We start from the raw sequence: 57,671 nt of genomic DNA on the forward strand, positions 1-57,671 counted from the left end.
GCGGATAACCATGTTGGAGATCCCGCCGATAGGTATATTGCCGAGGGAAATGAATGTCCCTAACCCCTTTCTCTCTCAGGATTTCTATTATCGCCTGATCTTCATCAAAAGCGGCGGGAGGATGGCGATAGGCTAAACGCATGTCGAGATAATCTAATTGCCGCTCTATTTTTTGTTGCTCAGTTTTATAGAATCCGCGCAATGCCAGAGCGTATAGCGGTGGGTTTAGCGCAAAAAAGGGCGCAAGACTTTTGAGGTCCGACACAAATCTTTCTTGTTCCAAATCAATCGCTGCACCATCAATAATGTTGTCACCCAATAGTTGGAGTCGAATAAATGTACTCTGCGCCAAATCGGGCAAATCAGCCGCGTCAATTTCTCCGGCAATATGTTTGAATGCGCGGGCTATTTGTTCGACCGTTAGGGGTTCGACTTCATTCGACTGGCTGAAATGAGAGAGGAAGATAACTGTCGGGCTGTAGCGTACCCCGCCAGCTTGGTGTAAATGTATTTCTTCTTCGACCAATAAACCATACAACTGCTCAGTATCCTTTCCATCCAGTTCATCAAGGTTTTTACCTTGTAATTGATAATGTAAATTGAGTGTGGTTTTTAGCGAAAATGCCAGACTGCCGACGGGATGTTGGAGAGCAAGAAATTGAGTAAAATCCTGCTGGCTGCACGTATCAAAACCAACCAAGTTGCATCCTTGCAAAATCATCTCTGGCAGTTGGTCTGTTAGGTAACTGCCTTGGGCATTCTTCGGTGCAAATCCATTGGCAAGATAAGCCGCCGGCGATTGCACTATCGCAGGAGGGGCACTCATCCCTTCATAAATGACTCTTAACGCCTTACTGGCGCTAAAAACCGGCTGCGCCGGTTCATCCAGTTGGCCCATGCCCCAATTGTCCAAATCCGTAGCCGGAATACCCGCGATATCACCATAGCGATGACCATAATGGGAATGGTTATAAAGTATTGTCGCCTGCATACGGATTTCTTTATATTCAGCCCGATAAATTGCAGCAGATAATTCAGCCAGAGTGGGCTGACTCTCTTGATGCAGCCACCAGACAAGGCTCAGGGCGGCGAGCGGAGTGAGTTCTTCTTCCGTAGATAGAGTCAGGCCTTTTTGGAATAACTTAAAAAGAACTTCCCGCTCTAAACTGATAACGCGCGCTTTTTCATAGCCTTGGGCTGCAGTCAATCCCGGTCTTAAATTCAGTAAACCAGCCAAACTATCCGCATGTTCAACATCTTCTGCATCATAGAGTTGCAAGTAAAGATCAACAATTCTGCCCACACGAGCATCGCTGATTTGAGGGAATTGCTGAACCCACATTTTCTGATCCATTTTTCGAGAATTATCAATTAATTGCATTGCCTGCCGAAATACCGGCTCCGCAGTAGAATTTACGTTGGGCAGGTTTTTTGCCATTTGTTCCAATACCAGATGATCTCTGGCCGTTACTTTGACGGGGAGTCCAATAAAATCAGCATGTTGGTTGATAGTCGTGTGTGGGGCGAGGGAATGGTTTTCCTCTGCAAACGGGGCTGAACAAGGCAGTACCGCAATCCATAGGCAAAATTGAGTTTTCTTGAACATCAATTAACTCCTTTAATTGAATACTTGAACAAGAAGAGTCGTTAACTATGACTCTCCGGTAGCTAATCCAAGATACTGCTACCGGCTCAATGACAGGACTTGTAGATTATTATTTATCTTTTGTCTCTCTAGCGAGCCGACAGACTAAGGCAACTGATTATTCGTCGCGAGGAAGATTAAGTATTTAGTGAAGAAATGAATGAGTTTGATGTTTAAAACAGAATTAACCAAAACGAGGCATCGCGAGCGGCAGTAGCCGTATATAAGACCCAACGAAAAAAGGTGTGCCAAGGCACACCAATCATCCAGCCATATTCGGCAGTGCCGGGATTTACCCCTTGCCTTTTACACTACCAATAAAGGTTTTTCGGGCTGAAGTTGAGCCCAAATGTTCCGCTTCGTTCAACAATTTCAGCGCCTTATCGACATCGCCGGCTTTCACCGCGTCTTTAATCGCTTGGTTGAAGTAGTTTTCAGTCTCGCTCAGCATTGGCTCTGCTGGTTTTGTCGGTGTAGGCGCTGCGGCTGCCATAGGTTGCACAGCACTGCCCACCACGACAGGAGCCGAAGCTGGCGCTGATTGAATCAAGCCAATCATCACGTTGCCCAAACCTTGCTCAGCGGTCGCTTTAATTCTCAAATTACCGGTCGGAGTATGTTTAGCAATCGGGTCTGGAATATCCGGCACCGCATTACCCACGCCCATCGCATAAGCTTTGGCCGGGTCCAGCAGCGTGGTAGTTTTGGCCAAGTCATCACGGGTGGTGTAAACCAGTAGATAGATTTGTTTTTGACCCAATGCTGGGGTCAGTTTCATCACACCTTGCAGCCGGTCGCTGGTCATGATGCCCGCTTTTTCATAAGTGAAATAGCTGGACGGGTAATAAGCCGCTGGGCGCATTTGTTCGTCTAACACCAATACGCTAGGGGAAAATAGTTGGTTATCAGTGACTAAGCTGCTGAGCGTGATCTCCATCGATCCACGATCCGCAGGTAAAGCAAAAGCGGCCACCGCCCCTTCCACATTCCCCTGAGAGATTTGCGGGCTGGCAGTAGTCAGTTTGATATCTTGCGTCGCCGGTGGCACTAAAGGCTGCCAAGGCAACTGTTGTAAAGTAGCAGTACTGATAGTTGGCGCGATAGAGACATTCGCCGGAGAAATAGTTTGCTCCGCATGCACCGCCAGAGGCGCGGTGACCCCTAGAGCCAATGCCAGACAGAGTGTCAGCAGATTCTTTTTCATTATTGTACCCTCATACATTGAGCGTCGGTGCTAACTGGGCCAGGCAAGGTCGGTAAAGTTAGCGAATTATTTAGGGTATATCGCTTTATCTGGTTAGAGGTGGGCCGCAGCCCGCCTCATCGAAACAGAACAGCCGCCCTAAAGGACGGCTGTATCACTGCTGTTACCACCAAGCTTCGAATTGCGCACCGAAGGTGACTTCGTTGTTTTTGCTGCGGCTGTTGGTACCAATAGTGCCGTCTTGTGCTACGCCGGTTGTATTGCTATAGCCCCACTTCTCATCCCAGTTGGCATAAGTTGCGAAGACACGAATTGCCGGACGTGACCAAATGCTATCACCTGCCTGCCATTGTTGGGCCAGAGTCAGTTTGTATTGACCGTTACGTTCACCGGTATGTTGTGATTTAACGTTGTCGTAGCCTGCTTCCAGCAACGTACTCATGATAGGTGTCCATTTGTACATCGGACGTACACCTACGCTGTACCATGTGTTGCCGTTATTGTTATCCAAGTCAATGTCTTGGTATAACGCGACATACATCATGTCCCACTTCTCAGCCAGATTGATGGCACCGTGGTCAATAACACGCAATAAGTGGCCATTATTATTTACTGACGTACCTTGCGAGTGACCGGTGTTATAGGACGTCATCGAGTCGGTAGCATATTGCAACACGAACTTGTTGAAGCCACCCATCATGCTTTGGGTATGCTCAGCGGTCAGCATCACACCATCTTTAGAAGCATTTGGTGCTAACGAGTAACCTTCTTGAGTATCCGCGCGACCATAATCAAAACCTAACTCCAATGAACCACCGGGGTTAGTTTCTAAACCGGCCAGACGCACGTCGTATACGTTGTTAACCGTATACTCTGCATCTTTACGTGAGTTATTGATCCAAGCACTTGAGCCGCCCGATTCTGAGTTACGAGTCGCAGCGACAGATAACTTACCAAAGCCCAGGTCAATAGTTTCAAGACCAGCACCTGGGCCTGAAATATCCCAGTAATAGAAGTCAATCATATGAACATCATGACGTTGATAGAAGCGCTTACCAGCCCACATGGTGGAGCCTGGCAACGCTTCAATCAGATTCTTACCCTGCACGTTGGCTTCACGGAAAGCCGGGTCAGTGGACTCCCAGTCATCACGTTGCGAAACGGAATACGCAACGTTAGTATCTAAGTAGAAGCTCTTATCACCTTCTTTCCACAATTCTTGGCCTAACTTAATTTCCGCATAAGTTTCACATTCGTTACCCAGACGGTATTTACTTTGAGCACCGGTTGTTTTGAAACATTGTTGTTCACCGCCACTTCCCGTCCAGCCGATACCGGAACGCGCATACCCGTGGAAATCAACAGCCATAGCTTGAGTGGAAAGGACACCAGCGGCAACAGCCAGTGCTATCGGTAACTTGCGCAGAGTAATCATCAGTAATCTCCTGTTATATTTGCCTGTCGGCATGCGTGCTTAACATTTGCCGTCACTTGACGTCGTGGAAACTAGACGCCCAGTTCTTGGTACAGCCGCTTGCACGCAGATCCATCTTCACGGAACAGATGACAGCGATAGGGCGGTAGACCGATGGAGAATGTTGCACCTTCTTCTACCAGCACCACGTCGTTCTGGCGGTAGACCAGGTTTTGACGTATTGCAGGGATTTGGATGTGAATTTGAGTCTCATTACCCAGTTGCTCTACCACCTGAATCTCGCCTTCCAGCGTGACTTCAGAGGCACTGCTTGGCAGCAGATGTTCCGGGCGAATACCCAAAGACATATTTGCGCCGACCTGAACCTGGTCACCTTCGACCGGCAGCCACACTAACTGACCATTTGGATTTGGCAGTTCAATCTGTACCTGACGAGGTTCAACGGCAGTCACTTTCACCGGTAAAAAATTCATTTTTGGCGAGCCGATAAAGCCCGCAACAAAGCGGTTAGCTGGGTAGTGGTACAGCTCAAGTGGCTTACCGACTTGCGCCACATTGCCCGCATCCAACACCACAATTTTGTCGGCCAAGGTCATGGCTTCGACCTGATCGTGGGTGACATAAATCATGGTGCGTTGCAGGCGTTTATGCAGGCGCGATATCTCGATGCGCATCTGTACCCGCAGCGCCGCATCCAGGTTGGAAAGTGGTTCGTCGAGCAGAAAAACGTCCGGCTCTGCAACCAAAGTCCGGCCAATCGCTACACGCTGACGCTGACCACCTGATAAAGCCTTAGGTCGGCGGTCCAACAGGTGAGCCAGTTGCAGCACTTCAGCTACCTGATTCACTCGCTGGTTAATTTCCGCTTTCTTCGCACCGGCCAATTTCAAGCCAAAAGACATGTTCTCTGCCACAGACAAATGGGGATAAAGCGCATATGACTGGAACACCATGCCGATACCGCGCTCAGACGGCGGCACTTCATTCATCCGCTTACCACCAATCAACAACTCACCCGAGGTAATGTCCTCAAGCCCGGCAATCATCCGCAACAGTGTCGATTTCCCACATCCGGATGGCCCAACAAATACAACAAACTCACCGTCATCGATTTCCAAATTGATGTCTCTGGAAATCACAGCCTCACCAAAGGCTTTATAAACGCCGCTCAGCGTTACATTAGCCATCTGTTACTCCTTTGCTTACGCAAACAACTTTTCATATGAACCTGACTGAAGAAAAATGGCGGAAGCAAATTCCGGCATGACCCGTCGATGACTCCCAGCCCCTGATGATTCTCTTGCAGCGCGCCGTACCGCCATGCTTGCACAAGGTTGCCCCGGACGACGTCGCGGCCTGAGTATAGGGCCGCACGTTGTTTAACGCTGCAACGTCCTGATCTGGCTGAGTAATAATTAACCGAACAACCACGTTTTGTTGGTGAACGCATAGCAAAGATGCTGAGTTTCAAGGGTACCGATGCTGTTTCAATGACGGTGCCGCTTTTCAATGTTGCCGATAATGCGGGAGTGTCACTATTTGGTAATCATCCGTAACGAGGTTTTTCATGGGGGAGGAGATGGGAGGATGAAAGAACGACCCTAGGGAGCAGAAGTTCCATCACAAATACAAATACGTGATCAGCCACGCAAATTTCGACCTACATTATTGTGTCTGGCACCACAGAATAGGCAGCAGTGTTAAGTGGGTCACAATAACTCGTCGGGGGGCGTAGAGAGGGGGAGGATGATGGTGCATCCAGTTGTGACTCAATATGGCAGCGTAATGTATTAGTACATGTAATAAATGTATGAATGACTCACAAGAAAGTCGGTACCCACAAAATTGGATAAAAGGATTGGATTATGACTCGCAGCTTCACAAAATCCGGCATTGGTAAGACCGCACGTGTTTTGGCCCTTTCAGCGCTAACCACGCTGGTGCTCTCTTCCTCTGCTTTTGCCAAAATTGAAGAAGGTAAGCTGGTTATCTGGATCAATGGCGATAAAGGCTATAACGGGCTGGCAGAAGTCGGTAAGAAATTTGAGAAAGATACCGGCATCAAAGTCACTATCGAGCACCCAGATAAACTAGAAGAAAAATTCCCACAAGTAGCTGCCACTGGCGATGGCCCGGATATTATCTTCTGGGCACATGACCGCTTTGGTGGCTACGCGCAATCGGGCTTATTGGCCGAACTGCACCCGTCTAAAGCTTTCCAGGACAAACTGTTCCCGTTCACATGGGATGCCGTTCGCTTTAATGGCAAACTGATTGGTTACCCAATTGCAGTCGAAGCACTGTCACTGATTTACAACAAAGATCTGGTTAAAGAAGCACCGAAGACTTGGGAAGAAATTCCAGCATTGGATACCGCACTGCGCGCTAATGGCAAGAGCGCCATCATGTGGAACCTACAAGAACCCTACTTCACTTGGCCACTTATCGCCGCTGACGGCGGTTATGCTTTCAAATCTGAAAACGGTGTCTATGATGTCAAAAACGTCGGTGTGAATAATGCCGGTGCGAAAGCCGGTCTGCAATTTATTGTCGATTTAGTGAAGAATAAGCACATCAATGCCGATACTGATTATTCCATCGCAGAAGCGGCCTTTAATAAAGGCGAAACCGCGATGACCATCAATGGCCCGTGGGCATGGTCCAACATTGATAAGAGTAAAATCAACTACGGTGTGACCTTGCTGCCAACTTTCCACGGCCAGGCTTCCAAGCCGTTCGTGGGTGTTCTGACTGCCGGTATTAACGCCGCCAGCCCGAATAAAGAACTGGCAACTGAATTCCTGGAAAACTATCTGATAACTGACCAAGGCCTGGCTGAAGTCAATAAAGACAAACCTCTGGGCGCTGTTGCATTGATTTCATACCAAGAGCAACTGGCAAAAGATCCGCGGATTGCAGCCACCATGGATAACGCCACTAAAGGCGAAATCATGCCTAATATTCCGCAAATGGCGGCCTTCTGGTATGCAACCCGCAGCGCGGTGTTGAACGCCATTAGTGGGCGTCAAACTGTAGAAGCTGCGCTGAACGATGCAGCGGCACGTATCGTCAAATAATAGTTTCACCTGCAAAAGGGGCGCGGTTCGCCGCGCCCTGATAACACTTGCTGTAACACTATAACCATACTCAAAGTAATTGATGTTACAGCAAGGCAGCCAATGAACGAATCCCGATGAACTTACACAAGTAAGTGATTCGGGTGACAAATCTGCAGGGAGCAGATTTGAACGCTGCTTGCAGCGGCCTCAAAGAGGCGAGGGCCATGGATGGGCCGAGTAACGAGAGCAGCTAACACCGCTGTAACGTCAAGTACGAAGAGTATGAAAGGGAACATTATGCAGTTATCCCACACCGAGTTTGAAAGCCGTAAAAAGAAAACCGCCTGGTGGCAAAGTGATGTGCTTAAGTGGCTGATTATTGGCACTTTAAGCTTGTTCACCTGCTATTTAATTGTGTTGATGTATGCTCAAGGTGAATATCTTTTTGCCATTGTGACACTGATTCTGGTGAGTCTGGGGCTGTATGTTTTCGCCAATCGCCGTGCTTATGCCTGGCGCTATGTTTACCCCGGCGTGGCAGGTATGGGGCTGTTTGTCCTGTTCCCATTGATTTGCACTATCGCCATCGCTTTTACTAACTACAGCAGTACCAACCAGTTAACCTTTGAACGCGCCCAATCCGTGTTGATGGACCGGCAGTTCCAGACTGGCAAAACTTATACTTTTGGTCTTTATCCCAGTCATGACCAATGGCGGTTACAGCTCACTAATCCGGATGATAATACCCTCCTGGTTTCTGAACCTTTCAACCTGAGTACCACCGGCGAGCAAAAAATAAATGTTGTGCCAACCAGCACAGAGCAAACCGCTGAACAAGCTTCCTTGCGAATTATTACCCAAAATCGCCAGGCGCTTAGTGAATTGGTGGCAATCTTGCCTGGTGGCGGTGAACTGCGCATGAGCTCACTGCGCCAATTCGCCGGTACCAGCCCGCTCTATAAGCTCGGTGCTGACGGTAAGGAATTGATTAATCAGCAGACTGGCGTGATCTACCGGCCAAATATTGATGTCGGTTTCTATCAGGCTATCAATGCTAACGGGCAGTGGGAGAATGAAAAACTCAGCCCCGGTTTTACCGTCACTATTGGCTGGAAAAACTTCCTACGAGTGCTGCATGACGAAGGCATTCAGAAGCCTTTCATCTCAATATTTATCTGGACCATTATTTTCTCATTGCTGACGGTCGTGCTGACAGTGGCGGTGGGTATGGTGCTGGCCTGTGTAGTGCAATGGGATTCCCTGAAAGGCAAAGCCGTTTATCGGGTATTGCTGATCCTGCCCTATGCGGTGCCCGCGTTTATTTCAATATTGATTTTCAAGGGGTTATTTAACCAAAGTTTCGGTGAAATTAACCTGATGCTAAACCATTTATTTGGCATCAAACCGGCCTGGTTTAGTGACCCTATCACCGCCAAGAGCATGATACTGATCGTCAACACCTGGCTCGGTTACCCTTACATGATGATTCTGTGCATGGGGTTGTTGAAAGCGATTCCTGATGATTTGTATGAAGCATCGGCAATGGATGGCGCAGGCCCATTCCAGAACTTCTTCCGCATCACTTTACCTTTGCTGATTAAGCCATTGACGCCGTTGATGATTGCCAGTTTTGCCTTTAACTTTAACAACTTCGTGTTGATTCAGTTATTGACCAACGGCGGCCCAGACATGATTGGCACCACTACCCCTGCGGGGTATACCGACTTACTGGTCAGCTACACCTACCGTATCGCCTTTGAAGGCGGCGGCGGGCAAGACTTTGGTCTGGCGGCGGCAATTGCAACACTGATTTTCATCCTGGTAGGCGCACTTGCGATACTGAATTTGAAAGCCAGCAAAATGAATTTTGATTAAGGAGGAGATGCAGATGGCTATGGTTCAACCTAAATCCCAGCGTTTGCGTCTATGGGGCACCCATTTTCTGATGCTGTGCTTTATCGCGCTGATTATGTTCCCGCTACTGATGGTGATTACCATCTCGCTGCGGCCCGGCAACTTCGCCACCGGCAGCTTGATTCCCGATCAGATTTCTTGGGAACACTGGAAGCTGGCGCTGGGTATGAGTGTGACACACGCCGATGGCAGTGTGACACCGCCGCCGTTCCCTGTGATGCTGTGGCTATGGAATTCCATCAAGATTGCGGTTATCACCGCAATTGGGATTGTTACCCTCTCTACCACCTGTGCTTATGCCTTTGCCCGCATGCGTTTTCGCGGCAAAAGCAGCCTGTTGAAAGGGATGTTAATCTTCCAAATGTTCCCCGCGGTACTGTCTTTGGTCGCGCTATATGCTTTATTTGACCGCTTGGGACAATATCTGCCATTTATCGGGTTAAATACTCATGGCGGGGTGATTTTTGCTTATATGGGCGGGATCGCCCTGCACGTCTGGACCATCAAAGGTTATTTCGAAACCATTGATAACTCACTGGAAGAAGCCGCAGCTTTGGACGGCGCGACACCATGGCAAGCTTTCAGACTGGTGCTATTGCCGCTGTCTGTGCCGATTTTAGCCGTGGTCTTTATCCTGTCATTTATTGCCGCCATTACTGAAGTTCCGGTCGCTTCATTATTGTTGCGGGACGTGAACAGTTACACCCTGGCGGTGGGTATGCAGCAGTATTTGAATCCGCAAAACTATCTATGGGGTGATTTTGCCGCTGCCGCCGTGCTATCGGCCATTCCGATCACCGCTGTCTTCTTGCTAGCACAGCGCTGGCTGGTCGGGGGTCTCACGGCCGGTGGCGTGAAAGGTTAACGTTTTCGTACGTTTATGCCGCTGCTTGACTTGCTGTACTTTAATTCTCTGGTTCTGTGTCTTTAGGGCGGCCATCATGGCCGCCATTTTTATTCGCGTTTTAGCCGATCGGTATTGGCTAAATACAAAGTCACCACCAGCAGCAATATCGCACCGGAATAAATCAGCGTATCAATCGGATTTTCATGATCGACAATGATCAGCCGGATAATCGCAGTGATCCCGATATAAATAAAATAGCGCAATGGAAAGTGATAACCGGACTCAAAGTACTTAACAATCAACGCAATAAATTCGAAGTACAGGAAGTAAATCACAATCCCTTCAATCAGCATGTAAGAAGACGCATCCTGATTATTGACGAAGAGTACCTTTCCAAGATGAAAGGTTTCCTTTATCAGAAAGACCACCAAAATAGCGGCCAATGCAATCAACCCCACATTCAGTAAACGCTGTAGATTCTTGGCTATCCACTGTGAGCGCGAATTTTTGGCCATAAATAATCCTATTGAAAGTAGGTGAAATAATCCGGGCCGAAAAAAAGCCCCTTACATCAGTAAGGGGCTAATAAGCGCGGATCAAGGAGCTTAGCCCGTTAGCTTAACGCCAGTTCTTGAAACGGTTAATCAACGCATTGGTAGAACTGTCGTGGCTGGTCACTTCTTGGTCATCTGCCAGTTCTGGCAAAATGCGGTTCGCCAGTTGTTTACCCAGCTCTACACCCCATTGGTCAAAGGTGTAAATATTCAGGATAATCCCTTGTGTGAAGATTTTGTGCTCATACAGCGCAATCAAGGCCCCTAAGCTAAACGGCGTGATTTCGCGTAGCAAAATGGAGTTGGTTGGGCGGTTACCTTCGAACACTTTGAATGGCGCAACATGAGCCACTTGCTCCGGCGTTTTGCCCGCAGCGGCAAATTCAGCTTCAACTTCATCCAATGTTTTGCCAAAAGCCAGCGCTTCAGTTTGTGCGAAGAAGTTAGACAGCAGCTTCGCGTGGTGATCGCTCAGTGGGTTATGACTGATAGCCGGGGCGATAAAGTCACAAGGAACCAATTTAGTGCCTTGATGAATCAACTGGTAAAACGCATGTTGGCCATTGGTACCGGGTTCACCCCAGATAATCGGGCCAGTCTGGTAATCAACCGGGTTGCCATTACGGTCAACATATTTACCGTTGGATTCCATATTGCCCTGCTGGAAGTAAGCCGGGAAACGGTGCATATATTGGTCATAAGGCAGGATAGCTTCGGTTTCTGCACCAAAGAAATTGTTATACCAGATGCCAATCAATGCCAACAGAATCGGCAGGTTTTTCTCTGCTGGCGTTTCTGCAAAATGTTTATCCATGGCGTGTGCGCCACTGAGCAGTTCTTCAAAATGCTCAAAACCCACGGACAGCGCGATAGACAAGCCGATAGCCGACCACAGGGAATAACGGCCACCGACCCAATCCCAGAATTCAAACATATTGTCAGTATCAATACCAAACTCGCCGACTGCTTTGGCGTTGGTCGATAATGCTGCAAAGTGCTTGGCAACATGCTTCTCATCACTGGCGGTAGACAAGAACCAGTCACGGGCGCTATGCGCGTTGGTCATGGTTTCTTGGGTAGTGAAAGTTTTTGACGCCACCAGGAACAGCGTGGTTTCTGGGTTCAGCGGTTTCAACGTTTCAGCAATATGAGTGCCATCGACGTTAGAAACAAAATGCATATTCAGGTGATTTTTGTATGGACGCAGCGCTTCGGTCACCATGTAAGGGCCGAGGTCAGAACCACCGATACCGATATTCACTACATCGGTAATCGCTTTACCGGTATAGCCTTTCCAGTCACCACCAATCACGCGGTCACAGAACTGTTTCATTTTTGCCAGTACCGCATTCACTTCTGGCATCACATCTTTGCCATCGACCACAATTGGCGTATTGCTGCGGTTACGCAAAGCAACATGCAGTACCGCGCGATCTTCCGTGCGGTTAATTTTCTCACCAGCAAACATAGACTTAATTGCGCCCGCCAGATCAGTTTCTTTGGCTAGAGCTTGCAGTTTTTCCATGGTTTCACTGGTAATGCGGTTTTTGGAGAAATCCACCAGCATTTGATCGTCAAAAGTCGCTGAAAACTTGTTAAAACGCTGGTCGTCCTTGGCAAACAGACTGCTGATGGTGACGTCTTTCATCTGTTCAAAGTGTTGCTGTAACGCTTTCCAGGCAGCGGTTTGACTAGGATTAATATTTTTCATAGCGGCGCTCTTCTAGGCTTAAGGATTAATGAAACGAATACCCTGATTGTATCCTGTTACCCTGTGATTGAGATCTCTTTTCTTGCGATAGGTAATATCTCTCGAAACAACTTTTGATCTGCTCCCTGTTTTCTCAAAATGGCAGCCCATCTTCAGACTTTTAATCATAATCTTAAGACTTTCAATCATAGCAGCCGCTCACATTCGGGCCAGTATCCAATCAATTTAGTGATATGAGGGAACGTATTATTAAATATGAAAATACCTCATAGCCATTTCATTGACAGAAAGTGGATAACCCGTTATTTCCTTGTACAGAGAAAAATACAGCCGACTACCCGAGATGGCATCTGACACGAGGTTTTTTAGATGATTTCCGCTTCACAACGACAGGCTTCACAACAGCAGACTGATCCCCAACAGACTCGCAGCACAGCGTCCTCAACTGTCGTCGCCAAATTTGGTGGGACTAGCGTGGCTGATTTTGATGCCATGAGCCGCAGTGCTGATGTAGTTTTATCGAACCCGGATGTTCGTTTGGTGATTTTGTCGGCTTCAGCCGGGATTACCAATTTGTTGGTCGCATTGGCCGATGGTTGCGAACAGGAAACACGTGCCCTTCATTTAGATGAAATCCGCCGTATTCAATACAGTATTCTCACTAAACTTTCTGACCCCGCCGTTATCCGTGAAGAAATTGACCGCATGTTGGAGAACATTGCCATGCTGTCAGAAGCGGCTAGCCTGGCAACTTCGGCGGCACTGACGGATGAACTGGTCAGCCACGGCGAATTGATGTCGACCCTGCTATTTGTCGAACTATTACGCCAACGTCAGGTCGAGGTGGAATGGTTTGATGTGCGCAAAATCATGCGCACCAATGACCGTTTTGGCCGAGCCGAGCCGGACACCCAAGCATTGTCTGAACTGGCTCAGACCCAGTTAGCACCGCGTATTGAGCAAGCCATTATCGTCACGCAAGGTTTTATCGGCAGTGAAAGTAAAGGCCGCACCACGACTCTTGGCCGGGGTGGCAGTGATTACACCGCCGCACTGCTGGGTGAAGCGCTGAATGTTAGTCGGATTGATATCTGGACAGATGTTCCGGGGATTTACACCACCGACCCACGGGTGGTTCCGGGCGCAAAACGCATTGATAAAATCGCCTTTGAAGAAGCGGCTGAAATGGCAACTTTCGGCGCCAAAGTGTTGCATCCAGCCACCTTATTACCGGCAGTGCGCAGTGATATTCCGGTGTTTGTCGGGTCAAGCAAAGATCCTGAAGCTGGCGGCACGCTGGTGTGCAATGAAACTTATAATCCGCCATTATTCAGGGCGTTGGCACTACGCCGCAAACAAACTCTGCTGACCCTGCATAGCCTGAATATGCTGCACGCACGCGGTTTTCTGGCGGAAGTGTTTAACATTTTGGCGCGTCACAATATCTCAGTTGATTTGATAACCACCTCTGAAGTCAGTGTGGCACTAACACTGGATACGACCGGTTCGACATCAACCGGTGACAGCTTGCTGACCAGCTCGCTACTGACCGAACTCTCTTCTTTGTGCCGGGTTGAAGTGGAAGAAAACCTGGCATTGGTGGCAATTATTGGTAATAACTTGTCGCAAGCTTGCGGTGTGGGCAAAGAAGTGTTCGGCGTGCTAGACCCATTCAATATCCGCATGATTTGCTACGGAGCTAGCAGCCACAATCTGTGCTTCTTGGTACCGGGTAATGATGCAGAGAAAGTGGTACAAACGCTGCATCATAATCTCTTTGAATAATAAACTATTTCAATAACAAACAAACCGGGCGCTTTCGTCCGGTTTTCTTATCTCTAACACTGACGATTAAGGACTCTCGCCTCATGTTAGTAAAAATCACCCGGCTGTTCCCTCTCTGGGCATTACTGCTCTCAATCGCAGCCTATTTCCGCCCCACAACATTTATCGGCATTGGCCCTTATGTCGGCCCACTGCTGATGCTGATTATGTTTGCGATGGGGGTCACTCTGCGGTTGGATGATTTCAAACGGGTGTTATCACGCCCAGCACCGGTTGCGGCGGCAACTTTCCTGCATTATCTGATCATGCCGCTCACCGCCTGGATTCTGGCTATGCTGTTCCGTATGCCACCGGATTTATCTGCCGGTATGGTACTGGTGGGCAGTGTTGCCAGCGGAACAGCGTCTAATGTCATGATTTACCTGGCGAAAGGTGACGTCGCGCTCTCCGTGACTATCTCTGCGGTTTCGACCCTGGTGGGAGTGTTCGCGACCCCACTGCTGACTCGTTTATATGTTGATGCCACCATCAGCGTCGATGTGATTGGGATGCTGAAAAGTATCCTGCAAATTGTGGTTATCCCGATTACTGCGGGCTTAATTGTCCATCACTCCTTTACCAAAACCGTGAAACGCATCGAACCTTACCTACCGGCGATGTCGATGGTCTGTATCGTCGCCATCATCAGCGGCGTGGTTGCCGGTAGCCAGAGCCACATTGCCTCGGTCGGTTTCGTGGTAATTATTGCAGTTATTCTGCATAACGGAATTGGTCTGTTAAGTGGCTATTGGGGCGGGAAACTGTTTGGCTTTGATGAGTCAACCTGCCGCACATTGGCGATTGAAGTCGGCATGCAAAACTCAGGGCTGGCCGCCACTTTGGGTAAAATTTACTTCTCACCACTGGCCGCACTGCCTGGCGCACTGTTCTCTGTCTGGCATAACCTATCGGGTTCACTGCTGGCGGGTTATTGGTCAGGTAAGCCGGTAAATAAAGACAAAGAGTAATTCAGCCTATTCACCATGCCCGCTAGCAACGGGCATCTATTCCTTCCATTTTATCTTGCTGTGCCCCTCCCGTTGAAATTTAATCAATAACATCCTGTATTGACCTGAATAGAAATTAAATAATTATAAATTTCATTATTTATCTGTCTGCGAATATCAAAAAATTATTATATTTCAGTTTTTCCTGAATATAACTTAATTCCCAAGCCGCCCCGCCGTTTTTACTTATCAGGGACGGTAATAGTGCTGCCCGTAAATTTGACTCAAGGATGGAGGAGCTGAACCTATTCCGTCAGTGCTCTTCCCCACAGATATCATGATCAAAAAACGCACCGCATTATGTTTTTTATTGAGCACCGGCGCCTACGCTAATACCACTCCGGGGATGGATATTCCCTCTCCGATCAATGAATCACGCCAAAATTTACAGAACAGCAGTAATGAAATTAATCAATTAATAGAAGAGCGCCGTCAGCCTCATGCTAAACAGCCTGAAGCAGAGATAAATACGCCCAAAAATAGCGCCCCTGAATTAGAGGATAACGCACAATGCCTCCCTATCAGTGGAGTCTATGTTCAGGGCATTACCTTATTGACTTCAACAGATTTAGAGTCATTAAGCGCAATACCCGATCAATGTATCAATAGCGCACATGTCAATCTGCTGGCTCGAGAACTCACTCAACTTTATCTTAGCAGCGGCTATATTATGGCGCGTATCCGATTCATTCCCCCCGATGACGAGGGAGAACTCGGGCTGGATGTCACTGAGGGTTTTATTGAGAGTATTGAAAGTGATGATCCCGAATTAAATAGTGAAACTATTTTCCCCAATATGTTGGGTCATCCATTAAATATTAAACAACTCGATCAAAATTTAGATCAAGCTAATCGCCTCCCCTCCAACAAAATTACTGTCGACATATTACCGGGAAGTGAATCTGGCGGGTCAATTCTAAAAATCAGTAATACCCGGTCAAAACCCTGGCATCTGACAGCGTCTCTCGATAATTATGGTAATAAAAACACAGGGAAATGGCTGAGCCGAAATACATTTTCTTTCGATAATCCGTTTGGATTATCAGATTCCATCAGTTTGAATATTTCCAGCACCACTGATAACCCGCAAAAAAACTACAGCCGTGCCTATTCACTCTTTTATTCCGTACCTTATGGGGCCTTAACGCTCAGTGGTTTTGCCAGCTATTCAGAATATCTTTATCCGGTGCAATTACAATTTAATACCATCGAGCTACAAGGTAAAACCCAACAGCATGGTTTACGTTCTGATTATGTTTTCTATCGCGATCAAGACCAGATTAATGGCTTAAGTGCCCAATTGACCTATAAACAGGCCGAAAACTATTTTAATGACCAAAAAATCGCGGTCAGCAGCCCAACACTGACAATATTTGAATTAGGTGTTAACCATCTGCATATCCTGCCCACAGGCATATTCAATGTAAATCTCAGTATTGAACAGGGATTATCGTGGTTGGGTGCCGATCAGAACTTGTCAGCCAGTTATCAAGATAGCCAATTTACTAAAACCAAAGCCACCATTACCTCCAACCAATATTTCAAATTGTTCGATGACTTTTATTTGTTTAGTCATCAGTTCTATGGCCAATACACCCACGACCGCTTGCCGGGTGTTGAATGGTTGAGTGTCACCGACAGCAATGCTGTTCGCGGTTTTAGCCGCAATACCTTATCTGCGGATAAAGGTTGGTATTTACAAAATACTCTGTCGCGCAATTTCTCTCTCGGCAACACCACTATAACGCCACGGTTAGGGGCTGATATAGGTCGTATTCAGCAATCATCACAAGGCTGGAGCAGCGCCATGGGGTTGAGTGCTGGCATCAATGTTAGCTACCGCGATATCAAACTGGATATTGAAGCCAGTCGTGGTCATCTGCTGTCCGGTAAATCAGAAAATAAAGATCCGGTTCAAGTTCTGGCGCGCTTCTCTTATTCCTTTTAATTAACCGCTGCCAGTGAAATCCCGTTTTCATCAACACCAAATAATATGAAAAATGGAGAAGTAAAATGAAACAAAATAAGTTCAAGCTCTCCCCGACAGGAAAGCTGGCGGCAGCCGTCGCTATTATTTCAGTATCAGTAGCCACCTGTTATGCCGCAGGTATTGTCGGTGCGGGCGATCCCGCTCATAACCCAGGGATTAATTCAGTCAATGGGGTTACGGTTGTCAATATCGTCAAACCCTCGGCCTCCGGTTTATCCCATAACCAATATAATGAATTTAACGTTAACAAAGTAGGTGCAGTACTTAATAACTCCCTCAGTGCAGGCCAATCAAAATTGGCAGGGCAATTAAGCGCCAACCAAAATTTAAATGGTCAAGCCGCCAATATTATTTTGAATGAGGTCATTAGTCGCAACCCATCATTATTATTGGGAAAACAAGAAGTCTTCGGCATGGCCGCCGATTATATTCTGGCCAACCCCAATGGTATTACCTGTAACAGTTGCGGTTTTATTAATACTAATCGGACTTCATTGGTGGTCGGTAATCCACTCGTCGACCAAGGGAATCTACAGGGTTTTGATACTAGAAATAACACTAACCTATTAAATATAGGTGAAGGTTACACTATCGTTGGCGGAACACTAGACTTGATCGCCCCAAGAATTAATATGTTGGGAACCGTGGATTCCAGGGAAGATATTAATGTCGTTCTCGGACAAAATAAAATCAGCACCGATGGGAAAATATTAGAATCACAAAAGTACGAAGGAACGGCATATGACAGTAAAATATTTGGCAGTATGGTGGCTAACAGAATTCGTATTATTAATACTGCGGAGGGGAATGGTGTCAATATGTCGAAAGGGTATACTGGCCGTGAATCAATAGAGATTTCAACGCCTGGCAGACTTAATCTTGATGTCGATTCCGATCCTGAATTGAATTATAACCCTACTCCCGCCAGCTTAAGTGGTGAAAATATAACAATCAGCGCCGGTGATATTTTCACCTCAGGCGATATAATTGAAACCTCTTCTAATGGTTCGACGACACAAACACTCGATCGCACCAAAATTAAAGGTTCTAATATTTCTATTGTTGCCAAGAGAGATAATCACCTTGATGCCGCCATCATTGATGGTAAAAACGTTATTATGCAAGGTGATAATATTCAATTAGGTACAGAAAAAATTACTAATACTCAATCGAGTAGTTCTAAAGATGGCGCTGATGGATTTTTGGGGATAGGTAAGTGGAATAAATCTTCCAATAAAAAATCTGAACAACAAAAAAATATTGGCACCACTATCACTGCAGGGAACAACCTTTCTCTTCAATCAACTAATGGAGATATAAAACTCTCTGGAGCTTCTATTGAGGCAGGTAACAATCTCTCTATCAAAGCCAAGAAAGACTTAAAATTAGAGAGTGTGATTAATAATAATTCAATCCACGATAAAGGCCATGATTATGCACATACCATCAAAGATATTGCCTGGAATAATGAGACAGACACCCAAACACTGAATGAAACCACGCTACACGCGGGTGGAAATATGGGGCTGGCCGCAGAAGGGAAAATTAGCACCAATGGGGTTAAGGCCGCTGCTGGCGGTGATTTATTAATCAATGCCAATGAAGTCAAGATTGATGTACAAAAGACCCGAAACCAGATAGTCACTAACGGCAAAAATGAACAAAACTTAGGTCTAGGGGGTATAGACCATAATAATAACGATAAAAATGCAGAAACCAGCCACCGCTCTGAAATAACCGCTGAGGGTAATATTCTTGTTGTTGGTAATAAAGGTGTCTCTATTACCGGCAGTAAAGTCAAAGGTGCCAAAGATGGTTATGTTCAAGCGGCAGAGGGCGGGATTAAAATCGACAATGCCATTAGTACCACCACTACCAAAATTGATGAGCGCACCGGCGTTGCTTTTAATATCACCGGCAGTTCACATAAAGCCAATAATCGTGATGAAGAGATTACCGGCAGTGAATTAGTTTCAGATGCGAATCTTAAGATTCTCAGTAAAGATAATGTCGATGTGATTGGTAGCTTGGTCAAAAGTGCCGGAGAACTGGGCATAGAAACCCTTGGTGAAATTAATATTAAAGCAGCGGCAGAACAGCAGAAAATAGATGAGCAAAAAACCAAACTCACCATCGAAGGCTTTACCCAGGATGACGGTAATGATCAATACCAGGCCGGGCTGAAACTGGAACATACCAGTGAAAGTGAAAAGACAGAGAGCGTTAAACACCACGGCGCAAGCCTTGAGGGCGGCACAATTACGCTGGATGCAGGGAAAGACGTCACATTTACCGGTTCAAACCTGACCGCCACCCAAGGTAATGCCGAGATTAAAGGTGAAAATGTCTCATTCATCGCAGCACAGGACACCCTCAGCAGCAATAAAGAAAAAGAGACTGTCGGTGTTGATGTTCATTACGACGGCGGGATGGATAAAGCGGGCAGCGGGGCCAACGTCAGTTATGAAGACACGCAAGCTACCACAGATAAATCCACCGCCGTGGTTTCGGGTTCACAGGTCGCCGGTAACCTGAATATCAATGCCGCAAAAGATGTCACTAACCAAGGAAGTGACCATCAGGTCGATGGTTCGTACAACGTCAATGCGACCAATGTTAATAATCTCGCCGCTGAAAACAGTGAAAAAACCGTCACCAATACCACCACAGTCGATGTCGGTTATGGTGCCAATATTGCCTACGGCGAGGTCACCCGCCCGATTAAAGATATGGTAGAAAAGGCACAAGAGCTTGATTTAGGGGGCATGCTTGATGCCGCAGATGAGTTCGGTGGGCCTAACGCCGGGCTGGATGTTTACGCCAAAGGTGGAACCAAAGAGACCAGCCTCAGTAGCAACACATCCACCGGAACATCAATCAAAGGCGGCGACATTAACATCAATGCGACGGGCGCGGTCAAAGACCAAGGGACTGAATATCAAGCAGATAAGGGTTCCATCACGTTGAATGCCGCCAGCCACACTTCTGAAGCGGCGGTTAATCGAGTGGAACAGCACATCAAAGAAACCTCTGGCGGCGCTGATATTCGAATTTATACCACCACGGGTAAAGACATTACCGTTGATGGCAAAGGCAAAGGCGGATCTAAAGTTCAGCTTGTCACAGGTGAAATTGCGCAAGTTGGCAGCATGAACGCAGCAAATGGTATCAATATCAATGTTAAAGAAGATGCTATTTATCAAGGCACCAATATGGATGCAGGGGATGGCAAAATCTCGGTCAATGCGGGCGGCGATATTCGTTTTGATCAAGTCACCAACCTGACCAGTGAAAGCCATAATAACGTTGATGCTAATGCCAAAATGAATCTCGGCACCAACACCAACAGCAAAGAATTTGGTGCCGGATTAGGCGGTGGGCACAGTAAAGGCGAAAGCAGCACGTCTATTGCCCAAGTCAGCAATCTTCAAGGTCAACAAGGGGTTGAACTGAATACTGGGAAAGATCTAACACTGACGGGCACATCATTCGGCAGCAAAGAAAAGGCCACGGGTGATGTTCTGCTGGCAGCTGCTGGCAAAGTCGATATTAAAGCTGCTGAATCTCAGGGGTCAAAACAGGATATGACCTGGTCAGCCAGCGCCAATGCGGGTATCAGTAAAAGTAAAGGCACGGATAATGGCAAAGGAATTAGCGCAGGTATGCAAGTCGATGTCGCCAAAACAGACGAGTCGGCCACGAAATACCAAGGGAGCGTTATCAATAGCTCCGGGGCATTGACGGTTAAAGCAGGCAGCGCTGATAAGCAAGCCATTCACATGCAAAATACCCATATCAATAGCCAAAAAACCACTCTAACAGCAGATAAGGGCGGTATTTTGCTGGAGTCCGCTCAGGACAAAGAGCATAAGAATAACTGGAGCTTTGGAGTAGAGGCCAATGCGCAACAAAACAGCACCTTTAATAAAGATGATAAGGGAATTGCGGATAATAAAAGTAATGAGAAAATCCATGATATCGGAGCCAAGCTTAAAGTTGACATTGATAATGTGAATGCCATAACACAGCAAAACACCCAGATAAACAGCGACAATATTAATTTGCATACCGCCAAAGATCTGATGCTGGCGGGGGCTCAGCTCAAAGCAGAGCATATTAATGGCAATGTTGGCGGTAATCTGGTCGTCGAAAGCCGTTTAGATCAGTTGCATAAAGTCAATGTCTCAACCGCGTTGGGTGCCAGTCACAGTAACGGAAAACAGGACAGTCTGAACACTCAATTGGCCGATTCCAGCCCAATCGGCTCAGACAAGGTCAAGAAAAAACTAGACACCAAATCCAACAAACTGTTCGACAAAATCAAAAAGCAATACGACCAAATATCCAGCAAATTCACCACGAAAGAAGAAGATAATGTCAAAACTCTCAGTTACACCAAAGAGGGCAAAAAAATGACCTTGGACGAATCAACAAGTGAGGAAGAAACTAAAGATAAATGGTGGCAAAAAGGCGCAAAAACCGTCGGTAACAAGGTCAAAAACAAAGTACAAAATGAGTCTGTCAAAGGTGGCAATGGCAAAGGCAAAATTGAAGTAGAAGTCGTTGAAAATGAAGCCGTTGAAGAACAATCCTCCATTAGCGGTCAAGAAACGGTTAACCTGAAAGTTGGTGGGAAAACACAACTGATTGGCGGGAAAATATCTAACCAGAACAGTGATGTAACACTGGAAACCCATGGCCTTGAGTTACAAGATATCAATGGCAAACACACTGAGGGCGGAGCCAGGATAATGGCCTCTTCCAAAGTGACCGAAATGATTGGCAGTGGACTCAGTGATTTGAAAGACGGTAAAACGCCGGTGCTTGGTGCTCATGGCGGATCTGAACAGAAAAATGCTATGGCCGGGGTGACTCGAGGCTAATATTAGCCAGATAACTCAGCAAAAGTGTGATTAAAAAAGGAGATAGCCTATACGGTTATCTCCTTTTTCTTTTCCGAATCATTAAGTTAACTATCAGTCTGCATCATAGCCCAAATTGGGTGCTAACCAGCGCTCAACGTCACTGACGGGCATCCCTTTACGGGCGGCATAATCCTCAACCTGATCCCGCTGAATCTGCGCCACAGCAAAATATTTGCTGTCCGGATGACTGAAATACCAACCCGATACTGATGCCCCCGGCCACATGGCGTAGGATTCAGTCAGTTTCATGCCGGTGTGAGTTTCCACATCCAATAGCTGCCAGATTTGGCCTTTTTCTGTATGTTCTGGGCAAGCTGGATACCCCGGTGCTGGACGAATTCCTTGATAATTTTCCCGCACTAACTCTTCATTACTCAGATTTTCATTGGGTGAAAAGCCCCAATACACTTTACGCACCCGCTCATGCAGATATTCTGCAAAAGCCTCGGCCAGCCGGTCAGACAGCGCCTTGATCATGATTTTGTTGTAATCATCATGCTGAGCATCATAAGCCTCGGCCAGCGCATCCTCTTCCAGCCCACCGGTGACCGCAAAGGCACCGTAATAATCAGCTTTACCACTGGATTTAGGTGCAATGTAATCCGCCAGACAATAGTTCGGGAAGTCAGTTTTCTCAGTTTGTTGGCGTAAATGGTGGCTAACCACCAGCACTTCATCGCGCCGCTCATCACGGTAAATTTCGATATCATCGCCAACACTGTTAGCGGGGAACAGGCCGACGACCCCTTTGGGATGCAGTAAATCTTCGGCTGACAACTTATCCAGCATCTCATTGGCATCGGCGAACAAGCGCTTAGCTTCTTCCCCAACCACTTCATCTTCCAGAATGCGCGGATACTTACCCGCCAGCGCCCAGGTCATAAAGAATGGCGTCCAGTCGATATAATTGCGCAGGGTTTCAATGCTGGCTTCCACCGCCTGAACCCCCAATTTGTGCGCCACTGGCGGAGTATAATTCGCCCAATCAATGACAGTTTGATTCGCGCGTGCGGCCTGCAAGCTGACCGGTGGTGTGCGCGGCTTCTTACGCGCATGCTGAATACGCACAGTTTCATATTCTTTGCGTGTTTTTGCTATAAAATCATCGCGTTGCGTATCAGATAACAGCGCTGAAACCACCCCGACGCTGCGTGAGGCGTTAGACACATAGGTAGTGGAGCCGCTGTAATTTTGCTCGATTTTAACTGCGGTATGCGCTTTGGAGGTGGTCGCCCCCCCAATCAGTAACGGTAAATTAAAGCCCTGGCGCTCCATCTCTTTGGCGACGTTCACCATCTCATCCAATGACGGCGTAATCAGACCAGACAAACCAATAATATCGACCTTTTCTTCCCGCGCGGTACGCAGAATTTTTTCGGTCGGCACCATCACGCCTAAGTCAATGATTTCATAGTTATTACATTGCAATACTACGCCAACAATGTTTTTGCCGATGTCATGCACATCGCCTTTGACCGTCGCCAACAGGATCTTACCGTTGGTGGTGCCTTTCTGTTTGCTGGCTTCAATATAAGGTTCGAGATAGGCGACCGCTTGTTTCATCACTCGCGCGGATTTTACCACCTGCGGCAGGAACATTTTCCCCTCGCCGAACAAGTCGCCCACCACATTCATCCCCGCCATCAGCGGCCCTTCAATAACCTCAATTGGCCGCTCGGCCTGCTGGCGGGCTTCTTCCGTGTCCAGCTCGATAAACTCGGTAATCCCTTTAACCAGCGAATATTCCAGCCGTTTTCCCACCGCCCAACCGCGCCACTCGGCTTGCTGAATGGCGACTTCACCACTTTTACTGCTGCGGTATTTTTCCGCCAAATCCAACAAACGCTCAGTGCTGTCGCTGCGGCGATTAAGAATGACATCCTCAACCGCATCACGCAGTTCATCCGACAGGTCGTCATAGATAGCCAACTGCCCGGCATTGACGATACCCATATCCATGCCATTACGAATGGCGTAATAAAGGAATACCGCGTGAATAGCTTCACGCACCGGATCATTGCCACGGAAAGAGAATGAAACATTGGAAACACCGCCTGAAATCATCGCGTGCGGCAGTTCGGCTTTGATATCAGCACAAGCTTCAATAAAGTCGACCGCATAGTTGTTATGTTCTTCAATCCCGGTCGCGACAGCAAAAATATTCGGGTCAAAAATAATATCTTCCGGCGGGAAACCAACAGTTTCAGTCAGAATTTTATAAGCTCGACGGCAAATTTCGATTTTACGCTCACGGGTATCGGCCTGCCCGGTTTCATCGAACGCCATCACCACCATCGCCGCGCCATAGCGGCGCACTAATTTGGCGTGATGAATAAAGGCTTCAACGCCCTCTTTCATCGAAATGGAGTTAACAATCCCTTTACCCTGAATACATTTCAGACCTTTTTCGATGACATCCCACTTCGAGGAGTCAATCATAATCGGCACCCGAGCAATATCAGGTTCACCGGCAATCAGATTAAGGAAGCGCACCATAGCGGCTTCAGCATCCAGCATGCCCTCGTCCATATTGATGTCGATGATTTGTGCGCCACTTTCAACCTGCTGACGGGCAACATCCAGGGCTTCATCGTATTTTTCTTCTTTTATCAACCGCTTGAAACGGGCCGAGCCCGTGACGTTCGTCCGCTCGCCGACGTTAACAAACAGCGAATTAGTATCAATCGTCAGCGGTTCCAGCCCCGCTAAACGGCACGCGACCGGGATATCCGGCAACGGCCGCGGTGCCACGCCAGCGACAGCTTTGACCATCGCGGCGATGTGTCGAGGTGTCGTCCCGCAGCATCCACCGACAATATTCAAAAATCCTGCCCGCGCCCACTCGCCAATCTGCTCGGCCATCTCTTTGGCTTCCAGATCATATTCACCAAAGGCATTTGGCAAACCAGCATTCGGGTGCGCACTGACATAATATTCAGAGATACGCGATAACTCCGCGACATATTGACGCAACTCATCTGGCCCCAGAGCACAGTTTAGGCCAAAAGAAAGCGGCTTCACGTGGCGCAGAGAATTATAAAAAGCTTCGGTGGTTTGGCCGGATAAAGTCCGGCCCGAAGCATCGGTAATGGTGCCGGAAATCATCACCGGCAACAGCACCCCCATAGCTTCAAATTCAGATTCAACCGCAAAAGTGGCCGCTTTGGCATTCAGGGTATCGAAAACCGTTTCAATCATAATCAGGTCAGCACCGCCCTCAATCAGGGCGCGGGTCGACTCACGATAAGCTTCAACCAACTGATCAAAACTGACATTACGGAATGCAGGGTCATTCACTTTAGGCGAGATAGAGGCGGTGCGGTTGGTCGGCCCCAGCACCCCGGCGACATAGCGGGGTTTTTCGGGCGTGCGGGCAGTCCATTCATCCGCGCAGATTCGGGCCAGACGAGTAGCTTCATAGTTAATTTCAGCTGACAGTGACTCCATCTGATAATCCGCCATGGCGATGGTGGTGGAGTTAAAGGTATTGGTTTCGAGAATATCAGCGCCGGCTTCAAGATAGGCATTGTGAATGGCAATGATGACTTCGGGCTTGGAAAGCACCAATAAGTCATTGTTTCCTTTCAGATCACTGGGCCAATCAGCAAAACGCGCGCCCCGGTAATCCTCCTCTTCCAGCCGATAGCTCTGGATCATAGTCCCCATACCACCATCCAGCACTAAAATCCGCTGTGCTAATTGCTGGTGTAATTCCTTAACCTTATTATTCGTAACTGTATCCACCACTGTCGCCTCTTTACCCTGTTGCCTTGCCATTATCCGATGCATCTTTTGTTGTTTATTTGTATCAGATATGCTGAAAAATCCATTTGCTACAAAAATAAGCCATTTAACAGACCGCCAGTCATCCTAGCACAAGTTGTCAATGTAATGAGTCCAGTCACAGTTGAGACTTTTTCAGGTAGAAAGCCATACTCATCGGATGAGCATTTTTGACTGTTTGCATGCATAATTGAAAAACGAAAATGAATTCCATAATAATAGATAAGAGGCTGATTTATGGCGCTACCTATTTCGATCAAACGGGGAAAGAAACCCAAGGCAGCCGCGCAAACTACCCCTGCGGCGACAGGTCAGGTTCAATCATTGACTCGTGGACTTAAATTACTGGAATATATTTCCGAATCGCAAGGAAGTGTTGCGCTAACAGATTTAGCCCAACAGGCAGGTTTACCTAACTCAACCACCCATCGCCTGTTAACTACCATGCAACAGCAAGGTTTTGTCCGTCAAGTGGGTGATTTAGGCCTTTGGACCATGGGCGCACATGCCTTTATTGTTGGCAGCAGCTTTTTGCAAAGCCGCAATTTGCTGGCTATGGTTCACCCGATGCTGCGCCGTTTAATGGATGAATCCGGTGAAACCGTGAACTTGGCGGTACTGGATCACAGTGACTATCAAGCCATTATTATCGACCAAGTGCAATGTACCGCACTGATGCGTATGTCAGCGCCGATTGGCGGTAAGCTGCCCATGCATGCATCTGGGGCGGGCAAAGCTTTTCTCTCCACCCTGTCAGACGAGCAACTGGTGCAGCTTTTACATAAGAAAGGGCTGCATGCCTATACTCAACACACCCGCACCAGTCCAGCCAGTCTGAAAGAAAATTTGGCCCTGATCCGCAAGCAAGGTTATTCATTTGACGACGAAGAACATGCTCTCGGCCTGCGCTGCATCGCCGCCTGCCTGTTCGACGAACACCACGAAGCCTTTGCCGCAATTTCCATCTCCGGCCCAGTATCGCGCATTACCGACGATCGCGTCACAGAACTTGGCGCGCTGGTTATTCATGCCGCAAAAGAAATTACTCAATCTTATGGTGGTGGGAGTCGCGGTTAAGGAAATATTCCCCCCGAATCAAGGCGTAGCGAGCTAAGTCAATCTGAGTGCGCCCAGCGCAGAGTGCCCCGGAGTGTACATGCAGCGCCATCTCAGAGTGACAACGCGCAGTCGCCGTTAATTTAAAACCCTTTGGGAGAAGCGCTGCTTCCGCCGATAGGCAAAAACATCCTCCACATGCCCGTCTTTAATACGCTGCTGCAACCCTCGCCAATAGCTGGCGTGGAACAAGTCACTGTGCGTTTCCTCAAAAAAGTGCCGCACTTTCCGGTCACTGCACAAGAAATGACGAAATTCTTCTGGGAATACATCATTGGGTGACACGCTATACCACGGCTCGCTGGCCATCTCATCTTCCGGATAGCGCGGGGGCGGAATATCGCGGAAATTCACCTCCGTCATATAGCAAATTTCATCATAATCGTAGAACACTACGCGCCCATGGCGGGTTACGCCGAAGTTCTTAAACAGCATATCACCGGGGAAAATATTCGCCGCTGCCAGTTGCTTGATAGCATTGCCGTATTCTTCAATCGCATCCTTCAATTGCTGATCATTTGCCTGCTCCATATAGAGATTCAATGGCGTCATCCGCCGCTCCATATACAGGTGCTTAATAATGATTTGGTCGCCTAAATCTTCCAGTTTCTCCGGCACTTCCTTCTGCAACTCCGCCAGCAGTTCAGCACTGATACGATGCTTATCAATCACGAAATTCTCATACTCTTGGGTATCGGCCATTCGCCCTACCCGGTCATGCTCTTTAACCAATTGATAGCATTCTAAAACTCGCGCCTGACTGACCTCTTTTTGCGGCGCAAACTCATCTTTAATCACCTTAAACACCCGATCAAATGACGGCAGGGTAAACACCAACATCACCATGCCTTTGACCCCTGGCGCGATAATAAATTGCTCGTTAGATTGATGAACAAAGGTGAGATATTCACGGTAACTTTCGGTTTTACCGTGCTTTTGACAGCCAATCGCCATATACAATTCAGCGGTCGATTTGCCCGGTAATATTTCCCGTAGCCATTCCACCATCGCCGCGGGCAATGGCGCATACACCATAAAATAAGAGCGGGCGAAGCCGAACACGATACTGGCCTCTGCCTTGCTGGTTAGGCAGGTATCGATAAATAGCGCGCCTGATTCATTGTGATGGATAGGCAACAGGAATGGATAGACCCCATCCGCTAGCCGCATTTTCCCCACCAACCAGGCAGCTTTATTGCGATAAAACAGTTCATTAGCAATTTGAAAGCGGGCACCCGCGAGTTGCTCATCAGTAAAATTTTGCCGCAGGGCCGCCACGATATAGCCAATATCGCGCGGCAGATCTTCCCACGGCAAACGCAGCGGTAAATCACTGAGCATCAGCTGCAACATGCCGCTTAAATTGCCCTGAGGAGCAAACTCGCGCGCTAATGGGCGGGGGATTTCCCGAAAGCGCTGCTCGGGTTGTGAGCTGAACACAAACAATTTATCTGGCGTTAAATCTCGGTGTTTGAACAACCGGCAATAGACTGAATTAAAAAAACTTTCGGCGATTTCGAAGCGCGGATAATCCGGCAGCAACTCGGTGTAAATCTCTTTTACTCGAGTCAGAAAATCCACATCAAAACAGCGCTGGTCAGTGATATGTTTCAATTGCTCGACCACCAGACCCACATGGTGGTCATACAGATGAATACGCTTTTTCATCGCCTGTTGTACAGCATGCCACTCTGCTTGTTCAAAGCGATGCTGAGCGCCAGCAGTGACCTCCAGAAATCGGCCATATTGCGCATCGAACCCCTGCAAAATTGTCTGAGCGATTAAGTGTTCCAGTTTTACCGCCATGATAACCCCCCAGCCCTACGGAACAGAGCCTGCATATGCAGGCTCATGATAAAAAACACTTTTATTCAAACCGCGGGTTAAAATTGCTGTTCTTCCGTCGAGCCAGTCAATGCCGTCACGGAGGATTCGCCGCCCTGAATGATATTGGTGACTTTATCAAAGTAGCCGGTGCCCACTTCTTGTTGATGAGATGCAAAAGTATAGCCGCGCTCAACAGCGGCAAATTCTGGCTGCTGAACCTTCTCAACATAATGCTTCATACCCTCGCCCTGTGCATAAGCATGGGCCAGGTCGAACATGTTGAACCACATGCTGTGGATGCCCGCGAGGGTAATAAACTGGTATTTGTAACCCATGGCAGACAAGTCATCTTGGAAGCTGGCAATCTGCTGGTCAGTCAGGTTCTTTTTCCAGTTAAATGACGGCGAACAGTTGTAAGCTAATAACTTACCAGGGAATTGTGCATGAATCGCATCGGCAAAACGTTTAGCCAGCGCTAGGTCGGGGGTTGAAGTTTCACACCACACCAAATCGGCATAAGGGGCATAGGCCAGACCGCGGCTGATGGCTTGTTCAATACCGGCATGGGTGCGGAAGAAGCCTTCGGCGGTGCGATCGCCACTAATAAATTCGCTATCATGCGGGTCACAATCAGAGGTCAGCAGGTCAGCAGCATCGGCATCAGTACGGGCGATCAGCAGAGTTGGCACCCCCAGCACGTCCGCAGCCAGCCGGGCGGCGACCAACTTTTGAATTGCTTCTTGCGTCGGCACCAAAACTTTACCGCCCATATGGCCGCATTTCTTCACCGCCGCCAGTTGATCTTCGAAATGCACACCGGCGGCCCCTGCCTCAATCATGGCTTTCATCAGTTCAAACGCGTTCAACACACCGCCAAAACCGGCCTCGGCATCAGCCACAATCGGTAGGAAATAGTCGGTATAACCTTTGCTACCCGGCTCAATATTATTCGACCACTGAATCTGATCTGCGCGGCGGAAGCTGTTATTGATACGTTTAACCACCGCCGGCACCGAGTCCACCGGGTACAGTGATTGGTCCGGATACATGCTTGATGCAGTGTTAGCATCAGCCGCGACTTGCCAGCCCGACAGATAAATCGCCTCGACCCCCGCTTTCGCTTGCTGCAAGGCCTGACCACCGGTCAACGCGCCCAAACAGTTGATATAATCTTTACGCGATTTGCCGTGCAACAATTCCCATAATCTTTTCGCACCGTGCTGCGCCAAGGTGCACTCAGGATTCACTGAACCGCGTAATTTAATCACCTCTTCGGCACTATATGGGCGAATAATGCCCTGCCAGCGCGGTGATTTCCATTCCTGTTCCAATTGCTGAATTTGTTGAGTACGAGAGGTAGTCATAGCGATATTCCTTATTATTCAATTTTGTAGGGTTATGCCAACAGCGCGTAGCCAGGCAGGGTCAGGAAGTCGATAAGCTCGTCTTGTGTTGTAATTCGCTCCATCAGACGCGCAGCTTCTTCAAACCGCCCGCCATCGAAGCGCTCTGCGCCAAGTTCAAGCTTCACTACCTGCATTTCTTCACTCAACATGTTACGGAACAGCTCTTTCGTCACCGTCTGACCATTACTCAGGCTTTTCTGATGATGTATCCATTGCCAGATAGAAGTGCGGGAAATCTCAGCCGTTGCGGCATCTTCCATCAGGCCATAAATCGGCACGCAACCATTACCCGATATCCATGCTTCAATGTATTGCACCGCCACCCGGATATTGGCGCGCATCCCTTCTTCCGTGCGTTCACCACTACATGGCTCCAGCAACTCAGCGGCGGTGATCGGTTTATCCTGCTCGCGGCTAACCTCTAATTGATTTGGTCGTGCCCCTAATACTTTGTTGAAAACTTCCATCACGGTATCAGCCAAACCTGGGTGCGCGACCCAAGTACCGTCATGACCATTGCTGGCTTCTAACTCTTTGTCAGCACGGACTTTATTCAACACTAACGCATTCTTTACTGGGTCTTTATCCGGAATAAATGCCGCCATGCCGCCCATTGCTAAAGCTCCGCGCTTATGACAGGTTTTGATCAGTAAACGGGAATACGCGCTGAGGAAAGGCTTAGTCATGGTGACTGATTGGCGGTCTGGCAACACACGGTCGCCGTGGTTTTTCAGTGTTTTGATATAGCTGAAGATATAGTCCCAGCGGCCACAATTGAGGCCCACAATGTGGTGGCGCAGGTGGTAGAGAATCTCATCCATCTGAAACACTGCAGGTAATGTCTCAATTAATACCGTGGCTTTAATGGTGCCTTGCGGTAAGTCGAAACGCTGCTCGGTAAAGGTGAAAACATCACTCCACCACGCAGCCTCTTGATAAGATTGCATTTTCGGCAAATAAAAATAAGGCCCGCTGCCATTGGCCAGGAGTTGCTTATAGTTATGGTAGAAATACAACGCAAAGTCGAACAGGCTGCCAGGAATAGCTTCACCCTGATATTTCACATGTTTTTCTGGCAAATGCAGGCCGCGAACTCGCGCAATCAGTACCGCTGGGTTGGGTTTGAGCTGATAAATTTTACCGGATTCATTTGTATAGGAAATTGTCCCTTTAACCGCATCGTGCAGGTTAATCTGCCCATCAATCACTTTGTCCCAGCTTGGTGCCAATGAATCTTCAAAATCGGCCATAAAGACTTTCACATTGGCATTGAGGGCATTAATCACCATTTTCCGCTCAACTGGCCCGGTAATCTCAACGCGGCGATCACGTAAATCAGTAGGAATCCCTTGGATTTTCCAGTCATCATCACGAATGGAATTAGTTTCCGAAATAAAATCCGGCAACGCTCCCTGATCGATATCTTTCTGCCAGGATGCCCGTACTGCAAGGAGTTCGTTACGTGGCTGAGCGAATTTCACCACCAATTCTGTTAAGAATTCGATAGCTTCATCCGGCAAAACCTGACGTTCCGCCGCATTAAAATGCTGTGTGAAAACTAACTCCGTGCCGACTAACTGTTGTGTCATTTCCCTTCCCCTTCCTAATCTCACAACTTTCACACCAACGCTAATACAGCGTCACTCTTGGATTTGTATCGGATGATGCATTCCAACCGGAAATTGAAGGCTAGATTTTATGGTTACTTTTCATCCCGACAGGACTAAGAATAATCAATTAATTTAGAAAATCAAAAACGATTTCCATTTTTATTTAAAATAATTTTTTAATCTTTTATTATCATACTGTTAACAAGATGATTAATATTAAACAGATAGGAACCAGATTCCATTAACGGATTTTTCACGCGATAACTTATTGTTTTATAAAGAGATCAGACCAGTTTGGGTGGGATTAATGGTGCTTATTAGAACAATAAATACAAAGGCGGCCTCGATTCAGCCGCCTTTATTGACATTTAGAGAAGGGAAAAATTAGTCGAGGGTAGGATTCATATGACGCAAATCAAATGGTGTGATTTGGTAAACGTAGTAGTTCAGCCAGTTAGCAAACAACAGGTGCCCGTGGCTACGCCAAGATGCTTTTGGGGATAATGAAGCATCGTCATTAGGGAAATAATTGAGGGGAATTTGTGGGTTAAGGCCCGCGGCCAGATCTCGTTGATATTCACCTGCCAAGGTATCGACATCATACTCAGGATGGCCTGTTACGAAAGCAACCCGCTTATCTTTACTGGCAAATAGATAGGCACCAGCTTCTTCCGATGAGACCAGAATATCTAAATCAGTGTATTGCTGTAGCACCTCAACGGGGAAATCTGCATAACGGGAATGAGGGGCCAGGAATGTCTCATCAAAGCCGCGCGTAAGTAGCGCCTGGGGTTTATCTGTTTGATGTGGGTAAATGCCTGAGAGCTTGGTCTCACGCGTCATTTTAGGGATACCATATAAGATATTTAATGCCGCCTGTACCGCCCAACACACAAATAAGGTCGAGGTCACATGATCTTTTGCCCATGCAATAATGCGCTCAATTTGCGGCCAATAAGCCACATCACAAAAATCAACTAAACCTAGCGGAGCGCCGGTCACAATCAACCCATCAAAATTTTGCTCTTGAATGTCTTCAAAGTCGCAATAGAAGTTGTTTAGATGCTCGGCTGGCGTGTTTTTTGACTCACGGCTATCAATACGCAGCAATTGGATATCGACCTGTAAGGGCGAGTTAGAGAGTAAACGCAGGAATTGATTTTCCGTCTCAATTTTTTTAGGCATTAGATTCAAAACCAACACCTTCAGGGGACGAATTTCCTGAGTTTTTGCGCGCGATGAGGTCATGACAAAGACATTCTCATTACGCAAGAAACTCACCGCAGGTAATTCATCAGGAACCCGAATTGGCATGCCATATCCTCAATATATCCATTTATACGTTTAGACTTCTAGATGCCTGAAGATAGCCGCTTTTTGATAAAAAGTCGAGTAATCTGCGACAACCTGAAAATGTTTCATTGCTGAAATTTCAACATATGCAGTATAGCAAACGGCAGGTATTCATTTTATATATGGCAGAAACGCAAAAATCCTCTGTAACAACAGAAGGATCGGTCATAACTATCAATATGATTTTTAATGAATTATAGGAAAGTAACTGATATTAAGATGATAAAACACTGCGAGTATGGGCTACTGACTCTCTATCAAAAGATAGAAGTATAGATATTAACGGGATAGCAGAAACGCAAAAACCCCACGCTTTTGGCATGGGGTCTTTACTTTATTTGATACCTGGCAGTGTCCTACTCTCGCATGGGGAGACCCCACACTACCATCGGCGCTACGGCGTTTCACTTCTGAGTTCGGCATGGAGTCAGGTGGGACCACCGCGCTATTGCCGCCAGGTAAATTCTTTTCTACAACTACCGAACTTTAACCCATGTAACTGGTGCTGATACCCAGAGTCGAACTGGGGACCTCACCCTTACCAAGGGTGCGCTCTACCAACTGAGCCATATCAGCACGCTAAATTTGATGCCTGGCAGTGTCCTACTCTCGCATGGGGAGACCCCACACTACCATCGGCGCTACGGCGTTTCACTTCTGAGTTCGGCATGGAGTCAGGTGGGTCCACCGCGCTATGGCCGCCAGGCAAATTCTGTTTCAATTAACCCGCTATGCAATATCACACAGCCAGCCAATCCAATCTCGGAACTTCGCTGAAAATCTTAATTTCTCTCAAATCACCAAAACACCTTCGGTGTTGTAAGGTTAAGCCTCACGGATCATTAGTACTGGTTAGCTCAATGCATCGCTGCACTTACACACCCAGCCTATCAACGTCATAGTCTTTAACGTTCCTTCAGGGGGCTTAAAGCCCCAGGGAAGACTCATCTCGAGGCAAGTTTCCCGCTTAGATGCTTTCAGCGGTTATCTCTTCCGAATTTAGCTACCGGGCAATGCCATTGGCATGACAACCCGAACACCAGTGATTCGTCCACTCCGGTCCTCTCGTACTAGGAGCAGCCCCTCTCAATCTTCCAACGCCCACGGCAGATAGGGACCGAACTGTCTCACGACGTTCTAAACCCAGCTCGCGTACCACTTTAAATGGCGAACAGCCATACCCTTGGGACCTACTTCAGCCCCAGGATGTGATGAGCCGACATCGAGGTGCCAAACACCGCCGTCGATATGAACTCTTGGGCGGTATCAGCCTGTTATCCCCGGAGTACCTTTTATCCGTTGAGCGATGGCCCTTCCATTCAGAACCACCGGATCACTAAGACCTACTTTCGTACCTGCTCGAGCCGTCACTCTCGCAGTCAAGCTAGCTTATGCCTTTGCACTAACCTCACGATGTCCGACCGTGATTAGCTAACCTTCGTGCTCCTCCGTTACTCTTTGGGAGGAGACCGCCCCAGTCAAACTACCCACCAGACACTGTCCTCACCCCGGATTACGGGGCCGAGTTAGAACATCAAACATTAAAGGGTGGTATTTCAAGGTTGGCTCCATGCAGACTGGCGTCCACACTTCAATGCCTCCCACCTATCCTACACATCAAGGCTCAATGTTCAGTGTCAAGCTATAGTAAAGGTTCACGGGGTCTTTCCGTCTTGCCGCGGGTACACTGCATCTTCACAGCGAGTTCAATTTCACTGAGTCTCGGGTGGAGACAGCCTGGCCATCATTACGCCATTCGTGCAGGTCGGAACTTACCCGACAAGGAATTTCGCTACCTTAGGACCGTTATAGTTACGGCCGCCGTTTACTGGGGCTTCGATCAAGAGCTTCGCCTTGCGGCTGACCCCATCAATTAACCTTCCAGCACCGGGCAGGCGTCACACCGTATACGTCCACTTTCGTGTTTGCACAGTGCTGTGTTTTTATTAAACAGTTGCAGCCAGCTGGTATCTGCGACTGGCTTCGGCGCCGGGAGCAAGTCCCATTACCTAATGCCAGCGTGCCTTCTCCCGAAGTTACGGCACCATTTTGCCTAGTTCCTTCACCCGAGTTCTCTCAAGCGCCTGAGTATTCTCTACCTGACCACCTGTGTCGGTTTGGGGTACGATTTAATGTTACCTGATGCTTAGAGGCTTTTCCTGGAAGCTTGGCATCAACTACTTCATCACCGTAGTGACTCGTCATCACACCTCAGCGTTGATAAGCAACCGGATTTACCAAGTCGCTCCGCCTACATGCTTAAACCGGGACAACCGTCGCCCGGCTAGCCTAGCCTTCTCCGTCCCCCCTTCGCAGTAACACCAAGTACAGGAATATTAACCTGTTTCCCATCGACTACGCTTTTCAGCCTCGCCTTAGGGGTCGACTCACCCTGCCCCGATTAACGTTGGACAGGAACCCTTGGTCTTCCGGCGTGCGGGTTTTTCACCCGCATTATCGTTACTTATGTCAGCATTCGCACTTCTGATACCTCCAGCAACCCTCACAGGTCACCTTCAACGGCTTACAGAACGCTCCCCTACCCAACAACACCTAAGTGTCGCTGCCGCAGCTTCGGTGCATGGTTTAGCCCCGTTACATCTTCCGCGCAGGCCGACTCGACCAGTGAGCTATTACGCTTTCTTTAAATGATGGCTGCTTCTAAGCCAACATCCTGGCTGTCTATGCCTTCCCACATCGTTTCCCACTTAACCATGACTTTGGGACCTTAGCTGGCGGTCTGGGTTGTTTCCCTCTTCACGACGGACGTTAGCACCCGCCGTGTGTCTCCCGTGATAACATTCTTCGGTATTCGGAGTTTGCATCGGTTTGGTAAGCCGGGATGGCCCCCTAGCCGAAACAGTGCTCTACCCCCGAAGATGAGTTCACGAGGCGCTACCTAAATAGCTTTCGGGGAGAACCAGCTATCTCCCGGTTTGATTGGCCTTTCACCCCCAGCCACAAGTCATCCGCTAATTTTTCAACATTAGTCGGTTCGGTCCTCCAGTTAGTGTTACCCAACCTTCAACCTGCCCATGGCTAGATCACCGGGTTTCGGGTCTATACCTTGCAACTAGACGCCCAGTTAAGACTCGGTTTCCCTACGGCTCCCCTATTCGGTTAACCTTGCTACAAAATATAAGTCGCTGACCCATTATACAAAAGGTACGCAGTCACACCACGAAGGTGCTCCCACTGCTTGTACGTACACGGTTTCAGGTTCTATTTCACTCCCCTCGCCGGGGTTCTTTTCGCCTTTCCCTCACGGTACTGGTTCACTATCGGTCAGTCAGGAGTATTTAGCCTTGGAGGATGGTCCCCCCATATTCAGACAGGATGTCACGTGTCCCGCCCTACTCATCGAGTTCACAGCAAGTGTGTTTTTGTGTACGGGAGTATCACCCTGTACCCTGCGACTTTCCAGACGCTTCCACTAACACACAAACTGATTCAGACTCTGGGCTCCTCCCCGTTCGCTCGCCGCTACTAGGGGAATCTCGGTTGATTTCTTTTCCTCGGGGTACTTAGATGTTTCAGTTCCCCCGGTTCGCCTTGCATGGCTATGTATTCACCATGCAATAGTGCAACGAATTGCACTGGGTTTCCCCATTCGGGTATCGTCGGTTATAACGGTTCATATCACCTTACCGACGCTTTTCGCAGATTAGCACGCCCTTCATCGCCTCTGACTGCCTAGGCATCCACCGTGTACGCTTAGTCGCTTAACCTCACAACCCGAAGGTGTCTTTGCAGACAACTTGCGTTGCGATTATTTGAGAGACTCTAATACAGGTTAATCCTTATCTCAGTACATCTACGGAGAGATAAGTTTCAGCTGTATTGTTTCAATTTTCAGCTTGTTCCAGATTGTTAAAGAGCAATATTTCACAACACACTGAGTCTTGCGACCGCAGTACGTTTTGAAATAGTTTTATATGGTGGAGCTAAGCGGGATCGAACCGCTGACCTCCTGCGTGCAAGGCAGGCGCTCTCCCAGCTGAGCTATAGCCCCATATAAAAAGCAAAATACCTTATCGGCATAACTCATTCTCAGACAAGGCGCAGTCACGCGACGTTTATTGTTATAAACGAGTGTGTCTGTAACGCAGTATGAGGATGAGTTGGTGGGTCTGAGTGGACTTGAACCACCGACCTCACCCTTATCAGGGGTGCGCTCTAACCACCTGAGCTACAGACCCAACAAGGTACTAAAGCCCGACTAATTTCTCAGCCCGGCCTTATTTGCTCGTTACTTTCTATCAGACAATCTGTGTGGACACTACGCAATGCGTATCGTTAGGTAAGGAGGTGATCCAACCGCAGGTTCCCCTACGGTTACCTTGTTACGACTTCACCCCAGTCATGAATCACAAAGTGGTAAGCGCCCTCCCGAAGGTTAAGCTACCTACTTCTTTTGCAACCCACTCCCATGGTGTGACGGGCGGTGTGTACAAGGCCCGGGAACGTATTCACCGTAGCATTCTGATCTACGATTACTAGCGATTCCGACTTCATGGAGTCGAGTTGCAGACTCCAATCCGGACTACGACAGACTTTATGTGGTCCGCTTGCTCTCGCGAGTTCGCTTCACTTTGTATCTGCCATTGTAGCACGTGTGTAGCCCTACTCGTAAGGGCCATGATGACTTGACGTCATCCCCACCTTCCTCCGGTTTGTCACCGGCAGTCTCCCTTGAGTTCCCACCATTACGTGCTGGCAACAAAGGATAAGGGTTGCGCTCGTTGCGGGACTTAACCCAACATTTCACAACACGAGCTGACGACAGCCATGCAGCACCTGTCTCACAGTTCCCGAAGGCACCGAAGCATCTCTGCTAAGTTCTGTGGATGTCAAGAGTAGGTAAGGTTCTTCGCGTTGCATCGAATTAAACCACATGCTCCACCGCTTGTGCGGGCCCCCGTCAATTCATTTGAGTTTTAACCTTGCGGCCGTACTCCCCAGGCGGTCGACTTAACGCGTTAGCTCCGGAAGCCACGCCTCAAGGGCACAACCTCCAAGTCGACATCGTTTACAGCGTGGACTACCAGGGTATCTAATCCTGTTTGCTCCCCACGCTTTCGCACCTGAGCGTCAGTCTTTGTCCAGGGGGCCGCCTTCGCCACCGGTATTCCTCCAGATCTCTACGCATTTCACCGCTACACCTGGAATTCTACCCCCCTCTACAAGACTCTAGCTTGCCAGTTTCAAATGCAGTTCCCACGTTAAGCGCGGGGATTTCACATCTGACTTAACAAACCGCCTGCGTGCGCTTTACGCCCAGTAATTCCGATTAACGCTTGCACCCTCCGTATTACCGCGGCTGCTGGCACGGAGTTAGCCGGTGCTTCTTCTGCGAGTAACGTCAATCAACCGTGCTATTAACACGACTGCCTTCCTCCTCGCTGAAAGTGCTTTACAACCCGAAGGCCTTCTTCACACACGCGGCATGGCTGCATCAGGCTTGCGCCCATTGTGCAATATTCCCCACTGCTGCCTCCCGTAGGAGTCTGGACCGTGTCTCAGTTCCAGTGTGGCTGGTCATCCTCTCAGACCAGCTAGGGATCGTCGCCTAGGTGAGCCATTACCCCACCTACTAGCTAATCCCATCTGGGCACATCCGATGGCGTGAGGCCCGAAGGTCCCCCACTTTGCTCTTGCGAGGTCATGCGGTATTAGCTACCGTTTCCAGTAGTTATCCCCCTCCATCAGGCAGTTTCCCAGACATTACTCACCCGTCCGCCGCTCGCCGGCAAAGTAGTAAACTACTTCCCGCTGCCGCTCGACTTGCATGTGTTAGGCCTGCCGCCAGCGTTCAATCTGAGCCATGATCAAACTCTTCAATTTAAGATTTGTTTGATTTGCTATGAGTTAACATAGCGATGCTCAAAGATTACTTTCTGCAAATATGCATTCGAACCGAAGTTCAAATGTGTACTGCTTTGGTCACTCTTCAAGACTTTGATATTTCTTCTGCCTGCCGAAACAGGCTTCGATATCGTCTTGCGAGTGCCCACACAGATTGTCTGATAAATTGTTAAAGAGCAGTGCGTTAGCAACCCGTGGTTGGTAACGCGAGGTGCGCATATTACGCTTTCCTCATTCAGAGTCAACTACTAATTTCGTTGATTTTCTCTGTTCTCTTCGTCGGCCACTCAACTACTTGATTCGTTGTGTGCCGTCTCGATGGATGCGCATTATAGGGAGTTCTCAGCTGCCCGCAACCGCTAATTTCAATAAAAATGACTGTTTGCTGCATTCCACAGCAAAACCCCGCTTTATACGCAGTTGTGCACAAACTTATCCACAGATTGAATCTGCACTCAAAATTGACGAGCATCACGCAATCGTTTTCGCTACAATTCCCCGCGTCGAAAAAGAGTGACCTCGTCGGCAAAATATCAATGACACGAGGTGATTTTTTAGAAAATGGGGTCACGAGGTACGTGATAAAGCGTATTTTAATGTTGTAGAGGGCTAGTCTTGCCCTGAAAGTCGCCGACGACGAGCCTTATCCCCCTGTTTGGGACGTTATCTGAATCTGTTCCTTTCTATATATAGCTATATAGAAGAAGGGATTCAGATAACGCTCTATTGAATGATTGTGAAGAATAACTGCGACTCCAAAGCCAAGGGATAAAACCATGCAACAACGCCGCCCAATCCGCCGTGCTCTGCTCAGTGTGTCTGACAAAGCCGGTATCATTGAATTCGCCCAAGCACTTTCTCAGCGTGGTATCGAGTTACTTTCCACTGGTGGAACTGCCCGACTGCTGGCTGATGCCGGTTTGCCTGTCACCGAAGTATCTAACTACACCGGTTTCCCGGAAATGATGGACGGACGCGTTAAGACTTTGCATCCAAAAGTACATGGTGGGATTTTAGGCCGTCGTGGCCAGGATGACGGCATCATGGCTCAGCACGACATTCAGCCAATTGATATCGTAGTCGTAAACTTGTATCCGTTCGCTCAGACGGTTGCCCGCCCGGATTGCTCACTGGAAGATGCGGTTGAGAATATTGATATCGGTGGCCCAACCATGGTGCGCTCTGCGGCCAAGAATCATAAAGATGTTGCGATTGTGGTTAAGAGCAGCGACTACCCTGCGATTATTGCCGAGCTGGATGAGAATGACGGCTCATTGACTTACCCAACCCGTTTCGACCTGGCCATCAAAGCTTTTGAGCACACTGCCGCTTACGACAGTATGATTGCCAATTACTTCGGCGCGCTGGTGCCACCTTATCATGGCGATACCGAGCAGCCATCAGGCCGTTTCCCTCGCACCCTGAATCTTAACTATATAAAGAAACAGGATATGCGTTACGGTGAAAACAGCCACCAGCAAGCCGCCTTCTATATAGAAGAAGATGTTAAAGAAGCATCAGTGGCAACCGCCCAGCAATTGCAAGGCAAAGCGCTCTCCTATAACAATATCGCCGATACCGATGCCGCTCTGGAGTGTGTGAAAGAATTCAGTGAACCGGCCTGTGTTATCGTCAAGCACGCCAACCCGTGCGGCGTGGCTATTGCCGACTCACTGCTAGCGGCTTACGACAACGCCTATAAAACTGACCCGACGTCTGCTTTCGGCGGCATTATCGCCTTTAACCGCGAGCTGGATGCCGAAACCGCCAGCGCCATTATCAGCCGTCAATTCGTTGAAGTGATTATCGCCCCCTCCGTCAGTGCTGAAGCATTGGCGCTGTTAGCCGCCAAACAGAATGTCCGTGTTCTGACTTGTGGCCAGTGGCAAGAGCGTTCTGCCGGTCTGGATTTCAAACGTGTCAATGGTGGCTTGTTGGTGCAAGACCGCGATTTGGGCATGGTGACTGCGGCGGATCTGCGGGTGGTATCCAAACGCCAGCCGACCGAGCAAGAGCTGCGTGATGCGCTGTTCTGCTGGAAAGTCGCTAAATTCGTTAAATCAAATGCGATTGTCTATGCGCGCGACAATATGACTATCGGGATAGGCGCAGGCCAGATGAGCCGTGTGTACTCCGCCAAAATAGCCGGTATCAAAGCGGCCGATGAGGGATTGGAAGTCGCTGGCTCTGCTATGGCCTCTGATGCATTCTTCCCATTCCGCGATGGTATTGATGCTGCCGCAGCCGTTGGAATCACCTGTGTTATCCAACCGGGCGGTTCTATTCGTGACGATGAAGTGATTGCCGCCGCCGATGAACACGATATCGCGATGATCTTTACCGACATGCGCCATTTCCGTCATTAATTAAACCGCTTAACGGAGTCATCCAAATGAATATTTTGATTATTGGTAATGGCGGGCGCGAGCATGCGTTGGGCTGGAAAGCAGCACAGTCGCCTTTAGCAGATAAAATTTATGTTGCACCAGGTAATGCCGGTACTGCGCTGGAACCTGGTTTAGAAAATGTCGATATCGCCGCCACTGATATTACCGGTTTACTGGCATTTGCTCAGAGCCACGATATTGGCCTAACCATTGTTGGCCCGGAAGCACCATTAGTGATTGGTGTGGTTGATGCTTTCCGCGCCGCAGGTCTGACTATCTTTGGCCCAACCCAAGCCGCCGCTCAGCTTGAAGGTTCTAAAGCTTTCACCAAAGACTTTCTGGCCCGCCACCATATTCCAACCGCGTTTTACCAGAACTTTACCGAGGTAGAACCGGCTTTAGCCTATGTGCGCAAAATTGGTGCGCCCATCGTGATTAAGGCTGATGGACTGGCTGCGGGTAAAGGCGTGATTGTTGCGATGACGCTGGAAGAGGCAGAAACCGCCGTTCATGACATGCTGGCTGGCAATGCATTTGGTGATGCCGGTCACCGCATCGTGGTGGAAGAGTTCCTCGATGGCGAAGAAGCTAGCTTTATAGTGATGGTTGATGGCGAAAACGTGTTACCGATGGCTACCAGCCAAGACCATAAACGCGTTGGTGATGGTGATAGCGGCCCGAATACCGGCGGCATGGGCGCTTATTCTCCAGCTCCCGTTGTTACTGATGAAGTTCATCAGCGGGTAATGGATCAAGTTATCTGGCCAACCGTGCGCGGTATGGCGGCGGAAGGTAATGTTTATACCGGCTTCCTTTATGCGGGCTTGATGATTTCAGCTGACGGACAACCGAAAGTTATCGAATTCAACTGCCGCTTCGGCGACCCAGAAACTCAGCCCATCATGCTACGCATGCGCTCAGATTTGGTTGAGCTGTGTTTAGCCGGTGCACAAGGTAAATTGAATGAGAAAACCTCTGATTGGGATGAACGCCCGTCACTGGGTGTCGTCTTGGCGGCAGGCGGTTACCCGGCTGATTACCGTCAAGGTGATATTATTCATGGGCTACCCCAGCAAGAAGTGGCGAAGGGGAAAGTGTTCCACGCCGGTACCAAACTGAATAGCAATAAGGACGTCGTGACCAGCGGTGGCCGCGTACTCTGTGTCACGGCACTCGGTGCAACCGTCGCCCAAGCACAACAAAATGCGTATAAGTTAGCGGAAAACATTCAGTGGGAAGGCGCTTTCTGTCGTAAAGACATTGGCTATCGGGCGATTGCCCGGGAAAAAGAATAGTCTGTGGGAAATGATAGCCTGTGGGAAATGATTGTTGGCGGTAAATAAATCTTCAAGTCTTTCCAAGGGGTACTGTTCGCCGTGCCCCTTTTCTTACAAACTGCCTGGTTGAGGTTCCCAACTGCAGAAATCTTGATTGGCAACCAACAACAGTTGCTGGCCTTCCGGTGAATCCAACCATGCGATACCCAAAGTTTCCGCACTGTTCGCGCCGCGTTTGCTCAACCATGATTGCGAATTATCATCAAGGTTCGGGCGCACCGTCTTCCCGGCACAAGTTGTCACGATGCCGTCCTGCCAACGCCCCTGAATTAACCGAACATTGCCCGCGCGCAATGCCGTGCTTAGCTCCAGAACTCGCTTAGCCTCTAACTGATAAACTGCAATATTATCCGCAGAGAGCTGTTCACGCCGAGCTGCCAGTTGGCGTTGCATAAAACTAACCTGCCCTTGCTCATCAAAACGTAGCTCGACACTTTGTGGGTTATGGCCCAAATCATTGCGCCGAATTTCCCGTAATAGGCCATTTTGATATTCGTAGAAGGTCACGCGGGTATTGTCCCCCGAATAGGGACTGTAGACGCTCATCAGCACTTGTGGCTGCTGCTGCGTATTATCCTGACGCCATATGCGAACGACACCGCTGTCGGCGATATAACCGCTGGCACTGAATTGAGGAGGGCCGGATTGACTGCTACAGGCGCTGAGACCAAAGGCTAAACCGAGGGCCATCAGCACCCGCTGCATAAACAAAAGGGGCTTTGCCACCCCCTTGTTTATTATTTTCACTGACACACTATTAAGATTTAACAGCGTCTTTCAATGCCTTACCAGAAACAAACGCTGGCACATTAGCTGCAGCAATTTTGATTTCTTTACCGGTTTGTGGGTTGCGGCCAGTGCGCTCATTACGATGGTTTACTTTGAAAGTACCGAAACCAACCAATTGTACTGCATCACCCTCTTTCAGAGATTCGGTAATTGCAGCCAATGTAGACTCTAAAGCAGCTTTTGCTTGTACTTTAGAAAGGTCCGCTTTGTCCGCGATTACGTCAATCAGTTGAGTCTTATTCATAAGTTATCCTTACAGTGTGTTTATCGTTTGCAAAGCATCAAGTGCGACGGATATGCCGATGGATAGCACTCTCCTGCATACACGCACCGATAGCCACTTTTTTTCGCCCCCCAAATGTAGAACAGACAGGGGGCAGATGTGAAGCCTTAAGACGTGACAAATCAGGCGTTAAATCACGTTTTCTTGCCTTATTGCGTTAAATTTATGCCAATGTTGCTAACAGCCGCTTCCCGTAGGTCAGATCGTAACCCTTTGATCAGATCCAAGTCGCGCTCTTCACAGTCAGCTAACAGGCGGAAAATCTCCCATTGAATGTCCCATTCTTCTTCAATCGCAGGTAAGATTTTCAGTTCTTCGTCGGTCATTTCTTTGCCAGCCAACGTCATTTCCAGCATCGCAACAGTGCGGATGGATGCTTCGCTGATAGCAATCGCATGTTCCAGTGTTTCGCCACTCAAACGCGAGTGAATAGCTTCACTTAATGCAATACATGCATCAATGGCCGGATAGACGCCGTAAATAGCATAGTCATCAGCGGAAGGAATTGCCTCTTCCAGCTTCTCTAACTGGCTATCAAAATTCACCTTGGCATCTTTTACGACCAATGTTTCCCAGATAAGATCCAGGATACGTCGATAAACGGCCGGATCACCAAACTCGGTTTCCAGACAAAATTGCTGATAGTTGGGATACATCCGCTCACACAAACAAGCCATGAAGGTCAGGTGTTGCCAACTTTCCAGCTTCTCGAGACGTAGATGAATCGGATTGCGTATCATTATGAGTTCTCATTATTCATTATCTGCGCGGCAGTGTACCCGAAATTAAATCATATCCCTATGCTTGCCAAGCAAATCAGGATTTTTCCGCACCCACCGTTGAAATTGCGGGCGGTTTGAGGCGATAGCATCAGCCCAGCGGGTCGGTTCGGGTAAACGGTAACCCGCCATGCAAAGTTGCACCCATTCCAACGCACGGCCCACACTCACCCGATGACCGGGCGAAATAAACAAAGGATTACAACGCGCTTTGCTGCGCCATACCCAACCAAGCTGTTCATCGGCATCCACCAATGGCTGTAATGCGCCATTATCGTAACCCAATGGCTCAAAGTGCCCGCACAGGCGGCTTTTGGCAACACCAATGGTCGGGACATCCACAAGCAGGCCAAAATGACTGGCACCCCCTAAACGGCGGGGATGCGCGATACCCTGCCCATCAACAAAAACCAACTGAGGCCGTTGCTGTAACTGTTCCCAAGCAGCTAATAATGCAGGATATTCACGAAAGGAAAGTAAACCGGGGATATACGGCAGTGAAGTTGCTACGCGGGCAACCTGATATTCCACCAGCTCCAACGAGGGATAACGTAAAATCGCGATAGCAGCGCGGGTTATCTCCCCTTGCTGCTCAAAACCCACGTCTGCCCCGGCAATAAAGCGCACGGAATCACTAGCAATATCATCTTGAAGACTAATTTCAGATGCCCGCTGTTGCTGTTCTGCTCGCAGCGCTTTGGTGTCTATCATCCGCCAACTTATCCTATAAACCGATTATTTTGGGTGATATTGCCGAGATAAAGAATGCACCGCTTCAACAAAAGCGCCCGCATGTTCTGGCGGGACATCCTGATGGATACCGTGGCCCAGGTTAAAGACATGCCCATCACCCTGCCCAAAACTGGCCAGAATCGTGCTGACTTCTTCCTCAATACGCGCCGGGGGGGCATAAAGAACGGAAGGGTCCATATTACCTTGCAGAGCAACTTTATCACCCACTCGGCGGCGCGCGTCGGCGATATCTGTGGTCCAATCCAGCCCCAATGCATCACAGCCGGTCGCGGCCATCGCTTCTAACCATTGCCCACCGCCTTTGGTGAACAAAGTGACCGGAACCCGCCGTCCGTCGTTTTCGCGGATCAGGCCATCAACAATTTTATGCATATAATTCAAGGAGAATTCAGCATAATCACGCCCGGTTAGCACCCCGCCCCAGGTATCAAAGATCATCACGGATTGTGCGCCAGCTTTGATTTGAGCATTGAGATACAAAATGACACTGTCAGCCAGTTTATCCAGCAGCAGATGCAGAGTCTGCGGCTCGGCATACATCATTTTCTTCAGTTTAGTGAAAGCCTTACTGCTGCCGCCCTCGACCATATAGGTCGCCAGAGTCCATGGGCTACCGGAGAAACCAATTAATGGCACCGCACCGGCCAACTCACGGCGAATGGTTCTCACCGCGTTCATAACGTAACCCAACTCCTGCTCTGGGTCAGGAATGGGCAGTTTTTCAACATCAGCTCGGCAGGTAATAGGAGATTGAAAACGCGGGCCTTCGCCGGTTTCAAAATAAAGCCCTAGTCCCATGGCATCAGGAATGGTCAGAATGTCTGAAAACAAAATCGCCGCATCCAGCGGATAACGACGCAAGGGTTGCATCGTCACTTCACAGGCCAACTCAGCATTTTTGCACAGCGACATAAAATCCCCGGCAATAGCACGGGTGGCTTTATACTCTGGCAAATAGCGGCCTGCCTGGCGCATCATCCACACCGGAGTCACATCTACCGGCTGGCGTAGCAAAGCACGCAGATAACGATCGTTTTTCAACTCATTCATGATAAAGCTCCCTTGATTATCTGCGCGCATTGTAGCATGTCAGATAATACTTTCCTGTTGCGGCTAAAGGCGGTTTTTTAGCTACTCGCCCGCATCGAATTGCTCTTCGCGACATAATACGACGGTATCTTCAATCAGCCGGCGCGCCACGGTGCCTGGTGGCGGCAGTAATGGCAATTGGTCATAGCGATACCAACCGGCATTCAGCAGCTCTTTAGGATCGTGTTGCAGCTCACCGCTGTCATACTCCGCCATAAAGGCCATCATCAGTGAATGCGGGAATGGCCACGGCTGTGACGTCACATAGCGCAGGTTTTTAATGTGGATATTACTTTCTTCCAGCACTTCGCGGGAAACCGCCTGTTCCAGTGTTTCCCCCACTTCGACAAACCCGGCCAACACCGTGTTAATACCGCCACGATGGCGAACATGCTGCGCCAATAAAATTTCATCACCACGGCGAATGGCAACAATCACGCAAGGGGCGATTTGTGGATAATAACGTTCACGGCAATGATTGCACAGGCAAGCCCACTCGGTGCGGCTGGCATGCATTTGATGCCCACAATAGCCACAATAGCGGTGAGATCGATAAAACTCGGCCAATTGTACGCCGCGCCCCGCCAGTTGAAACAAACCGCGATCGACATCCAGTAATTGCCGCACTGACCCCATCTCGGTGGACATCTGTTGGCGGATCAGCCAAACCGCCTGCCCTTGCCATTCACCAATCTGCCGTGCGGTCGCGCCCTGTAATGACCAATTGGCCGCATTACCCTGTGGTAACTCCCCGTTTGGTAACCATAATTTGTTTTCATGGCTGACAATCCACCAGCCACTTTCTTTACCTGTAAGTTGTAGTTCCATATCGTTGTTGCACAACCTCGACTTCACTGGCAATCTAGAATCCGGCTTGTTACTTTTTTGTAACCCACTTTTACTTTTTCTTACTCACGGGGTCGATCATGCTCAACCGACTGGAAAGCCTGACTCAACGCGTTGGCGGCAGTAATGAATTAATTGATCAATGGCTTCATGCACGTAAAGAACTTTTAGTCTCGTATTGCACAGTGATCGGTATTAAGCCGCAAAAAGAAAAGCATACCCCGCTTAATGAAAAAGCGCTGGAGAACTTTTGTCATAATCTGGTGGATTATCTCTCCTCCGGACATTTCAATATCTACGACAGAATTATCAAACAGGTGGAAGGCGCATCCAGCCCGAAAATGGCTCTGACCACCAAAGTTTATCCTGCTTTGAAAAATAACACTCAAACTATCATGGCATTCCATGATCGCTATACAAACATTGAGATCGATGACGATAGCTGCACTGAGTTTCAACAAGCTTTATCCGATATCGGCGAAACCCTTGATGCCCGTTTTCGGCTGGAAGATCAATTAATTCAGTGGGCGGCTGAATCCTGGCAAGCTGCTCAGCCAGTGGATCAAACAGGGCAGGTAAAATAGCCCACAGATCTGTGCGGGCTTGTAGTTCTCATTCAACCTCAATACCCAAAGTAATTGAGATTGCAGGTAGGCAGCAAGTGAATGAATTCCGATGAGCTTACACAGGTAAGTGATTCGGGTGAATGAACGTAGCTAACACCGCTGCAATTTCAAGTAAGAAGGGTATATACTGAGGATTCTTGTCGGAGTGCCTAGCACCTGTTTTCTTAGGAAAACAAACGCAGGCTGAGACCGTTAATTCGGGATCCGCGGAACCTGATCGGGTTAATACCCGCGAAGGGAACAAGAGTAATTTATCGCTACAGGCCCGGAATTCACCTGACAGGTGGCTGCCGGTCACTGGCTAACATCGTTACTCCCGCCAAGCTCCAGACAAGCAATTTTCCCCTTAACCACATTGGCCTTTAAACCCATTGGTAGGAATTTGCTATGTCTAATAATACAATTGCTAAAGATTTATCACGCCCACGTCAGTCTATTCCACGTAAACAACAACGTGAACAAGCCCAAGAATTTATTGATACCCTGCAAGGGGTTACCTTCCCTAACTCCCAACGTATTTATCTGCAAGGCTCACGGCCCGATATTCAAGTGCCGATGCGCGAGATCCAACTCAGCCCGACATTGATCGGCGGCGGTAAGGACTCTCCCCACTATGAAGAAAATGAAGCCATTCCGGTGTATGACACCTCCGGCCCTTATGGTGATCCACGCGCTAAGCTGGATGTGCATGCCGGTTTACCCAAACTGCGCGAGAGCTGGATAGCCGATCGTCAGGATACCGCCGCGCTCTCCTCGGTCAGTTCTGGCTTTACCCAACAGCGCTTGGCTGATGAGGGCTTAGACCATTTGCGTTTTGAGCATCTGCCCCGCCCCAAAAAAGCCCTTGCGGGCCAATGTGTCACTCAGTTGCATTACGCCCGGGCAGGTAAAATCACCCCAGAAATGGAGTTTATCGCCCTGCGGGAGAATATGGGGCGTGAACGTATTCGCAGTGAAGTATTACGCCAACAGCATGCGGGGCAAGCATTTGGTGCGCATCTGCCAGAGAATATCACCGCAGAATTTGTCCGACAGGAAGTGGCCGCTGGTCGAGCTATCATCCCCGCGAATATTAACCACCCCGAATCTGAACCGATGATTATTGGTCGCAACTTTTTGGTGAAAGTGAACGCCAACATCGGCAACTCTGCCGTGACCTCTTCCATTGAGGAAGAAGTGGAAAAACTGGTGTGGTCAACGCGCTGGGGCGCGGATACCGTGATGGACTTATCCACTGGCCGCTATATTCATGAAACTCGTGAATGGATACTGCGCAATAGCCCAGTCCCCATTGGCACCGTCCCTATCTATCAGGCGCTGGAAAAAGTCAATGGCGTGGCGGAAAACCTAACCTGGGAAATGTTCCGCGACACCCTGCTAGAGCAGGCCGAGCAAGGGGTTGATTACTTTACTATTCATGCCGGTGTGCTGTTGCGCTATGTGCCGATGACCGCTAAACGGCTGACCGGTATCGTCTCCCGTGGCGGGTCAATTATGGCGAAATGGTGCCTTTCCCATCATCAGGAAAATTTCCTGTATCAGCATTTCCGCGAAATCTGCCAGATCTGCGCGGCTTATGATGTTTCATTATCATTGGGTGATGGTCTGCGCCCTGGTTCCATTCAGGATGCCAATGATGAAGCCCAATTCGCTGAGCTGCATACCTTGGGCGAATTGACCAAAATCGCCTGGGAATATGATGTGCAGGTGATGATTGAAGGCCCTGGGCATGTGCCAATGCAGATGATTCGCCGCAATATGACTGAAGAGCTGGAGCATTGCCATGAAGCGCCATTTTATACCTTAGGCCCCTTGACCACCGACATTGCCCCCGGTTATGACCATTTTACCTCCGGCATCGGCGCGGCCATGATTGGTTGGTTCGGCTGCGCTATGCTGTGCTATGTCACCCCCAAAGAGCACCTTGGTTTACCCAATAAAGAAGATGTAAAACAGGGGCTTATCACTTATAAAATTGCAGCCCATGCGGCTGATTTAGCGAAAGGTCACCCCGGCGCGCAAATCCGCGATAACGCCATGTCAAAAGCGCGTTTTGAATTCCGTTGGGAGGATCAATTTAATTTGGCTCTCGACCCTGAAACCGCGCGTGCTTATCACGATGAAACTCTGCCACAAGAATCCGGCAAAGTGGCGCATTTCTGCTCCATGTGTGGGCCGAAATTCTGCTCGATGAAAATTTCGCAGGAAGTGCGCGATTACGCCGCTAAGCAAGAAACAGCCGCCAGGCAAGAGTTGGCGGTGGTGCAAGAAACGGCGGCTCAACCTATCGAAGTTTTGCAATCCGGTATGGAGCAGATGTCCGCTGAGTTCCGCTCCCGTGGTAGTGAGTTATATATCAATAAATCACATCACGCCCCCGCCAGTCTGCAAGCGGAGGCGAATAATGAGCCAGTCTGATAATGCTTTATTTTCTGCTGAGAAAGGTTTCCCCGCCACCAAGCAGCGCCTTGGTCTGTATCCGGTGGTCGATTCCGTGCTGTGGATAGAGCGCCTGCTTGCGGCAGGCGTAACCACCATCCAGTTTCGGATCAAGGACTTAGAAGATACGCAGGTAGAACAAGATATTGCTGCTGCCATTGAATTAGGTAAACGCTATCAGGCACGCTTATTTATCAATGATTACTGGCGGCTGGCGATTAAACATGGCGCTTACGGGGTGCATCTGGGGCAGGAAGATCTGGAAGCCACTGATTTGGCTGCAATTCAGCAAGCCGGATTGCGGCTCGGGGTCTCCACTCACGATGAACACGAACTGGCGATAGCCAAAGCCGTCCGCCCCTCTTACATTGCATTGGGGCATATTTTTCCGACCCAAACCAAGCAGATGCCATCATCCCCACAAGGGCTGGCGGTGCTTAAGCAGATGGTCGACAACACCCCGGATTACCCGACGGTCGCCATCGGCGGCATCAGTATTGAGCGCGTCCCCGCCGTATTGGCAACTGGCGTCGGCAGTGTGGCGGTGGTCAGCGCAATTACTCAGGCCGATAACTGGCAGCAGGCCACCGCGCAATTACTGCATCTGATCGAGGGCAAGGAGCTGGCTGATGATAAACATGCATGAATTGAGTGACAGTGAATTCTTGCGCTACAGCCGCCAGTTATTGCTGGAAGATATTGGCCCTGAGGGCCAATTGAAACTGAAAACTGCCAGTGTATTGATTGTCGGCCTCGGAGGGCTTGGCTCCCCAGCGGCACTCTATTTGGCAGCGGCCGGGGTTGGAACATTATTATTGGCTGACGATGACCCGCTAGAATTGACCAATTTGCAGCGCCAAATATTATATCGCACCACGGATCTCGACCGAAAATCGCCCACTAACCCAACTAAAGCGCGGTTAGCCCAGCATCATTTGCAAAATCTTAACCCACAGATTGAAATTATCGCGTTGGAAACACGGCTGGCCGACCAAGCGCTGGCTGATGCTGTTGCTGGCGTTAATTTAGTGCTCGATTGCAGTGACAACATGGAGACGCGCCATCAAGTCAATGCCGCCTGTATTAAAGCACAAAAACCGTTAATCAGCGGCAGCGCCGTGGGTTTCAGCGGGCAGTTATTAGTGATTGAACCGCCCTATTCCCAAGGTTGCTATACCTGTCTTTATCCAGATAAAGAGCTACCGCAACGTAATTGCCGCACCGCCGGTATATTGGGGCCGGTAGTGGGTGTCATCGGCACCTTGCAAGCACTGGAGGCCATTAAAATGCTGGCTGGGCTGGCCTCTCCGCTCAGTGGGAAATTGCGCCTATTTGATGGTAAGCAGCAAAGCTGGAGCACCTTGCAACTCACGCGGGCGAAACATTGCCCTGTCTGTGGAGGCTCACGGTGAAGAGTAAACATATCAATATTGTACTCAATGATCAGCCGCTTGAAGTGGAATGCGCGATAACCGCTGCCATGCTGCTCCAACAACTGAACCGCCACCAGCCGGGTACCGCGCTGGCGATTAATCAGGTCATCATCCCGCGCGCTGACTGGGAAAAATGCCAGTTACACGCGGGTGATGATATTTTGCTATTCCAAGCGATTGCCGGGGGCTGACATGCTGAAAATCGCCGATACCACTTTTACCTCCCGTTTATTTACTGGCACGGGCAAATTTTCCACGTCTGAATTGATGTTAGAAGCATTGCAAGCCTCCGGTTCACAACTGATTACCATGGCGATGAAGCGGGTAGATTTACACGCCGGTAACGATGCTATTCTGGCCCCTTTGCGCCAATTGGGCGTACGTTTACTGCCCAACACCTCCGGCGCGAAAACTGCGCAAGAAGCTGTTTTTGCTGCACGTTTGGCACGTGAAGCTCTCGGCACCCATTGGGTGAAACTGGAAATCCACCCGGATGTGAAGTATTTGCTGCCCGACCCCATCGAAACGCTGAAAGCCGCCGAAATACTGGTGAAAGAGGGGTTTGTGGTCTTGCCTTACTGCGGCGCAGACCCGGTATTGTGCAAACGGTTGGAAGAAGTCGGTTGTGCGGCCGTCATGCCATTGGGCGCACCTATTGGTTCCAATTTGGGATTGCGCACCCGCGACTTTCTGCAAATCATTATCGAGCAAGCCAAAGTTCCGGTGGTGGTCGATGCCGGAATTGGCGCACCAAGCCATGCCCTTGAGGCCATAGAACTCGGTGCTGATGCTGTTCTGGTGAATACCGCGATTGCGGTTGCTCACTCACCGGTGCAAATGGCCCACGCTTTTCGCTTAGCAGTTGAGTCCGGCGAGTTGGCGCGTCAAGCTGGACTGGGCAATCAACAGTTTGATCAAGCCATTGCCACCAGCCCACTGACTGGTTTCCTTAGCCAGCTTGAGGAAGAAAATCATGTCTGAAGACTTCAATCAGCGCTGGCAGCAATTGGACTGGGATGATATCGCTCTGCGCATCAACAGCAAAACCGCCGCAGATGTTGAGCGGGCGATTAATGCCGTCAAACCAAATCGTGATGATTTAATGGCACTTATTTCTCCCGCTGCACTGGCTTATCTGGAGCCAATGGCGCAGAAAGCCCAACAACTGACCCGCCAACGCTTTGGCAATACGGTCAGTTTTTATGTTCCGCTCTATCTTTCTAATCTGTGTGCCAATGACTGTACTTATTGTGGTTTTTCAATGAGTAATCGCATCAAACGCAAGACATTGGACCACGCTGAAATCATCCGCGAGTGTGCCGCCATCAAAGCACTGGGCTTCGAACATTTGCTACTGGTCACTGGTGAGCACCAGGCAAAAGTCGGCATGGATTATTTCCGGCGTCATTTCCCGACTATCCGCAGCCAATTCAGCTCGCTGATGATGGAAGTTCAACCATTGGCAGAAGAAGAGTATGCGGAGCTAAAAACACTGGGATTGGATGGCGTGATGGTTTATCAAGAAACCTATCATCCGGCGACTTATCAGCGCCATCACTTGCGCGGCCATAAGCAGGATTTTCACTGGCGGCTGGCCACCCCTGATCGTCTGGGTCGGGCGGGGATCGATAAGATCGGATTAGGTGCTTTGATTGGCTTGTCGAACAGTTGGCGCACCGACTGCTACATGCTGGCGGAACATCTGTTTTATTTGCAACAAACTTACTGGCAGAGTCGCTATTCCATTTCATTCCCGCGTTTACGGCCATGCGCCGGGGGAATTGAACCCGCTTCTTTGATGAGCGAATCACAATTGCTGCAATTGATTTGTGCTTTCCGTCTGTTTGCCCCGGATGTGGAACTGTCGCTCTCGACCCGTGAATCGCCTTTCTTCCGCGATAACGTGATTCCGTTAGCAATAAATAATGTCAGTGCGGGTTCAAAAACACAGCCGGGCGGGTATGCCGATAATCATCCTGAGCTTGAGCAGTTTGCTCCTCATGATAATCGCACCCCGGAGCAAGTCGCCCAAGCATTGACGCTAGCCGGGTTACAGCCGGTGTGGAAAGATTGGGATAGCCATTTAGGCCGTTCCCTGCAATAGAATCTGGGTTATCATCCTGAAAATTAGCAAAAAAAAACCGCCCCGAAAGGAGCGGTTTTTACTTTGGTGACTGACAAAGGGATTAGCCTTTGTTGTTACCAAAACCGGCGTTGAGCAATTCAGCCAGGTTAGCAGTTGCTTCATCCGCGCTGACTTGCGGAACCACTGGTGCTTCACTCTGTGCTTTACGGCGCATACGATCCTGATGATAAGCGTAACCGGTACCGGCTGGGATCAGACGGCCCACGATGACGTTTTCTTTCAGGCCGCGCAGTTCATCACGTTTACCGGCAACTGCCGCTTCAGTAAGAACGCGCGTGGTTTCCTGGAACGAAGCCGCAGAGATGAAGGACTCGGTCGCCAAGGATGCCTTGGTAATACCCAGCAGGTCACGTGTGAACGTAGCCTCAATTTTACCTTCAGCTGCCAGCTTACGGTTAGCGATTTTAACGCGAGACATTTCTGCCTGCTCGCCTTCCAGGAAGTCGGTGCTACCTGCATCAACGATGGTGCCTTTACGCAGCATCTGACGAACGATAACTTCAATGTGTTTATCGTTTATCTTAACGCCTTGCAGACGGTAAACTTCCTGCACTTCGTTGGTGATGTAACGGGTAACCGCGTGAACGCCACGTAGACGCAGAATATCGTGTGGAGATTCTGGGCCATCGGAAACCACGTCACCGCGTTCTACAATTTCACCTTCGAACACGTTGAGCTGACGCCATTTCGGAATCATCTCTTCGTATGCATCGCTACCATCCAACGGTGAAATCACCAGGCGACGCTTGCCTTTGGTCTCTTTACCGAACGAGATGATCCCGCTGATTTCAGCCAGGATTGCAGGCTCTTTCGGACGACGTGCTTCGAACAAGTCAGCAACACGTGGCAGACCACCGGTAATATCCTTGGTACCGCTTGATTCCTGAGGAATACGCGCCAGGGTATCACCCGCACCAATTTGAATACCGTCTTCCAGCTGAACAATCGCTTTACCTGGCAGGAAGTATTGAGCAGGCATATCAGTACCTGGAATCAATACGTCGTCGCCTTTGGCATCAACGATTTTCAGTGCCGGACGCAGGTCTTTACCGCTACCGGTACGCTCTGCGCTGTCCAGTACTACCAGAGAAGACAAACCAGTCAGTTCGTCGGTCTGGCGTGTAATGGTCTGGCCGTCAACCATGTCGGCGAAGCGGATGAAACCGCTCACTTCGGTGACAACTGGCATGATGTGCGGATCCCAGTTAGCAACGGTTTCGCCGCCCTGGACTTCTGCGCCATCGCCTTTAGCCATTACCGCACCGTAAGGCACTTTGTAGCTTTCTTTAGTACGGCCGAATTCGTCGATCAGCTTCAGCTCAGTATTACGAGAAGTAATAACCAGCTTGCCCGCTGCATTGGTTACGAACTTGACGTTGCTCAGTTTCAAGCTGCCTTTGTTCTTAACCTGAATGCTGGACTCTGCTGCCGCACGAGATGCCGCACCACCGATGTGGAACGTACGCATCGTAAGCTGGGTACCCGGCTCACCGATGGACTGTGCTGCAATAACACCAACCGCTTCACCTTTGTTGATGATGTGGCCACGTGCCAGGTCGCGACCATAGCAGTTTGCACACACACCAAAGTCAGTTTCACAGCTTACTACTGAACGAACTTTAACGCTGTCGACGGAGTTTTCTTCTAACAGATCACACCATTTCTCGTCCAGCAGGGTGTTACGCGGAACAAGAATATCAGCCGTACCCGGTTTGATAACTTCTTCTGCAGTCACACGACCCAGAACGCGATCGCGCAGTGGTTCTTTAACATCACCACCTTCGATAACCGGGGTCATCACGATACCGTTATGGGTACCACAATCGTCTTCGGTTACGACCAGATCCTGTGCCACGTCAACTAAACGACGGGTCAGGTAACCGGAGTTCGCAGTTTTCAATGCGGTATCCGCCAAACCTTTACGCGCACCGTGGGTTGAGATGAAGTACTGAAGTACGTTCAAACCTTCACGGAAGTTCGCGGTGATTGGCGTTTCAATGATCGAACCATCTGGCTTAGCCATCAGGCCACGCATCCCTGCCAGCTGACGAATCTGTGCAGCAGAACCACGCGCACCGGAGTCGGCCATCATAAAGATGCTGTTGAAGGATACTTGCTGCTCGACAACGCCGTCACGGTTGACAACATCTTCAACAGACAAGTTATCCATCATCGCCTTGGCAACACGTTCGTTAGCCGCGGCCCAGATATCGATCACTTTGTTATAACGTTCGCCTGCCGTTACCAGACCGGATTGGAACTGCTCCTGGATTTCGGCAACTTCAGTTTCAGCTTCTTCGATGATCCCTGCTTTCGCATCTGGGATAACCATGTCATCGATACCTACAGAGGCGCCTGAGCGTGCTGCGTAAGCAAAACCGGTGTACATGATCTGGTCAGCAAAGATAACCGTTGGCTTCAAGCCCAGGATGCGGTAACACGTGTTTAGCATCTTGGAGATAGCTTTTTTGCCCAGCGGCTGGTTCACGATAGAGTAAGGCAGACCTTGTGGAACGATCATCCACAAAATAGCACGGCCTACTGTCGTATCAATGATGCTAGTACGCGTAATGCTTTCGCCTTCGGTATTACGAATTTCTTCAGTAATACGCACTTTTACGCGGGCATGCAGAGATGCCAGACCAGCGCGATAAATACGCTCAGCTTCTTTCGGACCAGTCAGTACCATGCCTTCGCCTTTGGCGTTAACACAGTCGCGGGTCATGTAATACAGACCTAATACAACGTCCTGAGAAGGAACGATGATTGGCTCGCCGTTCGCTGGTGACAGGATGTTGTTGGTAGACATCATCAACGCACGCGCTTCTAACTGAGCTTCCAGTGTCAGCGGTACGTGAACAGCCATTTGGTCACCATCGAAGTCGGCGTTATATGCCGCACAAACCAGTGGATGCAACTGGATTGCTTTACCTTCGATCAGAACCGGTTCAAACGCCTGGATACCCAAACGGTGAAGGGTTGGTGCACGGTTCAGCAGCACTGGGTGTTCGCGGATAACTTCATCCAGGATATCCCAAACAACCGCTTCTTCACGCTCAACCATCTTCTTGGCAGCTTTAATGGTGGTAGCAAGACCACGCAATTCCAGCTTGCCGTAGATGAACGGCTTGAACAGCTCAAGAGCCATTTTCTTTGGCAGACCGCACTGATGCAGGCGCAGGTATGGACCCACGGTGATTACCGAACGACCAGAGTAGTCAACACGTTTACCCAGCAAGTTCTGACGGAAACGACCTTGCTTACCTTTGATCATGTCAGCCAGTGACTTCAACGGACGCTTGTTAGAGCCGGTAATCGCACGACCACGACGGCCGTTATCCAGCAATGCATCTACTGCTTCTTGCAGCATACGCTTTTCGTTGCGCACGATGATGTCAGGAGCAGCCAAGTCCAGCAGGCGTTTCAGACGGTTGTTACGGTTGATCACGCGACGATACAAATCGTTCAGATCAGAAGTCGCAAAACGACCACCATCCAACGGCACCAATGGACGCAGATCTGGCGGCAACACAGGCAGCACGGTCAGGATCATCCACTCTGGCTTGTTGCCAGACTGTACGAACGCTTCCAACAGCTTGATACGCTTGGTCAGCTTCTTACGTTTGGTTTCAGAATTTGTTTCGTTCAATTCTTCACGCAGGATCTCGCACTCAGCTTCCAGATCCATG

General features: G+C 49.1%; 36 protein-coding genes, 3 tRNA genes, 4 rRNA genes, 1 pseudogene and 1 riboswitch (2 of these 45 only partly in view). Of the genes and pseudogenes, 17 read left to right on the top strand and 27 right to left on the bottom strand.

Annotation, left to right across the window (positions count from 1 at the left end; translation table 11 throughout):
- The 5 genes and pseudogenes from DXZ79_RS18490 to DXZ79_RS21225 form a co-directional block, all read right to left on the bottom strand.
- On the bottom strand, positions 1–1,606 hold the 5' portion of the coding sequence (locus DXZ79_RS18490; RefSeq protein WP_205572688.1) for an OspG family effector kinase. The gene continues 1,322 nt to the left of window position 1, outside the view; only the first 1,606 of its 2,928 coding nucleotides appear in the window; its start codon is at positions 1,604–1,606; its stop codon lies off the left edge, out of view.
- 331 nt (positions 1,607–1,937) lie between these two features.
- The gene (gene malM / locus DXZ79_RS18495) at positions 1,938–2,849 is read right to left on the bottom strand and encodes a maltose operon protein MalM (protein WP_032820466.1); all 912 of its coding nucleotides are present in this window, start codon (positions 2,847–2,849) and stop codon (positions 1,938–1,940) included.
- 163 nt (positions 2,850–3,012) lie between these two features.
- Positions 3,013–4,287 carry a maltoporin gene (locus DXZ79_RS18500; protein ID WP_205572695.1) on the bottom strand — a complete coding sequence of 425 codons (1,275 nt, stop codon included), beginning with the start codon at positions 4,285–4,287 and terminating at the stop codon, positions 3,013–3,015.
- A 68-nt stretch (positions 4,288–4,355) separates the two neighbouring features.
- On the bottom strand, positions 4,356–5,471 hold the full coding sequence (gene malK / locus DXZ79_RS18505) for a maltose/maltodextrin ABC transporter ATP-binding protein MalK (protein ID WP_038638508.1): 1,116 nt from the start codon (positions 5,469–5,471) through the stop codon (positions 4,356–4,358).
- Between the two features lie 15 nt (positions 5,472–5,486).
- Positions 5,487–5,715 (bottom strand): annotated as a pseudogene (locus DXZ79_RS21225) (hypothetical protein).
- A gap of 434 nt (positions 5,716–6,149) precedes the next feature.
- Between DXZ79_RS21225 and malE the strand changes: the two are divergent.
- The 3 genes from malE to malG all read left to right on the top strand — a co-directional run bounded on the left by malE (position 6,150) and on the right by malG (position 10,122).
- A complete protein-coding gene (malE, locus tag DXZ79_RS18515; protein ID WP_038638505.1) occupies positions 6,150–7,361 on the top strand; it encodes a maltose/maltodextrin ABC transporter substrate-binding protein MalE in 1,212 nt (403 codons plus the stop codon).
- A 279-nt stretch (positions 7,362–7,640) separates the two neighbouring features.
- The gene (malF, locus tag DXZ79_RS18520) at positions 7,641–9,218 is read left to right on the top strand and encodes a maltose ABC transporter permease MalF (RefSeq protein WP_038638502.1); all 1,578 of its coding nucleotides are present in this window, start codon (positions 7,641–7,643) and stop codon (positions 9,216–9,218) included.
- A gap of 13 nt (positions 9,219–9,231) precedes the next feature.
- The gene (gene malG / locus DXZ79_RS18525) at positions 9,232–10,122 is read left to right on the top strand and encodes a maltose ABC transporter permease MalG (protein ID WP_038638499.1); all 891 of its coding nucleotides are present in this window, start codon (positions 9,232–9,234) and stop codon (positions 10,120–10,122) included.
- An 89-nt stretch (positions 10,123–10,211) separates the two neighbouring features.
- On the opposite strand, the gene psiE is transcribed toward malG, so the two are convergent.
- A complete protein-coding gene (psiE, locus tag DXZ79_RS18530; protein WP_120011536.1) occupies positions 10,212–10,619 on the bottom strand; it encodes a phosphate-starvation-inducible protein PsiE in 408 nt (135 codons plus the stop codon).
- Between the two features lie 103 nt (positions 10,620–10,722).
- On the bottom strand, positions 10,723–12,369 hold the full coding sequence (gene pgi / locus DXZ79_RS18535) for a glucose-6-phosphate isomerase (RefSeq protein WP_050292228.1): 1,647 nt from the start codon (positions 12,367–12,369) through the stop codon (positions 10,723–10,725).
- Positions 12,370–12,738: 369 nt separating this feature from the next.
- On the opposite strand from pgi, the gene lysC reads away from it, so the two are divergent.
- From lysC to DXZ79_RS18555, 4 genes are all read left to right on the top strand, one after another.
- Positions 12,739–14,154 (top strand): lysine-sensitive aspartokinase 3, encoded by a 1,416-nt coding sequence (gene lysC / locus DXZ79_RS18540; RefSeq protein WP_038638493.1) that lies wholly within the window; start codon positions 12,739–12,741, stop codon positions 14,152–14,154.
- 83 nt (positions 14,155–14,237) lie between these two features.
- Positions 14,238–15,161, top strand: a complete 924-nt coding sequence (gene panS, locus DXZ79_RS18545; protein WP_038638490.1) for a ketopantoate/pantoate/pantothenate transporter PanS — start codon at positions 14,238–14,240, stop codon at positions 15,159–15,161.
- Positions 15,162–15,477: 316 nt separating this feature from the next.
- Positions 15,478–17,148, top strand: coding sequence for a ShlB/FhaC/HecB family hemolysin secretion/activation protein (locus DXZ79_RS18550; protein WP_038640003.1), 1,671 nt, complete (start codon positions 15,478–15,480; stop codon positions 17,146–17,148).
- A 65-nt stretch (positions 17,149–17,213) separates the two neighbouring features.
- Positions 17,214–22,073, top strand: a complete 4,860-nt coding sequence (locus DXZ79_RS18555; RefSeq protein ID WP_120011537.1) for a hemagglutinin repeat-containing protein — start codon at positions 17,214–17,216, stop codon at positions 22,071–22,073.
- A gap of 93 nt (positions 22,074–22,166) precedes the next feature.
- On the opposite strand, the gene metH is transcribed toward DXZ79_RS18555, so the two are convergent.
- On the bottom strand, positions 22,167–25,862 hold the full coding sequence (gene metH, locus DXZ79_RS18560) for a methionine synthase (protein ID WP_120011651.1): 3,696 nt from the start codon (positions 25,860–25,862) through the stop codon (positions 22,167–22,169).
- A gap of 273 nt (positions 25,863–26,135) precedes the next feature.
- Between metH and iclR the strand changes: the two genes are divergently transcribed.
- Positions 26,136–26,975, top strand: coding sequence for a glyoxylate bypass operon transcriptional repressor IclR (gene iclR, locus DXZ79_RS18565; protein ID WP_038638485.1), 840 nt, complete (start codon positions 26,136–26,138; stop codon positions 26,973–26,975).
- A gap of 117 nt (positions 26,976–27,092) precedes the next feature.
- Here iclR and aceK read toward each other — a convergent pair whose 3' ends face one another.
- The 12 genes from aceK to DXZ79_RS20735 form a co-directional block, all read right to left on the bottom strand.
- Positions 27,093–28,820, bottom strand: coding sequence for a bifunctional isocitrate dehydrogenase kinase/phosphatase (gene aceK, locus DXZ79_RS18570; protein WP_038638483.1), 1,728 nt, complete (start codon positions 28,818–28,820; stop codon positions 27,093–27,095).
- A gap of 77 nt (positions 28,821–28,897) precedes the next feature.
- On the bottom strand, positions 28,898–30,205 hold the full coding sequence (aceA, locus tag DXZ79_RS18575; RefSeq protein WP_038638480.1) for an isocitrate lyase: 1,308 nt from the start codon (positions 30,203–30,205) through the stop codon (positions 28,898–28,900).
- A gap of 32 nt (positions 30,206–30,237) precedes the next feature.
- Positions 30,238–31,836, bottom strand: a complete 1,599-nt coding sequence (gene aceB, locus DXZ79_RS18580; protein WP_038638477.1) for a malate synthase A — start codon at positions 31,834–31,836, stop codon at positions 30,238–30,240.
- Between the two features lie 405 nt (positions 31,837–32,241).
- Entirely contained in the window at positions 32,242–33,171 is a 930-nt protein-coding gene (gene metA / locus DXZ79_RS18585; RefSeq protein ID WP_038638473.1) for a homoserine O-acetyltransferase MetA, read from the bottom strand.
- A 382-nt stretch (positions 33,172–33,553) separates the two neighbouring features.
- A 5S ribosomal RNA gene (rrf, locus tag DXZ79_RS18590) occupies positions 33,554–33,669 on the bottom strand.
- Positions 33,670–33,710: 41 nt separating this feature from the next.
- Positions 33,711–33,786 (bottom strand) — tRNA-Thr (locus DXZ79_RS18595).
- Positions 33,787–33,800: 14 nt separating this feature from the next.
- Positions 33,801–33,916: ribosomal RNA gene (rrf, locus tag DXZ79_RS18600) — 5S ribosomal RNA — on the bottom strand.
- Between the two features lie 115 nt (positions 33,917–34,031).
- A 23S ribosomal RNA gene (locus DXZ79_RS18605) occupies positions 34,032–36,938 on the bottom strand.
- A 208-nt stretch (positions 36,939–37,146) separates the two neighbouring features.
- Positions 37,147–37,222 (bottom strand) — tRNA-Ala (locus DXZ79_RS18610).
- Positions 37,223–37,332: 110 nt separating this feature from the next.
- Positions 37,333–37,409 (bottom strand) — tRNA-Ile (locus tag DXZ79_RS18615).
- Between the two features lie 102 nt (positions 37,410–37,511).
- Positions 37,512–39,054, bottom strand: a 16S ribosomal RNA gene (locus tag DXZ79_RS18620).
- The 16S, 23S and 5S rRNA genes sit together here with 3 tRNA genes alongside, the layout of an rRNA operon.
- A gap of 99 nt (positions 39,055–39,153) precedes the next feature.
- Complete coding sequence (locus tag DXZ79_RS20735) at positions 39,154–39,294, bottom strand: hypothetical protein (protein WP_162928760.1); 141 nt, start codon at positions 39,292–39,294, stop codon at positions 39,154–39,156.
- 557 nt (positions 39,295–39,851) lie between these two features.
- On the opposite strand from DXZ79_RS20735, the gene purH reads away from it, so the two are divergent.
- Entirely contained in the window at positions 39,852–41,441 is a 1,590-nt protein-coding gene (purH, locus tag DXZ79_RS18630) for a bifunctional phosphoribosylaminoimidazolecarboxamide formyltransferase/IMP cyclohydrolase (RefSeq protein WP_038638470.1), read from the top strand.
- 26 nt (positions 41,442–41,467) lie between these two features.
- On the top strand, positions 41,468–42,757 hold the full coding sequence (gene purD / locus DXZ79_RS18635) for a phosphoribosylamine--glycine ligase (protein WP_120011538.1): 1,290 nt from the start codon (positions 41,468–41,470) through the stop codon (positions 42,755–42,757).
- A 93-nt stretch (positions 42,758–42,850) separates the two neighbouring features.
- Here purD and DXZ79_RS18640 read toward each other — a convergent pair whose 3' ends face one another.
- The 6 genes from DXZ79_RS18640 to nudC form a co-directional block, all read right to left on the bottom strand.
- Positions 42,851–43,504, bottom strand: a complete 654-nt coding sequence (locus tag DXZ79_RS18640; protein WP_038638463.1) for a DUF1481 domain-containing protein — start codon at positions 43,502–43,504, stop codon at positions 42,851–42,853.
- 52 nt (positions 43,505–43,556) lie between these two features.
- Positions 43,557–43,832, bottom strand: a complete 276-nt coding sequence (hupA, locus tag DXZ79_RS18645) for a nucleoid-associated protein HU-alpha (protein ID WP_004393601.1) — start codon at positions 43,830–43,832, stop codon at positions 43,557–43,559.
- 188 nt (positions 43,833–44,020) lie between these two features.
- On the bottom strand, positions 44,021–44,611 hold the full coding sequence (locus DXZ79_RS18650) for a YjaG family protein (RefSeq protein ID WP_038638459.1): 591 nt from the start codon (positions 44,609–44,611) through the stop codon (positions 44,021–44,023).
- Between the two features lie 45 nt (positions 44,612–44,656).
- Positions 44,657–45,361 (bottom strand): deoxyribonuclease V, encoded by a 705-nt coding sequence (nfi, locus tag DXZ79_RS18655; RefSeq protein ID WP_120011539.1) that lies wholly within the window; start codon positions 45,359–45,361, stop codon positions 44,657–44,659.
- 24 nt (positions 45,362–45,385) lie between these two features.
- Positions 45,386–46,453, bottom strand: coding sequence for a uroporphyrinogen decarboxylase (gene hemE / locus DXZ79_RS18660; RefSeq protein WP_038639998.1), 1,068 nt, complete (start codon positions 46,451–46,453; stop codon positions 45,386–45,388).
- Between the two features lie 81 nt (positions 46,454–46,534).
- The gene (gene nudC / locus DXZ79_RS18665) at positions 46,535–47,320 is read right to left on the bottom strand and encodes an NAD(+) diphosphatase (protein WP_038638453.1); all 786 of its coding nucleotides are present in this window, start codon (positions 47,318–47,320) and stop codon (positions 46,535–46,537) included.
- Between the two features lie 98 nt (positions 47,321–47,418).
- On the opposite strand from nudC, the gene DXZ79_RS18670 reads away from it, so the two are divergent.
- The 7 genes from DXZ79_RS18670 to thiH all read left to right on the top strand — a co-directional run bounded on the left by DXZ79_RS18670 (position 47,419) and on the right by thiH (position 53,940).
- The gene (locus DXZ79_RS18670; protein WP_038638450.1) at positions 47,419–47,922 is read left to right on the top strand and encodes an Rsd/AlgQ family anti-sigma factor; all 504 of its coding nucleotides are present in this window, start codon (positions 47,419–47,421) and stop codon (positions 47,920–47,922) included.
- Between the two features lie 173 nt (positions 47,923–48,095).
- Positions 48,096–48,221, top strand: a riboswitch (TPP riboswitch).
- A gap of 130 nt (positions 48,222–48,351) precedes the next feature.
- Positions 48,352–50,382: a phosphomethylpyrimidine synthase ThiC gene (thiC, locus tag DXZ79_RS18675; protein ID WP_050292124.1), complete on the top strand. Its 2,031-nt coding sequence runs from the start codon at positions 48,352–48,354 to the stop codon at positions 50,380–50,382.
- Positions 50,369–51,049 (top strand): thiamine phosphate synthase, encoded by a 681-nt coding sequence (thiE, locus tag DXZ79_RS18680; RefSeq protein WP_050292126.1) that lies wholly within the window; start codon positions 50,369–50,371, stop codon positions 51,047–51,049. Before thiC ends, thiE begins: the two co-directional genes overlap by 14 nt.
- A complete protein-coding gene (locus DXZ79_RS18685) occupies positions 51,033–51,815 on the top strand; it encodes a HesA/MoeB/ThiF family protein (RefSeq protein WP_038638441.1) in 783 nt (260 codons plus the stop codon). Before thiE ends, DXZ79_RS18685 begins: the two co-directional genes overlap by 17 nt.
- The gene (gene thiS / locus DXZ79_RS18690) at positions 51,812–52,027 is read left to right on the top strand and encodes a sulfur carrier protein ThiS (RefSeq protein WP_050292127.1); all 216 of its coding nucleotides are present in this window, start codon (positions 51,812–51,814) and stop codon (positions 52,025–52,027) included. The genes DXZ79_RS18685 and thiS overlap by 4 nt, the downstream gene beginning before the upstream one ends.
- A gap of 1 nt (position 52,028) precedes the next feature.
- Positions 52,029–52,817, top strand: coding sequence for a thiazole synthase (locus DXZ79_RS18695; protein WP_038638434.1), 789 nt, complete (start codon positions 52,029–52,031; stop codon positions 52,815–52,817).
- Complete coding sequence (thiH, locus tag DXZ79_RS18700) at positions 52,810–53,940, top strand: 2-iminoacetate synthase ThiH (protein WP_120011540.1); 1,131 nt, start codon at positions 52,810–52,812, stop codon at positions 53,938–53,940. Before DXZ79_RS18695 ends, thiH begins: the two co-directional genes overlap by 8 nt.
- Before the next feature lie 82 nt (positions 53,941–54,022).
- On the opposite strand, the gene rpoC is transcribed toward thiH, so the two are convergent.
- Positions 54,023–57,671: the 3' portion of a DNA-directed RNA polymerase subunit beta' gene (gene rpoC, locus DXZ79_RS18705; RefSeq protein ID WP_038638427.1), read on the bottom strand. Its footprint extends 572 nt past the window's final position; the window shows 3,649 of its 4,221 coding nt (coding positions 573–4,221); the start codon falls outside the window, past its right edge; it ends in the stop codon at positions 54,023–54,025.

It is taken from the genome of Yersinia rochesterensis, assembly GCF_003600645.1.
Taxonomy (GTDB): Bacteria; Pseudomonadota; Gammaproteobacteria; order Enterobacterales; family Enterobacteriaceae; genus Yersinia; species Yersinia rochesterensis.

Excerpts from the sequence above, each read along its gene's own strand:
- malM (WP_032820466.1), bottom strand. The coding sequence starts at position 2,849 with ATGAAAAAGAATCTGCTGACACTCTGTCTGGCATTGGCTCTAGGGGTC.
- malK (WP_038638508.1), bottom strand. The coding sequence starts at position 5,471 with ATGGCTAATGTAACGCTGAGCGGCGTTTATAAAGCCTTTGGTGAGGCT.
- malE (WP_038638505.1), top strand. The coding sequence starts at position 6,150 with ATGACTCGCAGCTTCACAAAATCCGGCATTGGTAAGACCGCACGTGTT.
- malF (WP_038638502.1), top strand. The coding sequence starts at position 7,641 with ATGCAGTTATCCCACACCGAGTTTGAAAGCCGTAAAAAGAAAACCGCC.
- malG (WP_038638499.1), top strand. The coding sequence starts at position 9,232 with ATGGCTATGGTTCAACCTAAATCCCAGCGTTTGCGTCTATGGGGCACC.
- psiE (WP_120011536.1), bottom strand. The coding sequence starts at position 10,619 with ATGGCCAAAAATTCGCGCTCACAGTGGATAGCCAAGAATCTACAGCGT.
- pgi (WP_050292228.1), bottom strand. The coding sequence starts at position 12,369 with ATGAAAAATATTAATCCTAGTCAAACCGCTGCCTGGAAAGCGTTACAG.
- lysC (WP_038638493.1), top strand. The coding sequence starts at position 12,739 with ATGATTTCCGCTTCACAACGACAGGCTTCACAACAGCAGACTGATCCC.
- panS (WP_038638490.1), top strand. The coding sequence starts at position 14,238 with ATGTTAGTAAAAATCACCCGGCTGTTCCCTCTCTGGGCATTACTGCTC.
- DXZ79_RS18550 (WP_038640003.1), top strand. The coding sequence starts at position 15,478 with ATGATCAAAAAACGCACCGCATTATGTTTTTTATTGAGCACCGGCGCC.
- DXZ79_RS18555 (WP_120011537.1), top strand. The coding sequence starts at position 17,214 with ATGAAACAAAATAAGTTCAAGCTCTCCCCGACAGGAAAGCTGGCGGCA.
- iclR (WP_038638485.1), top strand. The coding sequence starts at position 26,136 with ATGGCGCTACCTATTTCGATCAAACGGGGAAAGAAACCCAAGGCAGCC.
- aceK (WP_038638483.1), bottom strand. The coding sequence starts at position 28,820 with ATGGCGGTAAAACTGGAACACTTAATCGCTCAGACAATTTTGCAGGGG.
- aceA (WP_038638480.1), bottom strand. The coding sequence starts at position 30,205 with ATGACTACCTCTCGTACTCAACAAATTCAGCAATTGGAACAGGAATGG.
- aceB (WP_038638477.1), bottom strand. The coding sequence starts at position 31,836 with ATGACACAACAGTTAGTCGGCACGGAGTTAGTTTTCACACAGCATTTT.
- metA (WP_038638473.1), bottom strand. The coding sequence starts at position 33,171 with ATGCCAATTCGGGTTCCTGATGAATTACCTGCGGTGAGTTTCTTGCGT.
- DXZ79_RS20735 (WP_162928760.1), bottom strand. The coding sequence starts at position 39,294 with ATGCGCACCTCGCGTTACCAACCACGGGTTGCTAACGCACTGCTCTTT.
- purH (WP_038638470.1), top strand. The coding sequence starts at position 39,852 with ATGCAACAACGCCGCCCAATCCGCCGTGCTCTGCTCAGTGTGTCTGAC.
- purD (WP_120011538.1), top strand. The coding sequence starts at position 41,468 with ATGAATATTTTGATTATTGGTAATGGCGGGCGCGAGCATGCGTTGGGC.
- DXZ79_RS18640 (WP_038638463.1), bottom strand. The coding sequence starts at position 43,504 with ATGCAGCGGGTGCTGATGGCCCTCGGTTTAGCCTTTGGTCTCAGCGCC.
- hupA (WP_004393601.1), bottom strand. The coding sequence starts at position 43,832 with ATGAATAAGACTCAACTGATTGACGTAATCGCGGACAAAGCGGACCTT.
- DXZ79_RS18650 (WP_038638459.1), bottom strand. The coding sequence starts at position 44,611 with ATGATACGCAATCCGATTCATCTACGTCTCGAGAAGCTGGAAAGTTGG.
- nfi (WP_120011539.1), bottom strand. The coding sequence starts at position 45,361 with ATGATAGACACCAAAGCGCTGCGAGCAGAACAGCAACAGCGGGCATCT.
- hemE (WP_038639998.1), bottom strand. The coding sequence starts at position 46,453 with ATGAATGAGTTGAAAAACGATCGTTATCTGCGTGCTTTGCTACGCCAG.
- nudC (WP_038638453.1), bottom strand. The coding sequence starts at position 47,320 with ATGGAACTACAACTTACAGGTAAAGAAAGTGGCTGGTGGATTGTCAGC.
- DXZ79_RS18670 (WP_038638450.1), top strand. The coding sequence starts at position 47,419 with ATGCTCAACCGACTGGAAAGCCTGACTCAACGCGTTGGCGGCAGTAAT.
- thiC (WP_050292124.1), top strand. The coding sequence starts at position 48,352 with ATGTCTAATAATACAATTGCTAAAGATTTATCACGCCCACGTCAGTCT.
- thiE (WP_050292126.1), top strand. The coding sequence starts at position 50,369 with ATGAGCCAGTCTGATAATGCTTTATTTTCTGCTGAGAAAGGTTTCCCC.
- DXZ79_RS18685 (WP_038638441.1), top strand. The coding sequence starts at position 51,033 with ATGATAAACATGCATGAATTGAGTGACAGTGAATTCTTGCGCTACAGC.
- DXZ79_RS18695 (WP_038638434.1), top strand. The coding sequence starts at position 52,029 with ATGCTGAAAATCGCCGATACCACTTTTACCTCCCGTTTATTTACTGGC.
- thiH (WP_120011540.1), top strand. The coding sequence starts at position 52,810 with ATGTCTGAAGACTTCAATCAGCGCTGGCAGCAATTGGACTGGGATGAT.